Source organism: Pandoraea sp. CB10b_02 (assembly GCF_002216225.1).
GTDB classification, from domain to species: domain Bacteria; phylum Pseudomonadota; class Gammaproteobacteria; order Burkholderiales; family Burkholderiaceae; genus Pandoraea; species Pandoraea nosoerga.
In genome coordinates, this window is the sequence record NZ_NJGW02000004.1 from 114,637 (window position 1) to 169,636 (window position 55,000).

59 protein-coding genes, 1 tRNA gene and 1 pseudogene (1 of these 61 cut by a window edge) are annotated in these 55,000 nt (G+C 66.0%); 25 read left to right on the plus strand and 36 right to left on the minus strand.

Annotated elements, in window-relative coordinates; translation table 11 throughout:
* The first annotated feature begins 81 nt into the window (after positions 1–81).
* The 4 genes from ptsN (at position 82) to rapZ (ending at position 3,256) form a co-directional block, all read left to right on the plus strand.
* On the plus strand, positions 82–537 hold the full coding sequence (gene ptsN / locus CDN36_RS05615; RefSeq protein WP_287496207.1) for a PTS IIA-like nitrogen regulatory protein PtsN: 456 nt from the start codon (positions 82–84) through the stop codon (positions 535–537).
* A gap of 56 nt (positions 538–593) precedes the next feature.
* Positions 594–1,559 carry an HPr(Ser) kinase/phosphatase gene (gene hprK, locus CDN36_RS05620; protein WP_039407855.1) on the plus strand — a complete coding sequence of 322 codons (966 nt, stop codon included), beginning with the start codon at positions 594–596 and terminating at the stop codon, positions 1,557–1,559.
* Between the two features lie 132 nt (positions 1,560–1,691).
* Positions 1,692–2,018: a PsiF family protein gene (locus CDN36_RS05625; protein ID WP_150553851.1), complete on the plus strand. Its 327-nt coding sequence runs from the start codon at positions 1,692–1,694 to the stop codon at positions 2,016–2,018.
* 368 nt (positions 2,019–2,386) lie between these two features.
* The gene (gene rapZ / locus CDN36_RS05630; protein WP_287496208.1) at positions 2,387–3,256 is read left to right on the plus strand and encodes an RNase adapter RapZ; all 870 of its coding nucleotides are present in this window, start codon (positions 2,387–2,389) and stop codon (positions 3,254–3,256) included.
* 46 nt (positions 3,257–3,302) lie between these two features.
* Here rapZ and mutY read toward each other — a convergent pair whose 3' ends face one another.
* The gene (mutY, locus tag CDN36_RS05635; RefSeq protein ID WP_287496209.1) at positions 3,303–4,460 is read right to left on the minus strand and encodes an A/G-specific adenine glycosylase; all 1,158 of its coding nucleotides are present in this window, start codon (positions 4,458–4,460) and stop codon (positions 3,303–3,305) included.
* A gap of 91 nt (positions 4,461–4,551) precedes the next feature.
* Entirely contained in the window at positions 4,552–5,382 is an 831-nt protein-coding gene (gene mutM / locus CDN36_RS05640) for a bifunctional DNA-formamidopyrimidine glycosylase/DNA-(apurinic or apyrimidinic site) lyase (RefSeq protein ID WP_150553854.1), read from the minus strand.
* A gap of 226 nt (positions 5,383–5,608) precedes the next feature.
* Between mutM and CDN36_RS05645 the strand changes: the two genes are divergently transcribed.
* The 7 genes from CDN36_RS05645 to pth all read left to right on the plus strand — a co-directional run bounded on the left by CDN36_RS05645 (position 5,609) and on the right by pth (position 11,854).
* Positions 5,609–7,423, plus strand: coding sequence for a tetratricopeptide repeat protein (locus CDN36_RS05645; RefSeq protein WP_502920344.1), 1,815 nt, complete (start codon positions 5,609–5,611; stop codon positions 7,421–7,423).
* Between the two features lie 14 nt (positions 7,424–7,437).
* Complete coding sequence (locus CDN36_RS05650; RefSeq protein ID WP_150553856.1) at positions 7,438–8,055, plus strand: outer membrane lipoprotein LolB; 618 nt, start codon at positions 7,438–7,440, stop codon at positions 8,053–8,055.
* Positions 8,056–8,370: 315 nt separating this feature from the next.
* A complete protein-coding gene (gene ispE, locus CDN36_RS05655) occupies positions 8,371–9,240 on the plus strand; it encodes a 4-(cytidine 5'-diphospho)-2-C-methyl-D-erythritol kinase (protein ID WP_150553857.1) in 870 nt (289 codons plus the stop codon).
* A gap of 53 nt (positions 9,241–9,293) precedes the next feature.
* Positions 9,294–9,370 (plus strand) — tRNA-Gln (locus CDN36_RS05660).
* A 48-nt stretch (positions 9,371–9,418) separates the two neighbouring features.
* On the plus strand, positions 9,419–10,366 hold the full coding sequence (locus CDN36_RS05665; RefSeq protein ID WP_150553858.1) for a ribose-phosphate pyrophosphokinase: 948 nt from the start codon (positions 9,419–9,421) through the stop codon (positions 10,364–10,366).
* A 157-nt stretch (positions 10,367–10,523) separates the two neighbouring features.
* On the plus strand, positions 10,524–11,144 hold the full coding sequence (locus CDN36_RS05670; protein ID WP_150553859.1) for a 50S ribosomal protein L25/general stress protein Ctc: 621 nt from the start codon (positions 10,524–10,526) through the stop codon (positions 11,142–11,144).
* Between the two features lie 113 nt (positions 11,145–11,257).
* Positions 11,258–11,854 (plus strand): aminoacyl-tRNA hydrolase, encoded by a 597-nt coding sequence (gene pth, locus CDN36_RS05675; RefSeq protein ID WP_150554155.1) that lies wholly within the window; start codon positions 11,258–11,260, stop codon positions 11,852–11,854.
* A gap of 260 nt (positions 11,855–12,114) precedes the next feature.
* Here pth and CDN36_RS05680 read toward each other — a convergent pair whose 3' ends face one another.
* The 3 genes from CDN36_RS05680 to rsmD all read right to left on the minus strand — a co-directional run bounded on the left by CDN36_RS05680 (position 12,115) and on the right by rsmD (position 13,580).
* On the minus strand, positions 12,115–12,372 hold the full coding sequence (locus CDN36_RS05680) for a YfhL family 4Fe-4S dicluster ferredoxin (protein WP_150553860.1): 258 nt from the start codon (positions 12,370–12,372) through the stop codon (positions 12,115–12,117).
* Positions 12,373–12,436: 64 nt separating this feature from the next.
* Positions 12,437–12,931 (minus strand): pantetheine-phosphate adenylyltransferase, encoded by a 495-nt coding sequence (coaD, locus tag CDN36_RS05685; RefSeq protein WP_287496210.1) that lies wholly within the window; start codon positions 12,929–12,931, stop codon positions 12,437–12,439.
* 55 nt (positions 12,932–12,986) lie between these two features.
* Positions 12,987–13,580 carry a 16S rRNA (guanine(966)-N(2))-methyltransferase RsmD gene (gene rsmD, locus CDN36_RS05690; protein WP_150553862.1) on the minus strand — a complete coding sequence of 198 codons (594 nt, stop codon included), beginning with the start codon at positions 13,578–13,580 and terminating at the stop codon, positions 12,987–12,989.
* Between the two features lie 308 nt (positions 13,581–13,888).
* On the opposite strand from rsmD, the gene nodI reads away from it, so the two are divergent.
* The gene (gene nodI / locus CDN36_RS05695; protein ID WP_241013717.1) at positions 13,889–14,806 is read left to right on the plus strand and encodes a nodulation factor ABC transporter ATP-binding protein NodI; all 918 of its coding nucleotides are present in this window, start codon (positions 13,889–13,891) and stop codon (positions 14,804–14,806) included.
* Positions 14,799–15,659, plus strand: a complete 861-nt coding sequence (locus tag CDN36_RS05700) for an ABC transporter permease (RefSeq protein WP_502920339.1) — start codon at positions 14,799–14,801, stop codon at positions 15,657–15,659. Before nodI ends, CDN36_RS05700 begins: the two co-directional genes overlap by 8 nt.
* 41 nt (positions 15,660–15,700) lie before the next feature.
* Here the strand turns inward: CDN36_RS05700 and CDN36_RS05705 are convergent, their stop codons facing one another.
* Together CDN36_RS05705 and CDN36_RS05710 are read right to left on the minus strand one after the other, a co-directional pair.
* On the minus strand, positions 15,701–17,137 hold the full coding sequence (locus CDN36_RS05705) for a M16 family metallopeptidase (protein WP_502920340.1): 1,437 nt from the start codon (positions 17,135–17,137) through the stop codon (positions 15,701–15,703).
* A gap of 12 nt (positions 17,138–17,149) precedes the next feature.
* The gene (locus CDN36_RS05710) at positions 17,150–18,568 is read right to left on the minus strand and encodes a M16 family metallopeptidase (protein ID WP_150553865.1); all 1,419 of its coding nucleotides are present in this window, start codon (positions 18,566–18,568) and stop codon (positions 17,150–17,152) included.
* A gap of 170 nt (positions 18,569–18,738) precedes the next feature.
* Between CDN36_RS05710 and ftsY the strand changes: the two genes are divergently transcribed.
* Positions 18,739–20,091, plus strand: coding sequence for a signal recognition particle-docking protein FtsY (ftsY, locus tag CDN36_RS05715; RefSeq protein ID WP_287496211.1), 1,353 nt, complete (start codon positions 18,739–18,741; stop codon positions 20,089–20,091).
* Positions 20,092–20,228: 137 nt separating this feature from the next.
* Here ftsY and CDN36_RS05720 read toward each other — a convergent pair whose 3' ends face one another.
* Together CDN36_RS05720 and maiA are read right to left on the minus strand one after the other, a co-directional pair.
* Entirely contained in the window at positions 20,229–20,855 is a 627-nt protein-coding gene (locus CDN36_RS05720) for a LysE/ArgO family amino acid transporter (protein ID WP_287496212.1), read from the minus strand.
* 7 nt (positions 20,856–20,862) lie between these two features.
* A complete protein-coding gene (maiA, locus tag CDN36_RS05725) occupies positions 20,863–21,510 on the minus strand; it encodes a maleylacetoacetate isomerase (RefSeq protein ID WP_287496213.1) in 648 nt (215 codons plus the stop codon).
* Positions 21,511–21,768: 258 nt separating this feature from the next.
* Between maiA and ybiB the strand changes: the two genes are divergently transcribed.
* Complete coding sequence (gene ybiB / locus CDN36_RS05730) at positions 21,769–22,722, plus strand: DNA-binding protein YbiB (RefSeq protein ID WP_150553869.1); 954 nt, start codon at positions 21,769–21,771, stop codon at positions 22,720–22,722.
* Between the two features lie 478 nt (positions 22,723–23,200).
* Here the strand turns inward: ybiB and CDN36_RS05735 are convergent, their stop codons facing one another.
* Positions 23,201–23,584 (minus strand): nuclear transport factor 2 family protein, encoded by a 384-nt coding sequence (locus CDN36_RS05735; protein ID WP_150553870.1) that lies wholly within the window; start codon positions 23,582–23,584, stop codon positions 23,201–23,203.
* A gap of 222 nt (positions 23,585–23,806) precedes the next feature.
* Between CDN36_RS05735 and rpoH the strand changes: the two genes are divergently transcribed.
* From rpoH to cydX, 5 genes are all read left to right on the plus strand, one after another.
* The gene (rpoH, locus tag CDN36_RS05740; RefSeq protein WP_150553871.1) at positions 23,807–24,745 is read left to right on the plus strand and encodes an RNA polymerase sigma factor RpoH; all 939 of its coding nucleotides are present in this window, start codon (positions 23,807–23,809) and stop codon (positions 24,743–24,745) included.
* Between the two features lie 422 nt (positions 24,746–25,167).
* Positions 25,168–25,488: a cytochrome oxidase putative small subunit CydP gene (gene cydP / locus CDN36_RS05745; RefSeq protein ID WP_150553872.1), complete on the plus strand. Its 321-nt coding sequence runs from the start codon at positions 25,168–25,170 to the stop codon at positions 25,486–25,488.
* Positions 25,478–27,082, plus strand: coding sequence for a cytochrome ubiquinol oxidase subunit I (locus tag CDN36_RS05750; RefSeq protein ID WP_150553873.1), 1,605 nt, complete (start codon positions 25,478–25,480; stop codon positions 27,080–27,082). The genes cydP and CDN36_RS05750 overlap by 11 nt, the downstream gene beginning before the upstream one ends.
* Positions 27,083–27,108: 26 nt before the next feature.
* On the plus strand, positions 27,109–28,245 hold the full coding sequence (gene cydB, locus CDN36_RS05755) for a cytochrome d ubiquinol oxidase subunit II (RefSeq protein ID WP_287496307.1): 1,137 nt from the start codon (positions 27,109–27,111) through the stop codon (positions 28,243–28,245).
* Positions 28,246–28,260: 15 nt separating this feature from the next.
* Positions 28,261–28,377 (plus strand): cytochrome bd-I oxidase subunit CydX, encoded by a 117-nt coding sequence (cydX, locus tag CDN36_RS05760; protein WP_039395438.1) that lies wholly within the window; start codon positions 28,261–28,263, stop codon positions 28,375–28,377.
* A 188-nt stretch (positions 28,378–28,565) separates the two neighbouring features.
* Here cydX and CDN36_RS05765 read toward each other — a convergent pair whose 3' ends face one another.
* From CDN36_RS05765 to CDN36_RS05785, 5 genes are all read right to left on the minus strand, one after another.
* Positions 28,566–29,168: an SCO family protein gene (locus tag CDN36_RS05765; protein ID WP_287496214.1), complete on the minus strand. Its 603-nt coding sequence runs from the start codon at positions 29,166–29,168 to the stop codon at positions 28,566–28,568.
* A 184-nt stretch (positions 29,169–29,352) separates the two neighbouring features.
* Complete coding sequence (cyoE, locus tag CDN36_RS05770; RefSeq protein ID WP_150553875.1) at positions 29,353–30,258, minus strand: heme o synthase; 906 nt, start codon at positions 30,256–30,258, stop codon at positions 29,353–29,355.
* Positions 30,259–30,276: 18 nt separating this feature from the next.
* Positions 30,277–31,461, minus strand: a complete 1,185-nt coding sequence (locus CDN36_RS05775) for a COX15/CtaA family protein (protein WP_150553876.1) — start codon at positions 31,459–31,461, stop codon at positions 30,277–30,279.
* Positions 31,462–31,543: 82 nt separating this feature from the next.
* On the minus strand, positions 31,544–32,170 hold the full coding sequence (locus tag CDN36_RS05780; protein WP_370749618.1) for an SCO family protein: 627 nt from the start codon (positions 32,168–32,170) through the stop codon (positions 31,544–31,546).
* Between the two features lie 19 nt (positions 32,171–32,189).
* On the minus strand, positions 32,190–32,915 hold the full coding sequence (locus CDN36_RS05785) for an SURF1 family protein (protein WP_150554158.1): 726 nt from the start codon (positions 32,913–32,915) through the stop codon (positions 32,190–32,192).
* Between the two features lie 135 nt (positions 32,916–33,050).
* Between CDN36_RS05785 and CDN36_RS05790 the strand changes: the two genes are divergently transcribed.
* Positions 33,051–33,254 carry a twin transmembrane helix small protein gene (locus CDN36_RS05790; RefSeq protein ID WP_150553878.1) on the plus strand — a complete coding sequence of 68 codons (204 nt, stop codon included), beginning with the start codon at positions 33,051–33,053 and terminating at the stop codon, positions 33,252–33,254.
* A 297-nt stretch (positions 33,255–33,551) separates the two neighbouring features.
* Here CDN36_RS05790 and CDN36_RS05795 read toward each other — a convergent pair whose 3' ends face one another.
* The 7 genes and pseudogenes from CDN36_RS05795 to CDN36_RS05825 form a co-directional block, all read right to left on the minus strand.
* The gene (locus CDN36_RS05795; RefSeq protein WP_150553879.1) at positions 33,552–34,412 is read right to left on the minus strand and encodes a cytochrome c oxidase subunit 3; all 861 of its coding nucleotides are present in this window, start codon (positions 34,410–34,412) and stop codon (positions 33,552–33,554) included.
* Between the two features lie 92 nt (positions 34,413–34,504).
* A complete protein-coding gene (locus tag CDN36_RS05800) occupies positions 34,505–34,726 on the minus strand; it encodes a DUF2970 domain-containing protein (RefSeq protein WP_287496215.1) in 222 nt (73 codons plus the stop codon).
* Positions 34,719–35,336, minus strand: coding sequence for a cytochrome c oxidase assembly protein (locus tag CDN36_RS05805; protein ID WP_287496216.1), 618 nt, complete (start codon positions 35,334–35,336; stop codon positions 34,719–34,721). Before CDN36_RS05805 ends, CDN36_RS05800 begins: the two co-directional genes overlap by 8 nt.
* Before the next feature lie 46 nt (positions 35,337–35,382).
* Positions 35,383–35,502 (minus strand): cytochrome oxidase small assembly protein, encoded by a 120-nt coding sequence (locus CDN36_RS05810; RefSeq protein WP_217433178.1) that lies wholly within the window; start codon positions 35,500–35,502, stop codon positions 35,383–35,385.
* Positions 35,503–35,504: 2 nt separating this feature from the next.
* Positions 35,505–37,097, minus strand: a complete 1,593-nt coding sequence (gene ctaD / locus CDN36_RS05815) for a cytochrome c oxidase subunit I (RefSeq protein WP_150553882.1) — start codon at positions 37,095–37,097, stop codon at positions 35,505–35,507.
* Positions 37,098–37,143: 46 nt separating this feature from the next.
* Positions 37,144–38,361 (minus strand): annotated as a pseudogene (gene coxB, locus CDN36_RS05820) (cytochrome c oxidase subunit II); the annotation flags it as partial.
* A gap of 43 nt (positions 38,362–38,404) precedes the next feature.
* A complete protein-coding gene (locus CDN36_RS05825; RefSeq protein WP_150553884.1) occupies positions 38,405–38,878 on the minus strand; it encodes a DUF2244 domain-containing protein in 474 nt (157 codons plus the stop codon).
* Positions 38,879–39,442: 564 nt separating this feature from the next.
* On the opposite strand from CDN36_RS05825, the gene CDN36_RS05830 reads away from it, so the two are divergent.
* Entirely contained in the window at positions 39,443–40,258 is an 816-nt protein-coding gene (locus CDN36_RS05830; RefSeq protein WP_287496217.1) for a helix-turn-helix transcriptional regulator, read from the plus strand.
* Here CDN36_RS05830 and CDN36_RS05835 read toward each other — a convergent pair.
* The 9 genes from CDN36_RS05835 to CDN36_RS05875 all read right to left on the minus strand — a co-directional run bounded on the left by CDN36_RS05835 (position 40,209) and on the right by CDN36_RS05875 (position 50,141).
* Positions 40,209–40,853 (minus strand): flavin reductase family protein, encoded by a 645-nt coding sequence (locus CDN36_RS05835; protein WP_150553886.1) that lies wholly within the window; start codon positions 40,851–40,853, stop codon positions 40,209–40,211. The two genes, CDN36_RS05830 and CDN36_RS05835, sit on opposite strands and share 50 nt — an antisense overlap.
* Before the next feature lie 33 nt (positions 40,854–40,886).
* Positions 40,887–41,885, minus strand: coding sequence for an FAD-dependent oxidoreductase (locus CDN36_RS05840; RefSeq protein WP_287496218.1), 999 nt, complete (start codon positions 41,883–41,885; stop codon positions 40,887–40,889).
* Positions 41,886–41,887: 2 nt separating this feature from the next.
* Positions 41,888–43,156 (minus strand): threonine synthase, encoded by a 1,269-nt coding sequence (locus tag CDN36_RS05845; RefSeq protein ID WP_287496219.1) that lies wholly within the window; start codon positions 43,154–43,156, stop codon positions 41,888–41,890.
* Positions 43,153–44,199 carry an ornithine carbamoyltransferase gene (locus tag CDN36_RS05850; RefSeq protein WP_287496220.1) on the minus strand — a complete coding sequence of 349 codons (1,047 nt, stop codon included), beginning with the start codon at positions 44,197–44,199 and terminating at the stop codon, positions 43,153–43,155. The genes CDN36_RS05845 and CDN36_RS05850 overlap by 4 nt, the downstream gene beginning before the upstream one ends.
* A 183-nt stretch (positions 44,200–44,382) precedes the next feature.
* Positions 44,383–45,348, minus strand: a complete 966-nt coding sequence (locus CDN36_RS05855; RefSeq protein WP_287496221.1) for a diiron oxygenase — start codon at positions 45,346–45,348, stop codon at positions 44,383–44,385.
* Positions 45,341–46,816: an adenylosuccinate synthetase gene (locus CDN36_RS05860; protein WP_287496222.1), complete on the minus strand. Its 1,476-nt coding sequence runs from the start codon at positions 46,814–46,816 to the stop codon at positions 45,341–45,343. Before CDN36_RS05860 ends, CDN36_RS05855 begins: the two co-directional genes overlap by 8 nt.
* A complete protein-coding gene (gene sbnB, locus CDN36_RS05865; RefSeq protein WP_287496223.1) occupies positions 46,813–47,856 on the minus strand; it encodes a 2,3-diaminopropionate biosynthesis protein SbnB in 1,044 nt (347 codons plus the stop codon). Before sbnB ends, CDN36_RS05860 begins: the two co-directional genes overlap by 4 nt.
* Positions 47,853–48,941, minus strand: coding sequence for a 2,3-diaminopropionate biosynthesis protein SbnA (sbnA, locus tag CDN36_RS05870; RefSeq protein WP_287496224.1), 1,089 nt, complete (start codon positions 48,939–48,941; stop codon positions 47,853–47,855). Before sbnA ends, sbnB begins: the two co-directional genes overlap by 4 nt.
* A gap of 279 nt (positions 48,942–49,220) precedes the next feature.
* Entirely contained in the window at positions 49,221–50,141 is a 921-nt protein-coding gene (locus CDN36_RS05875; RefSeq protein ID WP_287496225.1) for a methyltransferase domain-containing protein, read from the minus strand.
* 126 nt (positions 50,142–50,267) lie between these two features.
* Between CDN36_RS05875 and CDN36_RS05880 the strand changes: the two genes are divergently transcribed.
* Together CDN36_RS05880 and trmL are read left to right on the plus strand one after the other, a co-directional pair.
* A complete protein-coding gene (locus tag CDN36_RS05880; RefSeq protein WP_287496226.1) occupies positions 50,268–51,095 on the plus strand; it encodes a ComF family protein in 828 nt (275 codons plus the stop codon).
* Between the two features lie 77 nt (positions 51,096–51,172).
* On the plus strand, positions 51,173–51,643 hold the full coding sequence (gene trmL, locus CDN36_RS05885; RefSeq protein ID WP_287496227.1) for a tRNA (uridine(34)/cytosine(34)/5-carboxymethylaminomethyluridine(34)-2'-O)-methyltransferase TrmL: 471 nt from the start codon (positions 51,173–51,175) through the stop codon (positions 51,641–51,643).
* Here trmL and CDN36_RS05890 read toward each other — a convergent pair.
* The 5 genes from CDN36_RS05890 to CDN36_RS05910 form a co-directional block, all read right to left on the minus strand.
* Positions 51,625–52,155 carry an O-acetyl-ADP-ribose deacetylase gene (locus CDN36_RS05890; RefSeq protein WP_150553895.1) on the minus strand — a complete coding sequence of 177 codons (531 nt, stop codon included), beginning with the start codon at positions 52,153–52,155 and terminating at the stop codon, positions 51,625–51,627. The genes trmL and CDN36_RS05890 overlap by 19 nt on opposite strands.
* Positions 52,156–52,369: 214 nt before the next feature.
* Positions 52,370–53,389 carry an NAD(P)H-dependent glycerol-3-phosphate dehydrogenase gene (locus CDN36_RS05895; protein ID WP_287496228.1) on the minus strand — a complete coding sequence of 340 codons (1,020 nt, stop codon included), beginning with the start codon at positions 53,387–53,389 and terminating at the stop codon, positions 52,370–52,372.
* A gap of 58 nt (positions 53,390–53,447) precedes the next feature.
* On the minus strand, positions 53,448–53,957 hold the full coding sequence (secB, locus tag CDN36_RS05900) for a protein-export chaperone SecB (protein ID WP_150553897.1): 510 nt from the start codon (positions 53,955–53,957) through the stop codon (positions 53,448–53,450).
* A gap of 65 nt (positions 53,958–54,022) precedes the next feature.
* Entirely contained in the window at positions 54,023–54,283 is a 261-nt protein-coding gene (grxC, locus tag CDN36_RS05905) for a glutaredoxin 3 (RefSeq protein WP_044453710.1), read from the minus strand.
* Positions 54,284–54,300: 17 nt separating this feature from the next.
* Positions 54,301–54,708, minus strand: a complete 408-nt coding sequence (locus CDN36_RS05910) for a rhodanese-like domain-containing protein (protein WP_287496229.1) — start codon at positions 54,706–54,708, stop codon at positions 54,301–54,303.
* Positions 54,709–54,942: 234 nt separating this feature from the next.
* Between CDN36_RS05910 and gpmA the strand changes: the two genes are divergently transcribed.
* Positions 54,943–55,000: the beginning of a 2,3-diphosphoglycerate-dependent phosphoglycerate mutase gene (gpmA, locus tag CDN36_RS05915; RefSeq protein ID WP_150553898.1), read on the plus strand. The gene runs 689 nt beyond the window's last position; only the first 58 of its 747 coding nucleotides appear in the window; it begins with the start codon at positions 54,943–54,945; its stop codon lies off the right edge, out of view.

A 55,000-nucleotide genomic window follows, 5' to 3' on the forward strand; every position in this document is an offset into this window, starting at 1 on the left:
GGCTGACGCGCCTACGGGTGGTCTATAATGCGAGGTCAATCGGGGGTTGGAGGGCGACTACGCGTTCGCCCGCATTACAAGATGAACCGTTTAGTCAAACTCTTACCTGCGTCCAATATCCTGCTTGGACTGTCCGTCACCAGCAAGAAGCGTGTCTTCGAGCAAGCCGGGCTCCTGTTCGAGAACAACGCCGGACTGTCGCGCGCGCTCGTCACCGACGACCTGTTCGCGCGCGAGCGCCTGGGTTCGACCGGGCTCGGCGAAGGCGTGGCGATCCCGCATGGCCGCATTAAGGGACTCAAGCATCCGATGGCGGCTTTCGTGCGTCTGGACGACCCGATTCCGTTCGAGGCGCCCGACGGCCAGCCCGTCTCCCTGCTGTTTTTCCTGCTCGTGCCGGAACAGGCCACGCAGCAGCATCTCGAGATTCTGTCCGAAATCGCGCAGTTGCTCTCCGATCGCTTGATGCGCGAGACATTGAGCAACGCGCCCAGCGCCGACGACGTTCACACGGCCCTGGCGAACTGGCAGCCCTGAGCCGCCGCCAACTTCGAGTCCCGTAGCTCCCATACTCAACCGAACGAGGCGACGCGGTGGAACTGACCGGCATCAACGCGCAAAGCATTTTCGATGACAACGCCGCGACGCTGCGTCTGTCGTGGCTCACCGGCCACGAGGGCTGGGAGCGCGGGTTCACGCCCGAGAGCGTGGCCACCGCCACCTCCAGCGCCGACCTCGTGGGTCACCTGAACCTCATCCACCCGAACCGCATTCAGGTGCTCGGCGAGGCGGAACTGCGCTATTACCAGCGCCTGAGCGATGAGAACCGCAAGCGCCACATGGGCGAGGTCATCGCCCTGGAGCCGCCGTTCCTGGTCGTCGCCGACGGACTGGAGGCGCCGCCCGATCTGGTGCTGCGCTGCACCCGGTCGTCCACACCGCTGTTCACCACCCCGCTCTCCACCGCATCGGTTATCGACAGCCTGCGGCTGTACATTTCGCGCGTGTTCGCCCCGCGATGCACGATGCACGGCGTTTTTATCGACATTTTGGGCATGGGCGTGCTCCTCACCGGCGACTCCGGGCTGGGCAAGAGCGAACTCGGTCTGGAATTGATCAGCCGCGGCCACGGCCTGGTCGCCGACGATGCGGTCGATTTCGTGCGGCTGGGCCCCGATTTCGTGGAAGGGCGCTGCCCCCCACTGCTGCAAAACCTGCTGGAAGTGCGCGGGCTGGGCCTGCTCGACATCAAGACCATCTTCGGCGAGACGGCCGTGCGCCGGAAAATGAAGCTCAAGCTGATCGTGCAACTGGTGCGCCGCCCTGACGGCGAATTCCAGCGCCTGCCGCTCGAAGCGCAGACGGTGGATGTCCTCGGCTTGCCCATCAACAAGGTGATCCTGCAAGTGGCCGCCGGGCGAAACCTCGCCGTGCTGGTGGAGGCCGCCGTGCGCAACACGATCCTGCAACTGCGCGGCATCGACACGCTCAAGGACTTCATGGAGCGCCAGCGCCAGGCCATGCAGGATCCCGACGGGATGCAGGGCAAACTGCTCTGAGCCGCGTCTCCGGGTTTACCGCATTGCATGCGGTTTTCTGTCAACGCAGCGCGATTGCGGCGCGTTTTCTTTCATGTTGTAATCGCCACGCGGTTCTTCCCCGTGCGTGTCGACCTTAATGGAGAGACGATCATGAAGAAAGCATTCGCTGCACTGCTCCTGGTATCCCCGCTGCTCGCGTCGCCCGTGTTCGCCCAAAGCGCCGCCGCGCCCGAGGCAGCCCCGAAGGCCAACGCACAGCAAAACAAGATGACCGCGTGCAACGCGCAGGCCGGCGACAAGAAGGGCGACGATCGCAAGGCGTTCATGAAGCAATGCCTGTCGAACAAGCCGGCCGCGTCCGCCAAGCAAACGCAGCAGGAGAAGATGAAGACCTGCAACGCGCAAGCGGGCGACAAGAAGGGCGACGACCGCAAGGCGTTCATGAAGTCCTGTCTGTCGAACAAGCCGGCCGCCTGAGGCATCGACGCCAATCTACGCCGAACGGCGCCCCTTCCGGGCGCCGTTTTCGTTTGCGAAGCGCAGTCGGAATCACCCCGTGGTCGCGGGGAAGTGGCCGGAAGGGCCGGAAGGTTCGAAAACGGACGAAAACGGCTGAAAACGGCTGAAAAGGGCTGAAAAGGGCTGGAAATGGCTGGAATGGCGGCGAGGCTGGAAAGGGCCTAAACGGGCCTAAACGGGCCGGAGCGGCCGGAAACTCCTGGAATTGCGTACCTTTGCCGTGAATTGCCGAGCATTGCCGAGGAGAGCGCAACGCCCGGACAGCCCGCCGCTCGACACCCGTGAGACACAATCGCTTACCATGATGGTTGTATTCGGGAAATGTCATGAAGATCGTACTCATTACCGGTGTATCGGGCTCCGGCAAGTCGCTCGCCCTGAATGTCCTCGAGGACGCCGGGTATTACTGCGTCGACAACCTGCCGTCGCGATTTCTGCCTGAGCTTGCCGAATATCTCGAAACGCAGAATTACACGCGGCTTGCCGTCGCCATCGACGCGCGCAGCGGCGGCTCGCTTGCCGATCTGCCGCCGATCATCGGCGGTCTGCGCCGCTTCGGCCACGATGTGCGCGTGCTGTTCCTCAACGCCAACACGCAAACCCTGGTGCAGCGCTTCTCCGAGACACGCCGCCGCCATCCGCTCTCGGTGGGCGACAACACGCTCTCGGCCAACGGCTCGCTCGTCGAAGCGATCGAGAAAGAGCGCGAAATGCTCAACAGCGTGACCGAACTCGGTCACCAGATCGACACCAGCAATCTGCGCGCGAGTGCGCTGCGCCGTTGGATCCGCGAGTTCGTGCAGCACGATCACACCGGGCTTACGCTGATGTTTGAATCGTTCGGCTTCAAGCACGGGGTGCCGCTCGACGCCGATCTCGTCTTCGACGTGCGCTCGCTGCCCAATCCCTACTACGACACGCAGTTGCGGCCGCTCACCGGCCGCGATCAGCCGGTCATCGACTTCCTGTCGGCCATTCCCGAGGTCGCCGAAATGATCGACGACATCGGCGCGTATCTGCAAAAGTGGCTACCGAGCTTCATGCGCGACAACCGCAGCTATCTGACGGTGGCCATCGGCTGCACGGGCGGGCAGCACCGCTCCGTTTTCATCGCCGAGACGCTCGGCGCGCGCTTTCGCCAGGAAGCGAGCGTGCTCGTGCGCCATCGCGAGCTCGCACCGCTCGAGGCCGCCTGAGCGGCGCGACCGCGCTCGCTGCCAGCGGACGTCGGGCGCGCGAGCTTCAGGCCGGCAGCAGCAACTGACCGTCGCTCGGCGACAAGGCGTCGGCGATCTTTCGGATGGGTGACGGCAGACCGGCGGCGGCGATACCGGCCGCATCCAGCCAGGCCAGGCGTGCGCCGCTCGCCGGCGGCTGCCGCCCGGGGGCAGACGGCGAGAGCGTTACCAGCCACGGACGCAAGTGCAGCCGGAAATGCGTGAAGACGTGCGTGAGCCCATGCAGCGGCGCGAGCGACTGCACCGCCCCCTGCTGCGCCCCGAGCGCCGCGGCGTGCGCGCACAGGCGCTCGCGCAGTGAGGCGTCGTCGGGCGCTGGCGCGTCGGTCGGCGGCGTGAGCTCCGGCAGACTCCACAGGCCGCCCCAGATGCCGCTGTCCGGGCGCCGCTCGAACAGCACTCGCCCGCCCGCGCGAATCACCAGCACATCGACATGGCGCTCCGGCTGCGCCTTCTTCGGCTTGGTCGTGGGCAACGAGCGCTCGCGCCCCGTCGCATGCGCCACGCAATCGCTGTCAAACGGGCATTCGCCGCAGCGCGGCTTGCCGCGCCCGCACAGCGTGGCGCCGAGGTCCATCATCCCTTGGGTGTAGGCCGGCAGATCGTGATCGGGCAGCAGCGATTCGGCCAGCGCCCACATCTCCCGCTCGATCTTCGGCGTGCCAGGAAACCCCTCGATGCCGAACACGCGCGCGAGTACCCGTTTGACGTTGCCGTCGAGAATCGCGGCGTGCGCGTCGTAAGCGAATGCCGCGATCGCGGCGGCCGTCGAACGGCCGATGCCGGGCAACGTGGCGAGCGTGTCCGGATCCGACGGGAAGCGCCCGCCGTGCTCGGCCACGACCACCTGGGCGCAGCGATGCAGGTTGCGGGCACGCGAGTAGTACCCCAGGCCGCTCCAGAGCGCCATGACATCGTCCTGCGGCGCGCTGGCGAGCGCGGCGACGTCGGGAAAGCGCTCGAGAAAGCGGCCGTAATACGGGATCACCGTGGCGACCTGCGTCTGCTGCAACATGATTTCGGACAGCCAGATGCGGTACGCGTCGCGTGTGTTCTGCCAGGGCAGATCGTGACGGCCGTGCTCGGCCTGCCATGCGATCAGCCGCTCGGCAAAGGTGTCGGCCAGCGAACCGGCAGCGAAATCGGGGGTAGAGGCGTTCATGGGGATGTCCGGGGAGGCGTCGAGTACGACTGTACAGCGCGGCTGCGGGCGTCTTCGCGGGCTGGCGTCTTCGCGGGCCGCCGCGCGTGCGTCATTTCTGGCAATGCGGGCAAAAGAACGTGGAACGCTGCTGCTGCACGATCTGGCGAATCGGCGTGCCGCACACGCGGCATGGCTGTCCGGTGCGGTCGTAGACGAAATACTCCTGCTGGAAATAGCCGCTGCGACCGTCGCTGCCGACAAAATCGCGCAGCGTGCTGCCCCCTTTCTCGATTGCCGCGGCAAGCACTACCTTGATTGCCTGCGCGAGCTTCTCGGCACGCGGGCGGGACAGCTTGCCCGCAGCGAGCCGCGGATGGATGCCGGCGCGAAACAGGCTCTCGGAGGCGTAGATATTGCCCACGCCGACCACGATCGTGCCAGCGAGCAGCGCCTGCTTGATGGCGACGGTGCGCCCGCGCGTGCCGGCATGGAGCCAATTGCCGTCGAACGCGTCCGACAGCGGCTCGACGCCGAGGCTCGCGAGCAGCGGGTGCGAGAGAACGTCGCCGGCCGAGCGGGGGTGGAACAGCATGGCGCCGAAGCGGCGCGGGTCGCGATAGCGAAGTGCGCATCGCTCGAACACGAGATCGATGTGATCGTGCACCCCGGCCGCGGGCAAGGCCTGCGGCTCGGGCATCACGCGCAGCGTGCCGGTCATGCCCAGGTGCACCAGCAACCAGCCCGGCGCATATTCGAGCAGCAGGTATTTGCCGCGACGCTCGACGCCAATGAGCGTCTCGCCGCGCAGCAGCGTGTCGAGACCGTCGGGCACGGGCCAGCGCAATGCGGCGTTGCGCACGTCGATACGCGCGACGCGCGTGCCCGCCACGTGCGGCGCAATACCGCGGCGGGTGACTTCGACTTCGGGGAGTTCAGGCATGCCTGCGAACGTTTGCTGAGGATTTAGACTCTATTGTATCGGGCGCGCTACAATCGCTCGAAACCTGCCGTGGATCCCTATGCCGAAGACCCGAATCCCGTCCATCCCCGCCGCTTCCGAGACTGCGGTAACCGTGGCACCCATGGCCTTGCGCCTGCGCGGCGCACTGGCACGCGGGGCGTGGGCCGGCGCCACGGCGCTCGGCGTGACCTGCGCCAGCGCAGTCATGGCGCTCCTGCCATCGTCCAATGCCTTCGCGCAAGCGGCCCAGGACGGCGCGCGCGCGCTGCTCGCGCAGAACGCACCGGCCTCGCCCGCGGCCCCCGGCAAGGCATCCGCGCCGGGCGCCGCGAGCCGTGCGGCGGCGGCAAATACCGATACCGACGCCGAGGACGTCCCGCCCGGGGCCGCCGTCCCGAAGGAAAAGCTGCCGAACGTGGCGCTTTCGAGCGAGATCGTCTTCGAAGTGATGGCCGCCGAACTCAGCCTGCAACGCGGCAACCTCGCTCCGGCTTACAACACCTACATCGCGCTGGCCAATCGCACCAAGGATCCGCGCATGGCGCGCCGGGCGGTCGAGATCGCGCTCGGTGCGCGCCAGCTCGGCGACGCGCTGATCGCCGCGCGCCTGTGGCACCAGCTCGATCCGACTTGGCGCCCGGCGTCCCAGCTGCTCGCGAGCCTGCAGGTCGGCACGGGCCATCTCGGCGAAGCCGAGCCGCTGCTCGTCGACGAACTGAACAAGGTGCCCGAAGCGCGTCGCGGTCAGGCCATTCTGGAATTGCAGCAGATGATCGCGCGCAGTCCCGAGCGAGCCACCGGCGTCGATTCGCTCAAGCGCATGCTGGCCAACGACATGCAGCGCCCGGAAGCACAACTGGCCATTGCGCGTTCGCAGCTCGATGCCGGCGATACGGCCGGCGCACGCGCGTCGCTGGAGAACGCGCTCAGGATCAAGCCCGATTATGAAGCCGCGGCGTTGGTGTACGGCCAGATGGGGCCGTCCGAGCGCGCCCACGCCATCGCGGGACTCAAGACGTTCCTCGATCGCAACCCCGGCGCCAAGGAAGCCCGCTTCGCCTACGCGAAGCTGCTGCTGGCCGACAACCAGCTCGATGTCGCGCAAAAGCAGTTCGAAACGCTCGAGAAGCGCTATCCGCACGAGTTGTCGACGCTCATGGCGCTTGCGCTGCTGAGCCTGCACGCGAAGCATCCGGAGAAGGCCGAACAGTATCTGCAGAAGTACGCCTCGGAGGCCGAGCAGCAGAACACGGACGGCGCACAGGCTTACGTCTATCTCGCGCAGATCGCGCAGGACCGCAAGGACTATCCGGCGGCGGACAAGTGGCTCTCGAAGATCCGCGAGGACAGCAACGCCTATCTGCCCGCGCAGATCGGCCGCGCGCAACTGCTCGCCGACCAGGGCAAGGTCGAGGAAGGCCGTGCGCTGCTGCACGGCATCAAGTCGAGCGATCCGCGCGAGCAACTGGCGCTCAAGCGCGCCGAATCCGATCTGCTCGTCAAAGCCAAGCGCTACGGCGACGCCGAGAAGCTGCTCGAGGCCGAGGTCAAGAATCATCCGGACGATCCGGATTTGCTCTATCAGTACGGCATGGTTGCCGAGCTGAACAAGCACTACGACGTCATGGAAAAGGCCATGCGCCGCGTGATGGCAACGCAACCCGACAACGCGCAGGCGTACAACGCGCTTGGCTACTCGCTGACCGAGCGCAACACGCGTCTGCCCGAGGCGCTCAAGCTGCTGCAAAAGGCGTCGGCGCTCTCGCCCGAGGATCCGTACATCATGGACAGCCTGGGCTGGGTGAAATACCGCCTGGGCGACAAGCAGCAGGCGCTCGAACTGCTGCGTCGCGCCTACGGCATTCAGGCGCAGGCGGAAATCGGCGCCCACCTCGGCGAAGTGCTGTGGGAATCGGGCCAGCAGGACGAAGCGCGCAAGACCTGGCGCGAGGCGCTCAAGCTCGACGGCGACGACGATACGCTGCGCTCCACGATGAAGCGCTACAACGTGGCGCCGTGATGCCCGGATTGACGATGTTGTGCGCATTTCGGAACCCGGCGGCGCACGCGCGGGTGGCCCGCGCCCTCTCGCTGGCCTGCGCCGCTGCGCTTTTCGCAAGCGGTTGCGCGAGCCTCGCACCGCCGGCGCCCATCGTCCAATCGGCCGATGCGGGCGCGGAACACTATCGCGGCCGCTTCTCGGTGCGGTACGAGCAGAGCGGCGAGCCCCGCAATACCTACGGCAACTTCGATTGGCAGCAGAACGGCGAGAATGCCGTCGTCCAGTTGCTCGACCCGCTCGGGCAGACGCAGGCGATCGTTCGCGAGAATCCGCGCAGCGCCTCGCTCGAACTGCCGGGCAAGGCGCCGCTCACGGGGCCGCGCCTGGAAGACGTCATGCGCGATGCGCTCGGCTTCGCGCTGCCCGTCGGCGGCCTTCGCTACTGGCTGCGCATGCAGAGCGCCCCGGGATCGCGGGCGAGCATCGAGCGCGATCCGCAAACGCGGCGCCCCACGCGTCTGACGCAGGACGGCTGGACCATCGACTATCAGGCGTTTTTCGACGGCTCACCGCTGCGCGTCAGGCGCATCGACCTCTCGCGCGATCTCGACGGCTCGCCGCTGGCCGTGCGCCTGGTCATCGACGAATAAGCGGCGAGCCGGGCCGGTTCGGCACGTTCGCGCAGGCGGTGCTATGCTTGGCGCCGCGTGCTGCAGCGGCGGCGGCTGCTGTCGATGCATATCGCCGCCGACGGCGCCGCGTGCTGCAGCGGCGGCGGCTGCTGTCGATGCATATCGCCGCCGACGGCGCTGCGGGTGCTGTGGGCGCTGCGCCGAGACGCGTGCGCTGCGCGACGTTCGCGATATCCGCTTGGCGCACGCGTCGATCAACCGCCCCTACGATTCCCCGGCGCACGGACACCCTCGCGGGCGCTGTGTGCTCCGATAGCTCCGCTTCGCATCGCCATGTACGAAATCCTGCGTGACTGCCCTGCCCCGGCCAAGCTCAACCTGTTCCTGCATATCGTGGGACGCCGACCCAATGGCTATCACGAACTACAAACCGTCTTCCAGCTAATCGACTGGGCCGACACGTTGCACTTCGAGCGACGCGACGACGCGCGCATCGTCCATACGAATCCGCTGCCGGGCGTGCCGCCCGAGACCGATCTGACCGTGCGCGCGGCACGCCTTTTGCAGGCGCATTGCGGCGTGCGTTTCGGCGTGGACATCGCGATCGAGAAGCGTCTGCCGGCCGGCGGCGGCATCGGCGGCGGCAGCTCCGACGCGGCCACGACGCTGCTCGCGCTGAACCGCATGTGGCAGCTCGACCTGCCGCGCGCCGAGCTCCAGACGCTGGCCCTCAAGCTTGGGGCGGACGTGCCGTTTTTCGTGTTCGGCCGTAATGCGTTTGCGCAGGGACTGGGCGAAGAACTGGAAGCGATCGACCTGCCGCAATGGCACTTTCTCGTCGTGAACCCGCGCGTGCACGTCGCGACCGACAAAATATTTCGCGATCCCCTGTTGACAAGGGATACGAAGATCGTCACAATGGCGTTCTTTCTTGAGCACGCCAACAAAAACGTGTTCGAAACGGATGAAATCTTCCGTAACGACATGCAGGCGGTAGTCACTCGAGAATACGCGGAAGTCGCTGCTGTGATTGACTGGTTCAGAACCTTCACCACGGCTCGCATGACAGGATCCGGCGCAAGCGTGTTTGCGGTATTCGACACGAAGGCGGAAGCGGAAGCCGTATGCAGGCGATTGCCGGAGCGCTGGCTCGGTCAGGTGACCACCAGCCTGGCCGAACATCCGCTGTTCGCCTTCGCGTGAAGAGTTTTGCTTTGTTGCGTTTCCTACGGCGCAATGAAGGCACCGGTTAGTGTAGGGGAGTCGCCAAGTTGGTTAAGGCACCGGATTTTGATTCCGGCATACGAGGGTTCGAGTCCTTCCTCCCCTGCCAATTTCTCTGTTGTAGAGTCTCAGCATCCAACGTCCCGCAGGTAGCCAGATGAGTAGTGATAACCTAATGGTATTCACCGGGAACGCCAATCCCGCCCTGGCCCAAGCGGTCGTCGACACTCTGGGTATCCCCCTCGGCAAGGCCATGGCCAGCCGCTTCTCGGATGGTGAGATCCAGGTCGAAATTCAGGAAAACGTGCGTGGCAAGGACGTCTTCGTCCTCCAGTCGACGTGCGCTCCGACCAACGACAACCTGATGGAACTGATGATCATGGTCGACGCGCTCAAGCGCGCTTCCGCCGGCCGGATCACCGCTGCCATCCCGTATTTCGGCTATGCCCGTCAGGATCGCCGCCCGCGCTCGGCACGCGTGGCGATCTCGGCGAAGGTCGTGGCCAACATGCTGCAAATCGCAGGCGTCGAACGCATCATCACGATGGACCTGCACGCCGACCAGATTCAGGGTTTCTTCGATATTCCGGTCGACAACATCTACGCGTCGCCGCTGCTGCTGGCCGACGTGCGTGCCCAGAACCACGAAAACCTGCTCGTGGTGTCGCCGGACGTCGGTGGCGTGGTGCGCGCCCGTGCGCTGGCCAAGCAACTGCATTGCGATCTGGCCATCATCGACAAGCGCCGTCCGAAGGCCAACGTGGCCGAAGTGATGAACATCATCGGTGAAGTCGAAGGCCGTACCTGCGTCATCATGGATGACATGGTCGATACCGCCGGTACGCTGTGCAAGGCCGCGCAGGTATTGAAAGAACGCGGCGCACAGAAGGTGTACGCCTACTGTACGCACCCGGTGCTCTCGGGCGGCGCCGCAGCGCGAATCAACGCCTCGGAGCTCGACGAAGTGGTCGTGACGGATACCATTCCGCTGCGTGATGACTCGAAGGGCGGCAAGATTCGCCAGCTGAGCTGCGCTAACCTGCTCGCCGAGACGTTCTCGCGCATCCGTCGTGGCGACTCGGTGATGTCGCTGTTCGCGGAGTAAGCGTTCGGTAAAGTTTTTGCAACGGCGCCTGTGTGGCGCCGTTGTTGTGTCGGCGAGGAGCGTTTTCCTCGCCTTTGTCGTTCCTGAATCCCGCGTTTTTCGGCGGGCCGTTCGGGAAGAAAACACTGCCTGGTCGCGGGCAGTACAAGGAGTTGTCATGAAAGTCGTCGCTTTTGAGCGCAATCAGCAAGGTACTGGTGCGAGCCGCCGCCTGCGCAATGCCGGTAAGACTACGGGCATCGTGTACGGTGGTAACGTTGAACCTAAGATGATCGAACTCGATCACAACGCACTGTGGCACGCCCTCCGCAAGGAAGCTTTCCACTCGTCGATCCTCGACCTGGAAGTTGCCGGCAAGACCGAACAAGTGCTGCTGCGCGACGTGCAGTATCACCCGTTCAAGCAACTCGTTCTGCACGTGGATTTCCAGCGTGTCGATCCGAACAAGTCCATTCACGTGAAGGTGCCCCTGCACTTCCTGAACGCCGAGACGTCGCCGGCCGTGAAGCTGGGCGCGAACGTGATCAGCCACACGCTCAACGAACTCGACATCAGCTGCCTGCCGGGCAAGCTGCCGGAATTCCTGGAAGTCGACCTGTCGAAGCTGGAAGCCGGTCAGACCGTGCATGCCAAGGACGTCAAGCTGCCCGCCGGCGTGACGCTGACGCTGCACGTCGAGCAGGAAAACCCGGTGGTGGCGCAAGCCGTCCAACCGGCCGGCGCTGCGGCTGACGAAGCTGCCGCCTCGGCTGCCGAAGGCGAAACGCCGGCTGCCTAAGCCACGCGTGTCAGCCTTCAGCGGCGACGCTGGACGCAAGACCCGCCGCGACGTCATGTCCGGCGGGTTTTTTCATGGCGGTGCGTGACGCACCCAACACCTCCGACACCGAAATGATCAAGCTGATCGTGGGGCTCGGCAATCCGGGCGCCGAATACACAGCGACGCGTCACAACGCGGGCTTCTGGTTTGTCGACGCCCTGGCGCAGCAATGCGGCGCGTCGCTCTCCCATCAGAAGAACTTCCACGGGTTCGCCGCGCGGGCACGCGTGGCCGGCCAGGAAGTCTGGCTGCTCGAGCCACAGACGTTCATGAACCGCTCGGGTCAATCCGTCGTCGCCCTGGCCCGCTTCTACAAGATCCTGCCCGACGAGATTCTCGTGGTGCACGACGAGCTCGATCTGCTGCCGGGCACCGTGAAGCTCAAGCGCGGCGGCGGCAGCGGCGGCCATAACGGCCTGAAGGACATTGCCGCGCATCTGACCACGCAGGAATTCTGGCGTCTGCGACTGGGCATCGGCCATCCGCGCACGCTGCAGCCAGCCGGCAGCCAGCAGCAGGTGGTGGACTTCGTGCTCAAGCCGCCGCGCAAGGAGGAGCAGGCGCAAATCGACGACGCGATGTCGCGCTCGCTCGACGTCGTCGACCTGATCGTCAAGGGCGAGATGGAAAAGGCGATGATGCGGCTGCACGCCGCGCCCGCGAAGTAACGCGGCGGCGCAAGACCACGCCCGCGCAGCGACACGGGCCGCTCATGTGATGCGAGCACACGACGCTCGCAACACACGACAGAGGCGCCGCAGGGCGCCTTTGTCGTCCCTTTTGTCGCCCCTTTCGCCGTCTCTTTGTCGCTCGCGAGAGCCTCCGGTAATTCGTAGGCGGGACTGTGCGGGAATGCTGCGAGAATGTGTCGTCAGGGTGTGAAGCGGAACCCCGCCCCCGGGCGCGGAATCAGGCCAATTGGGCCCAATCAGGCCGATTTGGCCGCTTGCAGATGGGTGTACTTGTCCAGCAATTGCTCGCGCGTCTCGACGTGCTCGGGATTGACGGGGATGCACTCCACCGGGCACACCTGCACGCACTGCGGTTCATCGAAGTGACCGACACACTCGGTGCACTTGTTCGGATCGATTTCGTAGATTTCGATCCCCATCGAAATTGCGTCGTTCGGGCACTCCGGCTCGCACACGTCGCAATTGATGCATTCATCGGTAATCATCAAGGCCATACGGCACCTCCAGCCGTATCGCGAAGCCAGCGGGCCGCGAAGGCCCGGCCGGCGCACACGATACTTATCCCTTCGCCGCCTGGTCGCCGACTTTCGTCACCAGCCATTTCTCGACGGAAGGGAACACGAACTTGCTCACGTCGCCGCCCAGTTGGGCAATCTCGCGCACGATCGTACCCGAGATGAACTGGTACTGGTCGGACGGCGTCATGAACATCGTTTCCACGTCGGGCAGCAGATAACGGTTCATGCCCGCCATCTGAAACTCGTACTCGAAGTCGGACACCGCGCGCAGGCCGCGCACGATCACACGCGCCTGATGCTTGCGCACGAAGTCCTTGAGCAGCCCGGAAAACCCTTCGACGGACACGTTCGGATAGTGGCCCAGCACTTCGCGCGCGATGTCGATGCGCTCCTGGAGCGTGAAGAACGGTTTCTTGTTCTTGCTATCGGCCACCCCGACGACGAGCTTGTCGAAAATGCCCGCAGCACGGCGGACCAGGTCCTCGTGCCCTCGGGTAAGCGGGTCGAACGTCCCTGGATAGATCGCCACTACCATGCCAACGTCTCCTCGCGGCTGGGGACCGATGCTGCGTACTTGTTCATTGTGGTCTCTAGGTTTTCGGAATCGATTCAAGCAAATGATAATGCACCGCCCCGGCTTTCGCCCGGCGCAGGCACGCGAGCCCGAGCGCGGCGAGCGCTTCGTCCGCGAGCGGCGCGTCGGACTCGGCATAGATCACGCCGTGCGGCGCAAGCAGACGGGCCGCCGGCGCCAACAGCTCGGCGAGCCAGCCGCTCGCAAACGGCGGGTCGAGAAATACCACGTCGAATGCCCCGGGCGAGAGTGTGGTTATCAAGCGCCGTGCATCGGCCTGAACGATCTCGATCTGACTGGCCCCCAGCTTGGCCTGATTGGCGCGCAATTGCCGCACCGCGGGCGCGGCCTGCTCGATCATCACGACACGCGTCGCACCGCGCGAGGCCGCCTCGAAACCGAGCGCACCGCTGCCGGCGAAGGCGTCGAGGCACTGCATGCCGGTGAGGTCCTGTCCGAGCCAATTGAAAAGCGTTTCGCGCACGCGGTCAGGCGTGGGCCGCAGTCCGTCGCCGGGCGGCACGGGCAGCGGCGTGCGCTTCCATTGGCCGCCGATGATGCGCACCTGCTGCGGCGCGTGGCGGGCCACATTGCCGGCACCGGTCTTCATGGCGCGCTCCGCGAGACGGGCGCCGCACCTGGACCGGGCGCACCCAATGCATCGGGGCACGGAACGCTATGGCCCGCATCGATGCAAAAAAGAGGTCGCGCGCGGCAATTCACGCGCAGGGAATCCAAAATCATGGCAAATCACGCTACATTGTTGAGGCGAAACATACCACATCGCCCGCCCCCCTTGCCCCGTCGCCGGAGCGCGCAGCGCCGTAACGGCCCGCGTCGGCGATGGGGCGAGCGCCGGTCGCGGCCCATGGCTCGCCGCCGCTCGCCGCGGCTCAACAGGAGTCTGCCCGATTCGTCATGACCGCTGCCGCCATCGAGGTAACAGAACTGTGCAAGGCCTACGAGGGCCGATCTGTCGTCGATCGTCTGTCCCTGCGCGTCGCGCCCGGCGAGTGTTTCGGCCTGTTGGGGCCGAACGGCGCGGGCAAAACGACCACGTTGCGCATGCTGCTCGGCCTGGTGACGCCCGACGCGGGCTGCATCCGCCTGGGCGGCATGCCGGTGCCGCGGCTGGCGCCCGAGGCACGGCGGCGCATCGGCGTGGTGCCGCAATTCGACAATCTCGATCCCGACTTCACCGTGCGCGAGAACCTCGCCGTCTTCGGCCGGTATTTCGGACTTTCCCGCGCGGACGTGCGTGAGCGCGTGCCGGCGCTGCTCGCCTTCGCCCGCCTCGAGGCCAAGGCCGACGCACGCGTCGGTCAGCTCTCCGGCGGCATGAAGCGCCGCCTCACGCTCGCGCGCGCGCTCATCAACAATCCCGATCTGCTCGTGCTCGACGAGCCGACCACCGGTCTCGATCCGCAGGCGCGGCATCTGATCTGGGAGCGGCTGAAATCGCTGATGAACGAGGGCAAGACGATTCTGCTGACGACCCACTTCATGGAGGAAGCGGAGCGCCTGTGTCATCGGCTGTGCGTCATCGACGCGGGGCGCAAGATCGCCGAGGGCACGCCGCCCGAACTCGTCGCGCGCGAGATCGGGTGCGACGTGGTGGAGCTCTTTGGCGACGTCCCTCGCGGGTTGATCGCCCGGCTCGCGCCATTGGCCGAGCGCATCGAGTCGAGCGGCGAGACGCACTTCTGCTACGTGCGCGACGCCGCGCCGCTCGTCGCCGCGCTGCACGACCAGCCCGGCGTGCGCTATTTGCATCGTCGGGCGAATCTGGAGGACGTCTTTCTCAAGCTCACGGGACGGGAGATGCGCGATGAGTGAGTCGACGAATGAGCCGACGAATGAGCCAACGAATGAGCCGTTGAAAACATCGGTGAGCGAGTCGACGGCCCGGCCCGACCTCCCTCGCTACCTTCCCGGCGCCGGCGCGTGGGTGAGCGTCTGGCGGCGCAACTTCCTCGTCTGGCGCAAGCTCGCGATCGCGTCGATGTTCGGCAATCTCGCCGATCCCATGATTTACCTGTTCGGGCTGGGCTTCGGACTGGGGATGATGGTCGGCGACGTGGACGGCACGTCGTACATCGCGTTTCTCGCGGCCGGCACCGTCGGCTCGAGCGTGATGTTCTCCGCGAGCTTCGAGTCGATGTATTCGGGCTTCTCGCGCATGCACGTGCAACGCACGTGGGAGGCGCTCATGCACACGCCGCTCACGCTCGGCGACGTGGTGCTGGGCGAGGTGGTCTGGGCGGCAAGCAAAGCGGTGCTGTCAGGACTCGCCATTCTCGTCGTGGCCAGCGTGCTCGGCTATGCGCGCCTCGACAGTCTCGCCATCGTTCTGCCGGCGATCCTGCTCGCGGGTCTTGCATTCGCCAGCCTGGCGATGGTCATGACGGCGCTCGCGCCGAGCTACGACTTCTTCATGTTCTACCAGACGCTCGTGATGACGCCGATGCTGCTGCTCTCGGGTGTGTTCTTTCCGTTGTCGCAGTTGCCGGCAGCCGCGCGGCACGTCACGGAGTGGCTGCCGCTCGCGCATGCCGTGGCCCTGATCCGCCCGGCCATGCTCGGTCGCGCCATCGATGCGCCGTGGCTGCATGCCGGCGCGCTCGCCGTGTACGCCGTCGCGGGCTTTGCCGTCGCGCTCGTGCTGCTGCGCCGCCGGATTCTTCGGTAACACCGAGGGCGAACGGCATCGCCCCCGGCGCGGCCTGGCGCTTACTTCGCCTTCGCGCCCGCGGCCGGCTTGCCGCCGGGGGCGGCGGCACCTGCGCCGGCCGTACCGAATACGTCGCCCGGCCCCACGACGACCGTCGCGAGACGGTCCGGCCGCACGTGGCGCGCGAAAGCATCCCTGACCTGCGCGGCCGTGACGGACTTGACCTTTTCGGTCCACGTGTCGAGGTAATCGAGCGGCAGGTTGTAGAAGCCGATGGCCGCCACGTTGGCCAGCAGCTTGCGGTTGCTGTCCAGGCGCAGCGGGAAGCCGTTCACCAGGTTGTCCTTCGCGGCCTGCATCTCCGCGTCGGTCGGGCCTTCCTGCACGAACTTGTCGAGCGTCTCGCGCACGACGTTGAGCGCCTCGCGCGCCTGTTCGCGACGCGTCTGCAGGCTGATCTCGAACGGCCCTTCCTGCAATTGCGGCACGAATGCGCTCGACACGCCATACGTCAGCCCGCGCTTCTCGCGCACTTCGGCCGTGAGCCGCGACACGAACCCGCCGCCGCCCAGCACGTAGTTGCCCACGAGCAGCGGAAAGTAGTCGGGATCGCTGCGCGCCATCGACGCCTGCCCGGTCACGATGTGCGCCTGCTCCGCCGGGTGCGGCAGATCGATCTGCACGGCGCTGCGCAGCGGCGCCACGGCGGGCATTGCGGGCGGCGTGACGCCCGCCGGCATGGCCTCGGTCAGCGTGGCGACCACCTTCTCGGCCTGCGCGCGGTCGATGTCGCCGACGATCGTGACGACCGCCCGCTTCGCGCTGTACATGTCGCGGTAAAAGCGCACGAGGTCGTCGCGCCTGATGGCGTTCACGCTCGCCACCGTGGCGCTGACGCCATACGGATGGCCGCCATAGATGGCATGGCGGAACGCCTTCTCGGCAATCGGCTCGGGCTTCGTGTCCGACTCGGCAATCGCCGACGACAGTCGCGCCGATTCGCGCTTGAGCACGGCATCGGGGAACGTCGGGTGCTGCAGGAACTGCGCCATCGTGTCGACGGCCGCGTCGCGTTCGGCGCGCGACGACAGCGTGCGCATGGTGACGGTCGCGGCGTCCCGACCGGCATGCGTGCCCGCCATCGCGCCGACGTCGGCGAAGCGGTCGGCAATCTGCGCCTCGGTGAGTGCGGGGCGCCCGCCCGCGGCCGCGGCGCCTGCGTCGAGCAGGCCCGCCGTGAGCAGCGCGAGTCCGGCCTTGCCGGGCGGATCGTAACGGCTGCCGGCATCGAAGTCGATGTTCAGGTCGATCATCGGGATCGAGCGGCTCTCGACGAGCAGCACCTTGGCGCCGGACGGCGCGGTCCAGGTCTGGATCGGCAGCGCGGCCCGGGCGCCGGTAGCGGCAAGCGCGGCGACCGCGCCTGCCGTCACGCACGCCAGCAGGCCCGCGCGCGCAGGGAAAAACGCACGCATCAGTGCGGAAATCTTCATCATCGTGTGGCCCTCTCAGCGCATGTTCTTCAGGTCTTCCGCCCCTTGGGCGCGGCGCTTGCGTGTCGCTTCGTCGATCGGCTGCGGCACCAGCGTGGCCACCGTGAGCGAATCGTCGCCGAAGTACTTGCCGGCCACCGCCTGCACCTGCGCGGGGGTCACCGCCTTCACCTTTTCGAGCATGCGGTCGATCTGCCGCCACGAGATGCCCGACATTTCGTTCAGTCCGATCTCCATCGCCTGACCGAACACCGAGTCGCGCTTGTAGATCTGCGATGCGACCACCTGCGCCTTCACGCGCTTGAGTTCCGCCTCGGTCACGCCATGCGCGGCGATGTCGGCGATCTGCGCGCGCAGCGCCTTTTCGATCTGCTCCGGCGTCTTGCCTTGCGCCGGCGTGCCGTCCATCAGGAAGAACTGCGGACCGCGGCCGACGCCGTCATAGCTCGCGCCCACGTCGTTGGCGATGCGCTGCTCGCGCACCAGGCGGCTCGTGAGCCGCGCGTTGCCATAACCGTCCAGCACGGCGGCGAGCACCTGCAGCGCGTAGACGTCGTCGTCCTTCTCGACGTCGCTCAGACGCGGCGCGCGCCACGCGAGCATCACGTTCGGGTTCTCGGCGGGTGCCTTCACGAAAACACGCCGCACCCCCATTTGCGCCGGCTCGTTCTGCGCACGGCGTTCAGGCAGCGCCCGCGGCTTGAGCGGCCCGTAGTACTGCTCGGCAAGTTGCCTGACCTGCGCCGGATCGACGTCGCCGCTCACGACCACGACGGCGTTGTTCGGCGCGTACCAGCGTTCGTACCAGTCGCGCGTGTCCTGCACGGTCATGTGCCGAAGATCATCCATCCAGCCGACGATCGGACGGCGGTACGGGTTGGCCACGAGCGCCGTGGCCATCAGTTGTTCGTAGAGCAATGCGCGCGGCTGATCGTCGGTGCGCAGACGGCGCTCTTCCATGACGACCTGGATCTCCTTCGCGAATTCGTCGGCGGACAGCGTGAGGTTGGTCATGCGATCGGCCTCCAGCCGCATCATCTCCGGCAGGCGCGACTTCTCCGTCTGCTCGAAGTAGCCGGTGTAATCCTTGCTGGTGAAAGCGTTCTCGCGGCCGCCCAGCGCGGCGACCTGGCGAGAGAACTGGCCGGCGCCCACGGATCTGGTGCCCTTGAACATCATGTGCTCGAGCGCGTGCGCGACGCCCGTGGTGCCATTGAACTCGTCGAGCGAGCCGGCGCGATACCAGACCACGTGGGCCACCGTGGGCGCCCGATGGTCTTCGCGAACGATCAGCCGCAGGCCGTTCGATAGCGTGAATTCCGAAGTGTTGTCCGTGGTCTTGCTGCCGCCGGTGTCGGCCGCATGGCTCAGGCTCATCACGCCGGCCAGGGCCAGTCCGGCCAAGGCGTGTCGCCAGCGCATGGTTCGCGTCATGGATCCCCTTTCGCCCGTCATGGACGTCGATACGCGTCTGATAAAATACGTCGCATTTCCCGCGTCGGAAACAACGACTCGCCCATTGTAGGGGTTTTGTGCGACGCGAATGGCAAGACAAATCAGAGACGCACGCCGACCGCGCGCCCCCACGTCGAGTTCTTCAACGCATGTTCAGTTTCTTCAAGCGCTTCAAGTCGGGCGGCAACAAGGCCGCCGAGACGAGCCCCGCACCGGCCGAATCGCCCGGATCGCCCGGATCCGCCACCCCGCCCGCGCCGACAGCATCGCAGGCGAGCGCCGCCCAGGCGCCTGAGCCCTCACACTCGGCACACTCGGCACACTCGGCCCCTGTCGCGTCCGCCACGCCCAGCGCTGCGGCGAACCCCGTGCCGCCGGTCCCCGCCGCGGCGCCGACGGCTGAGGAATCAGCCGGCCAGCCCGCCGAAAATACGGAAGTCTCCGAGCCCATTTCGGCCGAAATCCCAGCGCCGGACGAACGGGTCGCCGCCGAACACGTGGAAGTGGCGGAAGTCGCGCCGCCGCCGGCGCCGGTCGTCGTGACGGACGCGCACGGCGAAGCCATCGGCGAGATCGTCGCCGCGCCGGCGCCGGCGCCGGCGGCCAGGCGCTCGTGGCTCACACGCCTGAAGGCGGGCCTGTCGAAGACCAGTGCGGGCCTCACCGGCATCTTCGTCGGTGTGAAGGTCGACGAAAACCTCTTCGAAGAACTGGAAAGCGCGTTGCTGATGAGCGACGCGGGCGTCGAAGCCACCACGTTCCTCCTCGACGCCCTGCGCAAGAAGGTCAAGGCCGAGCGGCTGACCGAAGGCGACCAGGTCAAGCGCGCGCTGCACGACCTGCTGGTCGAACTGCTGCAACCGCTCGAGCAGAGCCTCGTGCTCGGCCGTGAGGCGCCGCTCGTGGTAATGATCGCGGGCGTGAACGGCGCCGGCAAGACCACGAGCATCGGCAAGCTCGCCAAGCATTTCCAGCACTATGGCCAGTCGGTGCTGCTCGCCGCGGGTGACACGTTCCGCGCAGCGGCCCGCGAGCAACTGACGATCTGGGGCGAGCGCAACAATGTGGCGGTGGTCTCGCAGGAAAGCGGCGATCCGGCGGCTGTGGTGTTCGACGCCGTCAACGCCGCGCGCGCGCGCAAGATCGACATCGTGATGGCCGACACGGCGGGCCGGCTGCCCACGCAGTTGCATCTGATGGAGGAGCTCAAGAAGATCAAGCGCGTGCTGGGCAAAGCCGCGGAGGGCGCGCCGCACGAAGTGCTGCTCGTGATCGACGCGAACACCGGTCAGAACGCGCTCACACAGGTCAAGGCGTTCGACGACGCCCTGCAACTCACCGGCCTCATCGTGACCAAGCTCGATGGCACGGCCAAGGGCGGGATTCTCGCGGCGATCGCGCGTCAGCGCCCGGTGCCCGTCTACTTCATCGGCGTGGGCGAGAAGGTCGAGGATCTGCAACCGTTCTCCGCGCGCGAATTCGCCGACGCGCTCCTGGGGTAAGGCGCGCGAGCCCGGCGTACCGGATCGGACAAAGCGGCCCGCCACTGTCGTGCGCGGGCCCTTTTGTTTTCGTTTGCGTTTGGGTTTCGTTTTCGTTTCGTTTTCGTTTCGTTTTGGGCGGGCGGGCACGATGCGAATCACATCTGCTGCGCGACGAGCCCGGCGCCGAGCGCCCACATCATCGTGCCGACGAGGCCGTCGAGGATCTGCCACGCGCGCGGGCGCGAGAACAGCGGCGCGAGCAGGCGCGCCCCGTAGCCGAGCGTGATGAACCAGAGTGCCGACGCCGTCATCGCTCCCCCGGCGAACCAGACGTTGCCCGGGTATGCCTCGCGCGCGCCGATGCCCCCCAACAGAATCACCGTGTCCAGATAGACATGCGGGTTGAGCAGCGAGAGCATCGAGACGAGCACGAGCGCGCGCTGCCAGGTCATGCCCTGTGTGGCGGCGCGGCTGCCGTCCGCCTGCAGCGCGCCCGTGCCGCGAAACGCGGCGCGCCAGGCACGCAGCCCGTACCAGAACAGAAACGCGGCGCCGCCCCACGTCACGGCCGTCAGAAAGCGCGGGTAGGCCTGGATCAGCCCGCCCATGCCCGCCACGCCCGCCGCGATGAGCACCATGTCGCAGATCGTGCAGACGGCGACGACCACGCCGACGTGGCGCCGCAGAATGCCCTGACGCAACACGAACGCGTTCTGCGCGCCGATCGCCATGATGAGGCTTGCGCCCAGCGCCATGCCTCGCCAGAAAGCCGGGTCGAACATCGCCGGCTTACTCGGCGTCGGGTTGCGCTTCGGGCGTGGCGCGCCGGAACGCGTCGAGCGTCAGGCAATGTGCGTTGACGGCGGCGATGCGCGGGAACGGCGTCATGTCGACCTTGAAGCGATTGGCGTTGTAGACCTGCGGCACGAGGCAGCAGTCCGCCAGCGTCGGCGTGTCACCGAACATGAAGCCGCCCTGGGACGACCGGGCGGCGAGCCGGGCTTCGAGCGCCTTGAAGCCCTCGACGATCCAGTGCACGTACCACGCGTTCTTCTGCTCCTCGCTGACGCCCAGGTCGTGCTTGAGGTAGCGCAGCACGCGCAGGTTGTCGATCGGGTGGATGTCGGCCGCAATGTCGAGCGCAAGAGCGCGCACGTGCGCGCGCGCCGCCGGGTCGGCGGGCAGCAGCGCCGGCGTGGGATGCGTCTCTTCCAGATACTCGATGATGGCCAGCGATTGATGGATATTCACGTCGCCGTCGACATACGTCGGCACCAGGCCATTGACGTTCAGCGCCCGATACGCCGGCTTGAGCTGCTCGCCGCCGTCGCGCACGAGGTGCACCGGCACCGTGTCGTAGTCGATTCCCTTCAGATTGAGGGCGATCCGCACGCGATACGCGGCGGAACTGCGGAAATAGCTGTACAGCGTGGGCATGGCAGACCTCGGTTAACGCAAATGGAGAGAGGACGCAGGCGAACGCCCGGCAGCGCACTGAGGCGCCGGGTGCTGCGTCGGAACACGAGATGGTACTTCAAGCGCTGGCCGCAAGGACACTTGATTGCGTATGATGAACGCTAGGCGGCGCGCCGCCTGTCGCCACGCTCGCAAACGTTCGCCGCGACTTCCACCGCTTGCCGCCACTTGCCACGACTGACGCCGCTCGCTGCTCTTCGAACCGATTTCCGACCTGCCATGACCTCTGCCGCTCCCTTCGCCTGTGCGCCGCTGCTCAAGATCATCGCTCGCGGCGCCAAGGGCGCGCGCCCACTCAGCGCGGACGAAACGCGAACGCTGTTCGACGCGATCCTGGCCGAGCGCGTGGCGCCGGCCGAGCTCGGCGGCGTACTGATCGCCTACCGGATCAAGGGCGAGACGCCCGTCGAACTGCGCGCCATGCTCGACGCCGCCCACGCCACCTTTGCACCGCTCGCGGCGCCCGCCGGCGCGCCTGCGCCCGTGTTGCTGCCCAGCTACAACGGCGCGCGCAAGCAGCCGAATCTGACGCCGCTGCTGGCTCTGCTGCTGGCGCGCGAGGGCATTCCGGTGCTCGTCCACGGGCAGCATCACAGCGGCGCGAACCGGGTCGGCACGCAGGCCATCTTTGCCGAACTGGGGCACGCGGCATGCGAGTCCGGCGCGCAGGCCGAAGCGGCCTTGCGCACGCGTCGCGTGGCTTACCTGCCCATCGCGGCCCTCTCGCCGGCACTCGAGCGTCTACTCGAGATGCGCGCCGCGCTGGGCGTGCGCAATTCGGGACACACGGTGGTCAAGCTGTTGCAGCCGTTTGCCGGCCCCGCGCTGCGGCTGGTCAACTACACGCATCCGGAATACCGGGAGACGCTCAGCGAGCTGTTCCGCGATGCGGCCAACAGCCCCGCCCCCGGCGTGCTGCTCTCGCGGGGCACGGAAGGCGAACCCGTCGCGGACGCCCGCCGTCAGGCCGCCATCGAGGGCTTCTGCGCCGGCGTGCACCGGCGCTGGCTGGAAGCGGAAGACGGCGCGACGGGCACGCCGCCGTTGCTGCCAGCGGCCGACGCCGCGGCGACCGCCCGCTGGATCGAGGCGGTGCTCGCCGGCGACGTGGAGCTGCCCGCGCCGATCGCACGTCAGGTTGGCGTCATCCGGCGAGCACTGGGGCTCGGCTGAGGGGCGCACCGCTAACGGCGGCATGGTCGCGCCGGCCATGCCCCAGGCCCCCCCGTTCGACATCCATTCGACATCCGTTCACATTCGGACGACATTCGGACGACATTCGGACGACATTCGGACGACATTCGGACGACACCCGAGCTACAAGACCGAAATTTGCGCGAAGTTCAGCCGACTTCCCCTCAAACCGGAAAAATCCCATGTTTTTTCGGAACATTTCGTCCCGAAACGCATCCAATTGCAAGCTGAGAGATCACGCGTGATGAGTAGCGAACGAGCGACAGACGCGGCGCCGGCACCACGATGAGCGGCGAGGAGAAGCCAGGAGCAGCCAAAAGCAGCCAGGGGCGGCCGGAGGCCGTCCGGACTGGCCAGGACCGGCCCAGATCGGCCAAGATCGGCCCAGATCGGCAATGGGCAGCAACAGGAAACGTCCGTGGAACGGGGAGCGGGGCGATACCGGGGAAGCGGCGGATCAGTCGGCCGACGCCATGCGGGTCGCCTGCCAGGAAATGAGGCGCCACGCTTCGGCTTCGCGCACATGCACGGCCGTGTAGGCCATTTGTGACTCGAGCGAGCCCGTCGCCGTTTCCAGCTCGACCCAGACCTTGCCGGTCACGACCACGGTGTCGCCGAACTGGCGCAGTTCCTGCGCCCGGATATCGATGTCGAGGTAACGGCGGCGCCCCGACGTCAGCGCGTCGAGGAATTCGCGTTTGGTTTCGCGTTTGCCGTTGGAATGCACGTAATGCATGCCGTCTGCCAGGAGTAAGTCCAGTTGTTCGACGTCGCCCTCGACCATCGCGTCAAACCGCGCGGTTTCGAGCGCACGTACCGCGTCGATATGCTTCCCAGCCATGCTGATCTCCCATCTTCGCCGGCGCCGAACGCCCCCGGCTTGGGTTGCAATTTACACCATCCGCGTAACGTTTGCGCCGATGAGATCCCCCGTTTGACGGGGGCTGCTGGAAAACCCCGAGAGGCCGGAAACTTCCCGTCCCGTAAGGGTTCTAACGTCTTTAGCACTCATCTGGATAGAGTGCTAAAATGCTTTCCCAGAGGCTAACCAGGAGTCCACCACTTGAGTACTGCCGCCACTTTGCATCCGACGACGCCGGCCACCGGCACGGCGCCGACTTCGCGTGCCCTTGCTCTCGCCCCGTCGGCCTTGATGCTGCCGGGCAGTCTGGGCAATATCGACAGCTACATTCAGGCTGTCCACCGCATTCCCATGCTTTCCGCAGAGGAAGAGCAAACGCTCGCCAAACGCCTGCGCGAGCACGACGATCTCGAAGCCGCCCGCAAGCTCGTGCTCTCGCACCTGCGGCTGGTGGTGTCGATCGCACGTAACTACCTTGGCTACGGGCTGCCGCACGCCGACCTGATCCAGGAAGGCAACATCGGCCTGATGAAGGCCGTCAAGCGCTTCGACCCGTCGCAAGGCGTGCGACTGGTGTCCTACGCCATGCACTGGATCAAGGCCGAGATTCACGAGTACGTGCTGCGCAACTGGCGCACGGTCAAGGTCGCCACCACCAAGGCACAGCGCAAGCTGTTCTTCAACCTGCGCAGCCAGAAGCAGGGTCTGCAGGCGTTCACGCCGGAAGAGATCGATCAGGTCGCGCGCGATCTGAACGTCAAGCGCGAAGATGTCATCGAGATGGAAACGCGCATGTCCGGCGGCGATATCGCCCTCGAAGGCCATAGCGACGACAGCGACAGCGCGAATTTCGCACCGATCGCGTATCTGGCCGACACGCATCAGGAGCCGACCGCCGTGATTGCCGCGCGCGAGCGCGACCATTTGCAAAGCGACGGTCTGCAAACGGCCCTCGCACGGCTCGACCCGCGCAGCCGCCGCATCATCGAAGCGCGCTGGCTGTCGGTCGACGACGATGGCAGCGGCGGCGCCACGCTGCACGAACTGGCGGAAGAATTCGGCGTGTCCGCCGAGCGCATTCGTCAGATCGAAGTCGCCGCCATGAAGAAGATGAAGGGCGCGCTGCAAGCCTACGCCTGAGCCGCGCGGCCAATCGCCGCATGGCGCCAAGGCCGCCTGGCGGCGCCGGCGCCGACAACACGCTCCCAAAGCCCCGCGGCGATCGCGGGGCTTTTTTATGGACTTCGAAAGTTCATCGACCGTTTGCGTGCAACTTGATGCATCGCAAGGCGGCGCGCCACCCGCGTCGATAGAATCGGCTAGTACGTAGCCATGCTGCGTGCGAAGGGCGGCCCGGGGGCCGTTCGCCGCGCCCAATCCGTGTCTCGAATCCGCTCGTCGCCGACCGCCGTCAGGGCGCCGGTGGCGCGTCGAACTGGCGTTGCGCGCGTGCCTGCGCCCCCGCGTGCCACAGTTTGACAATTTCAAGCGATAAGGCAAAATGCGCCGGAAGTCGACGCTGTTAAGGACAACACGACTTTCGACGCCAGGAGCCGTCACGGATGGACACCCACTCTCCTAGCAGTCTGAAGCCTCCCGCCACGGCCGCATCGGCCGCGGCGCCACGCTCGCCCGCCGCCGGCCCGCTCGCCTGGCTGCTCGAACGCTGGCGCACCCGCCCTTCCCGCTTCATGGCCGAAATCCTGATCGTGCTCGCGATCAAGGTAGTACTCCTGTTCATTTTGAAGCATGCGTTTTTCGACGCGCCGATGGCCAGGCACATGCAATTGCCGCCGGACGTCGTAGCCCGCGCCCTGATCGGGCCGCAAGCCGTCGAACCGCCACCCCCCACCCCAAGTCAAGGTGTCCGCCATGATCAGTAGCGAAGTCGTCGACCTCTCGCGCCTGCAGTTCGCCATAACGGCGCTGTATCACTTCCTGTTCGTCCCGCTCACGCTGGGCCTGTCGTGGCTGCTTGTCATCATGGAATCGGTCTACGTGATGACCGGCAAGCAGGTCTACAAGGACATGACCCAGTTCTGGGGCAAGCTCTTCCTGATCAACTTCGCGATGGGCGTGACCACCGGTCTCACGCTCGAATTCCAGTTCGGCACCAACTGGGCCTACTACTCGCATTACGTCGGCGACATCTTTGGTGTGCCGCTCGCGATCGAGGGCCTGATGGCGTTCTTCCTGGAAGCCACGTTCGTCGGTCTGTTCTTCTTCGGCTGGAACAAGCTCTCGCGCGTCGGTCACCTCGCGACCACGTTCGCCGTGGCGCTCGGCTCCAACCTCTCGGCGTTGTGGATTCTCGTGGCCAACGGCTGGATGAACAATCCGGTGGGCGCCCACTTCAACTACGAGACCATGCGCATGGAGCTCAACAGCATCTGGGAAGTGGTCTTCAACCCGGTAGCGCAGGTGAAGTTCGTGCATACGCTCTCCGCCGGCTACGTGACCGCGGCCATGTTCGTGCTCGGCATCTCGGCGTGGTACCTGCTCAAGCGTCGCGACGTGCCGTTCGCGCTGCGCTCGTTTGCCGTCGCCGCTGGCTTCGGCCTCGCCTCGACGCTCTCGGTCATCGTGCTCGGCGACGAGTCGGGCTACACCACCGGCGAGGTCCAGAAGGTCAAGCTCGCGGCCATCGAGGCGGAGTGGGAGACGGCCAAGCCGCCCGCATCGTTCACGCTGTTCGGCTTCCCGAATCAGAAGGAAGAGCGCACCGACTTCGCCGTGAAGATTCCCTGGGCCATGGGGCTGATCGCCACGCGCTCGGTCGACACGCCCGTGATCGGTCTCACGCAACTGCGCGACGAGCACAAGGAGAACATCAAGCGCGGCATGCTCGCCTTCGCCGCGCTCGAGAAGCTGCGCGGCGGCGACAAGTCGCCTGCCGTGCGCGCCGAGTTCGACAAGTACAAGGACGATCTCGGCTACGGTCTGCTGCTCAAGAAGTACACGGCGAACGTCGTCGACGCCACGCCGGAACAGATCCACATGGCCGCGAACGACACCATCCCGCCGGTCGCCCCCGTGTTCTGGTCGTTCCGCATCATGGTCGGCCTGGGCTTCCTGTTCCTGTTCACGTTCCTGTGGGCCTTCTGGCTGTGTGCGCGCCGCCGCCTGCTCAAGCCTCGCTCGGCGTGGTTCCTGCGCTGGACGGTGTGGGCCATTCCGCTGCCGTGGCTGGCGGCGGAGTTCGGCTGGATCGTGGCCGAAGTGGGACGCCAGCCGTGGACCATCGCGGGCATTCTGCCCACGCACCTGTCGACTTCGTCGCTGTCCGCCGGCGACCTGTACCTGAGCCTCGCGGGATTCATCGTTTTCTACACCGCGCTGCTCATCATTGAAATGTTCCTGATGGTGAAGTACGTCAAGCTCGGCCCGTCCTCGCTGCACACCGGCCGCTATCACTTCGAGACAGAAGTCACCGACGGCGCCGCGCTCGCGGCCGAACCTACGGCGACCTCGGTCTGATCGTCAGGGAGACACACATCATGATGATCGATTACACCGTCCTCAAACTGATCTGGTGGGTGCTCATCGGCGTGCTGCTGATCGGCTTCGCCTTCTTCGACGGCTTCGACATGGGCACCGGCACGCTGCTGCCCTTCCTCGGCAAGACCGACGCGGAGCGTCGCGTGATCATCAACACCGTCGCGCCCACGTGGGAAGGCAACCAGGTCTGGTTCGTGACCGCCGGCGGCGCCATGTTCGCCGCATGGCCGCTCGTCTACGCCGCCGCTTTCTCGGGCCTGTACTGGGCGCTGCTGCTCGTGCTCTTCGCGCTGTTCCTGCGCCCGGTCGGCTTCGACTACCGCAACAAGCTGCCGAGCGCACGCTGGCGCAATTCGTGGGATTGGGCGCTGTTCGTCGGCAGCGTGGTGCCGTCGCTGGTGTTCGGCGTGGCGTTCGGCAACCTGCTGCTCGGTCTGCCGTTCTCGTTCGACAACACCATGCGTTCGACTTACACGGGCTCGTTCTGGGCGCTGCTCAATCCGTTCGCGCTGCTGTGCGGGCTGGTGAGTCTGTTCATGCTGCTCACCCATGGCGCCGCGCATCTGCGCATGAAGGCCGATCCGGTGGTCGCCGAGCGTGCAGGCCGCATCATGCGCATGACCGCGCTCGGCACATTGCTGCTGTTTCTCGTCGCCGGCGTGCTCGTCGCCACGCATGTGGACGGCTTCGCCATCGCGCAGGCCTCGCCCACCGACGCGCCGGCCAATCCGCTGCTCAAGCAGGTCGTCACCGGCCCGGGCCTGTGGCTCGCCAACTATCAGACGTATCCGTGGATGATCGCCGCGCCGGTCGTCGCCTGCCTGTGCGCGCTGCTCGCTGCCCTGCTCGCCACCAGCCGCGCCTATGCGTGGACGTTCGTCGTGACGGGGCTGATGATGGCGGGCATTATCCTCACCGCCGGCTTCTCGATGTTCCCGTTCGTGATGCCGTCGGCGACCGCGCCGGGCAGCAGCCTCACGCTGTGGGACGCCAGCTCGAGCCAGCTCACGCTGCAGATCATGCTGATCGCCGTGATCGTCTTCCTGCCCGTCGTTCTGCTCTACACCGGCTGGGTGTACCGCGTGATTCGCGGCCGCGTGACGATCGAAACGGTCAACGACAACCCGCATACGATGTACTGATCAAGGAGTCGCGACATGTGGTACTTCTCTTGGATTCTCGGCCTTGGCCTCGCGCTCGCGTTCGGCATCATCAACGTGATGTGGTTTGAAGCGCATGACGATCTCGAACGCCGCAGCCAGGAAGGCGGCTGACAAGGCGGCTGACGGACGGTCGACGGGAGGCTTCGTTCGGGCTTCGTTCGGGCTTTTTCCGTTCGACCCGGCCGAGCCGCGGCCCATGAAAAAACGCGCCTCACGGGCGCGTTTTTTTGTTTGCCGGGAAGACAGAGAAGGCGCAGACGGCGAAGCACGTCGGGAATGCCCGCCATGCGGGGGCGCGATCAGCCCAGCAGCGTCTTCAGATCCTTGGCCATGGCGTCGACGGACTCGTCCGGGCGCATGAAAAGGCGCAACTGGCCATTCGGGTCGAATACGTAGATTCCCGCCGTATGGTCGATGGTGTAGTTGTTCGGTGTGGAGCCTTCGACCTTGTTGACGACCACGCGAAACGACTTCGTCACCTCCCGAAGCGCGGCGTCGTCGGCCGGGCGCAGGCCCACGAACGCCGGATTGAACGCCGGCACGTACTGCCCCATCAGCTCGGCGGTATCACGCTGCGGATCGACCGTCACGAAGATGACCTGCACGCGCTGCGCGTCGTCGCCAAGCTTTTGCATGACCTGATTGAGCTCGGCCATCGTGGTCGGGCAGACGTCCGGACAATGTGTGTAGCCGAAGAACATCACCACGGCCTTGCCCTTGTAGTCGGCGAGCGTGCGCGTCTTGCCCTGCGGATCCTGCAGCGAGAAGTCCTGCGCGAACTCCTTGTTGCCGGTGATATCGAGGCTCTGGAACGACGGGCCCTCCTTGCTGCACGCGGCGAGCACGAGAGAGAGTCCCACCAGCAACATTACGCGACGCAACCAGATGACAACCAGCTTCATGGACGAATGACCCCGCACGGTAAGAGAAAACGGGTTGATGAAAGGACAACAGGCGCGCCGGCCAGGGATACCGTAACGCGCCTGTCGACGTGGTTCACGCGAGCGCCGTGCGATGGACCCACGCGAGCGTCATGAATTCGGCTCGGTCCGGGCTCGGCTCGGGTTTGCCCCGCGCGGTCGGGCTTCAGCCGAGCAGGAAGATCTGAACGTAGTGATCGACCAGCAGCGCCGCGAACAGCAACGACAGATAAACGATCGAGTAACGGAACATGGAGCGCGAGAGCGCATCCGAATAGCTGCGCCAGAGCTTGACCGCATAACCCAGGAAGATGCCCGAGAGCACCACGGCCGAGGCCAGATACAGGTAGCCGCTCATGCGATGCGCGAACGGCAGCAGCGACACGGCGAACAGCACCACGCTGTAGAGCAGGATCTGCAGGCGCGTGTACTTCTCGCCGTGCGTGATCGGCAGCATCGGCAGGCCCGAGTTCACGTAGTCCTGGCGCCGGTAGAGCGCGAGCGCCCAGAAGTGCGGCGGCGTCCAGACGAAGATGATCAGCACGAGAATCCAGGCGTCGGCGGGCACGGCGCCGGTCGCGGCCGCCCAGCCGAGCGCGGGCGGCATGGCCCCCGAGGCGCCGCCGATCACGATGTTCTGTGGCGTGGAGGGCTTGAGGATGATGGTGTAGATGAGCGCATAGCCAACGAAGGTGGCCAGCGTGAGCCACATCGTGAGCGCATTGGTAAACGTGTAGAGCACTGCCATGCCGGCCGCGCCCAGGATCGTCGAGAAGACGATGATCTGCCACGGCGCGATCTCGCCGCGCGCCGATGGGCGCCACGCGGTGCGGCGCATCAGGGCGTCGACGCGCTGCTCGATCAGGCAGTTCACGGCGAACGCCGAGCCCGCCAGCAGCCAGATGCCGACGGTGCCGCCGATCAGCACTTGCCACGGCACCATGCCGCGCGTGGACAGGAACATGCCGATGACGGCGCAGAATACGGCGAGCTGCGTCACGCGGGGCTTGGTCAGGGCCCAATACTGCGCGATGCGGCCAGCCGGCGGATGGGTAAGGGTCGTGCTTTTCATACACTCAGAGGCAATGCGCTACGCCGAGCCAGTCGGGGCGCCAGCGAGTGATGCGGCAGCCGGCTCCGCTGCGGGGAGGGGCTTCTGGCGGGCGGAAAGATCTGCCTGATCGTTCAGGCCGGCCGCAATGGACGCCGTCCTTGCGGCGCGAATGCGGTAGTTTAACATAACGAGCAACAGCAGCAGGACGGCCGCCCCGCCGTTGTGGGCGACGGCGTTGAGCAGCGGCCACTGGAAAACGATGTTCGACAATCCGGTCGCGAACTGCACGAACACCAGCGCCAGGAGCAGGGTCGACGCGCGGCGCAGCGCGGCGTGACGCCGCAGCCGGCTCGCCAGCCACGCCAGATAGAGCACCACGACGACGGCAAAGGTGCGGTGTACCCAGTGAATCGCGACCAGCGCCGCCATCGGAATCACCTCGCCGCCGGCCGTCTTGCCGAGCTCGCGCCACAGCTTGAAGCCATTGTGGAAGTCCATCGGCGGCACCCATTGCCCCTGACATGTCGGGAAATCGGTGCACGCGAGCACCGCGTAGTTGGTGCTCACCCAGCCACCGAGCGCGATCTGGAAGACCAGCAGCGCCAGCCCGATCAGCGCCGCCCAGCGCCAGCGCAGCGCGCCGGGGTCGGCCGCTACGCTCGCGAGCGGCATCTGGCGCGACGCCAGCCACACGAGCGACCCCAGCAGAGTGAGCGCCAACATCAAGTGCGTCGTGACGATGACCGGCTGCAGCTTCATGGTCACGGTCCACGCGCCAAAGGCGCCCTGCACGCACACGAGGATGAACAGCCACGTCGCGAGCCACGGCGACTGTTTCAACTCGCGACGCCTGGCCCACGCCACCACCATCAGCGCAATGATCAGCACGCCCACGGACATGGCGAAGTAGCGATGGATCATCTCGATCCACGCCTTGACGAAGGTGACCGGTCCCGTGGGCAGCAGCGCCTGCGCCGCGTGAATGTCGGCGTGCGCGGCAAATGGTGACGACGTGCCGTAACAGCCCGGCCAGTCGGGACAGCCCAGCCCCGAATCCGTCAGGCGCGTGAAGCCGCCGAACATGATCAGGTCGAGCGTCAGAAAGGTCGTCACCCAGGCCAGCTTGCGGTACTTGTTCGCATCCCGGCGCAACAGCACCCAGCCCAGCGGCAGCACCGCGATACACAGGCCGATGAAGCCCAGTTCCAGAAGGTAAAGCATTCGTTTCGCGTCAGTTCTTCGTCGTGTCGCGCGCCGTGCGGCGCACCGTATTACTCGTCATGCCGGGCGGCGCCGGCGCCGCTCAACCCGTGCCCGACCACTTGAGCAGTCGCGACAGGTCGCGCTTGATCCTGGCCGGATCGCCCTGCTTCGGGAACGCCATCATCAGGTTGCCCAGCGGGTCGACCAGATAGATGTGATCACGCAAGCCCGTACCGTCCTGCGTGGGCAGCCAGTTCGCCAGCGCCACCGGATCGGCACGCAGGCGGCGCGTTTCCTCGTAGGCGCTGTCGATCCGGTCGGACACCACGCCATCGTCGGTCACGAGCCAGAGCGTCTCCACGCGCGTGCGCTCGTTGCCCTGGAGCACACGGATCTGCCGCATGTAAAACAGCTTGCTCACGCAGTTTTCGTCGCATGCGGCGGTGTCCGCGCTGATCATCAGCCACTTGCCCCTGAGCGACGAGAGCGGCAGCGTCTCGCCCGTCTCGTCGTCGCGCACCACGAGCGCGGGCAGCGGCCGCTGCGGCTCGATCAGCTTGCCGTAAGCGGATGTGCCGCCCGGCGGCTTGAAGACGTAATACATCAGGTACGCCGCAACAGCCGGCGCGGCACACACCGCGAACAGCAGCATCAGCATGCGTCGCGCGCGGCGGCGTTGTGCCGGGTCTGTCGGATCGGCGGCACGCGCCGTGCGTCCGGTACTCACATCTGCCCTCATGCTCGCCTCATGCTCGCGTCAAATTGTCACCGGTCTGCGCCAGCCGCCGGCCACGCCGGTATGCCAGGCGCAGCCCCAGCAGCGCCAGGATCAGCGACATGCCGAACCATTGCGCCATATAACCATAATTGCGATCCGCACCGCTCGCCGGCGCAGGCCAGTCGCGCAGCAGGTGATCGCCCGTGTCGTTCGTCTGCATGATGACGAACGGCTGCAGCGGCAGCGACGTCTCGCGCGCATAAGCCGCCACATCCAGATTCTGCCGGATCGACATGCCGGCCGCCGAGCCGCCGTGCCCGAGTTCGAACGCGCGCGACGCATCGGCTTGCGCAATGCCTTCGATGGTCACGTCGCCCGCCGGCGTCGGGTACGGCATGATGGCCGTGCGATCACGCAGATCGCGCGGCAGCCAGCCGCGATTGACCAGCACCACGCGCTCGGGCGAGACCTGCAGCGCCATCACCACGTAGAAACCGGGCAGTTCGTTGCGCGGACGGTTGTCCAGATACACCACGCGGTTGCGCAGAAAGCGGCCCGTCACGCGCACGCGGCGGTTCGCCACGTCGCTCAGCGCGCGGGCACGCGCGTCGAGCGCGATCACGGGCGCCCGCGTGGCATGCTCGATCTGCGCCTGCCGCCCGAGCCGCAACTGCGCACGCTGGTACTGCCACACGCCGAGCGCCGCGGTAAGCAGCACACCCAGCACGATCAGCAGCGCCGGCGCGGGACGCATGCCGCGCAAGAGGGTTTTCAACACGTCCGTTCCTCGTCTGACAGCGCACCGTGGCGCGGCGCCGCACACTGCAATGCAGCATGCGGGCGGGTGCCCGTTGCCCGATAATGATGAATTCCCGTCGTCGGACACATCATGCGCATCCTCGTTGCCATCGCCTTCGTCCTGATTCTCGGCAGTCTGGCATCCGCATTGTTTTTCATGATGCGGGACAAGGGCCGTTCGAATCGCACCGTGCATTCGCTCATGGTGCGCGTCGGCCTGTCGGTGACGCTGTTCCTGCTCATCCTGTTCGCGAACTGGATGGGCTGGATCCACAGCACGGGCATAAGATACTGAGTCCCGCGCCGCGCGCCTGCGGCAAAACGCCGCACCGCATCGCTCCCGCGTTTGCCGGGCCGGCGCAGCGTCCGGCGTCGACGCATCGCGCCGCGGCTTGCACCCCGCGCGGCAGGCTGCGACATAAGGCCGCATTCCATCGTCTGCCGGCCCGCGGGCAGGTCCACGGGGCGCACGCCACTTCGGACCGCGCCCATCGATGCTTCCCGAACGTCGCCTCGCGCCGTGCCGGCGGCGCTCCAAACGCAAACGCCGCCGGAGTCCGGCGGCGCCCCTGAAGTCTCGCGGTCTACGGCCTCAGAGCCAGTAGACCACCACGTACAGACCCAGCCACACCACGTCCACGAAGTGCCAGTACCAGGCGGCGCCCTCGAAACCGAAGTGATGCTCCGGCGTGAAGTGCCCCTTCATCAGGCGAATCATCATGACGGTGAGCATGATCGCGCCCATCATCACGTGAAATCCGTGGAAGCCGGTGAGCAGGAAGAACGTCGAGCCGTACACGCCCGAGGTGAGCTTCAGGTTCAGTTCCGTGTAGGCGTGGTGATATTCGTAAGCCTGGAAGCCGAGGAACACGAAGCCCAGCACGACGGTCGCGAACAGCCAGAAGATCGCGCTGCCGCGATGGTTGGCGCGCAGCGCGTGGTGCGAGATGGTGAGCGTGACGCCGGACGTGAGCAGCAGCGCGGTGTTGAGCGTCGGAATCGGCCACGGGCCCATCGTCTCGAACGCGTCGACCACGCCCGCCGGGCCGGTGTTCGGCCACACGGCCGCGAAGTCGGGCCACAGCAGCTTGTTGTCGAGGTCGCCGAGCCATGGCATGGCGAGCGCGCGCGCATAGAAGAGCGCGCCGAAGAATGCCGCGAAGAACATCACCTCGGAGAAGATGAACCAGCTCATGCCCCAGCGGTAGGACACGTCGATGCGCTTGCCGTACAGGCCGCCCTCCGACTCGGCGATCGAATCGCCGAACCAGCCGCGCAGCACCCACAGCACCCACAGCAGGCCGACGAGCGCCGTCCACGGGGCCCACGGTTGCCCGTTGACCCAGGCGGCCGCCGAGCCGAGCACCACCAGCAGGCCGACGCTGCAGCTCACCGGATGGCGCGAGGGCGCCGGCACGAAGTAGTAAGGCGCCGTTTGGTGTTGACCACTCATTCTTATCTCTCCAGGCTTGGTTCTCTTTGTCTCTGCCGACTTCCGGCGCCCGCACTTTCCCGTGCGTGCCGTGCAGCGCCGGACGATGCCACTTACGTCGCGAGCCGGATGGCGAGCTTCGCCAGGAACACCAGCGCCACGACAAACAGGATGCCTCCGACCAGTCCCGCCACGATCAGATGCACAGGGTTGAGCTGCGCCATGTCGCGGTCGTGATCGCGGCCCTTGCGCACGCCGAAGAACGACCAGAACACCGCCTTGATGGTCTGGACGAACGACAACTTGCGCCGGCTCGCCTGCTTGAGGTCATCCATTGCTGCCCTTGCCTCCTCCCGTCGCATTTCCCGTCACCTCGACCGGCCGCGCCGGTGCGGACACGTCGGCGCGTTGGTTCGCGTCGTGCTTGCCGAGATCGAAAAAAGTATAGGACAGCGTAATCGTATTCACATCCTTGGGCAGTTTCGTGTCGAGCACGAACACCACCGGAAACTCCTTGGCCTCACCGGCCCGCAGCGTCTGCTGCGTGAAACAGAAACACTCGATCTTCTTGAAGTAACTCGCGGCCTGCGCCGGCGCGTAGCTCGGAATCGCCTGCGCGCGCACCTCGTGCGGCTGTTGATTCGCCACTTCGTACTCGATCGTGGCGATCTGCCCCGGGTGCACCGTCAGGCTGCTCCTTGCCGGCTTGAACCGCAGCGGGCCCTGCGCGTTCGCGTCGAACTCGACGGTGATGGTGCGGCTCTCGTCGACCTGCGAATTACGGGCAGTGACTTCGTTGGTGCGATCGCCGAGCTGGTTGATGCCCACGAGGTCGCAGAACGCGCGGTAGAACGGCACCATCGCGTACCCAAAACCGAACATCACCGCGACCAGCAGCAACAGTTTGCTGAAGGTGCGCACATTGATCCGTCGCAAACCGCCCATATTCGCCCTGTTAGCGCGCCCCGCGCCAGGGCGCGGGACGTGCGGCTCAGATACCGCCCAACAGCTTGGTCTTGATCATCACGCCGATGAAGAAGACCGCCACCACCGAGGCCAGAATCAGCCCCGTGCGCAAATTCCTCGTGCGCTGCTCCCGACTCAATGCCATGTTCAATGCACCTTCGGCGGCGTCTCGAACGTGTGGAACGGCGCCGGGCTGGGCACGGTCCACTCGAGACCTTCGGCGCCATCCCAGGGCTTGGCTTCCGCCGCCGGGCCGCCGCGCCACGCCGGCAGCGCCACGAAGAACAGGAAGTACACCTGCATCAGACCGAAGCCGAAGGCGCCGATCGTCGCGAGCTGGTTGAAGTCCGTGAACTGCGCCGGGTAGTCGGCATAGCGACGCGGCATGCCGGCCAGCCCCAGGAAGTGCATCGGGAAGAACGTCACGTTGAACGTGATGAGCGAGCCCCAGAAGTGGAACTTGCCGCGCCACTCGTTGTACATGTGGCCCGTCCACTTCGGCACCCAGTAGTAGAACCCGGAGAACAGCGCGAAGAGGGAACCGGCCACGAGCACGTAGTGGAAGTGCGCCACCACGTAGTAAGTACCGTGCATCTGAATGTCGAGCGGGGCCATCGAGAGCATCAGGCCCGTGAAGCCGCCCATCGTAAACACGAAGAGAAAGCCGACGGCGAAGAGCATCGGTGTCTCGAACGTGAGCGAGCCCTTCCACATGGTGGCCACCCAGTTGAAGACCTTCACGCCCGTGGGCACCGAGATCAGCATCGTGGCGTACATGAAGAAGAGCTGGCCCGTGACCGGCATACCCGTCACGAACATGTGGTGCGCCCACACCATGAACGACAGGATGGCGATCGACGCCGTGGCGTACACCATCGAGCTATAACCGAACAGCGGCTTGCGCGAGAACGCCGGAATCACCTGCGAGACGATGCCGAACGCCGGCAGAATCATGATGTACACCTCCGGGTGTCCGAAGAACCAGAAGATGTGCTGGTACATGACCGGGTCGCCGCCGCCTGCCGCGTTGAAGAACGACGTGCCGAAGTGGCGGTCCGTGAGCAGCATCGTGATCGCGCCGGCGAGCACCGGCATCACGGCGATCAGCAGGTAGGCGGTGATGAGCCACGTCCACACGAACATCGGCATCTTCATGAGCGTCATGCCCGGTGCCCGCATGTTGAGGATCGTCACGATGATGTTGATCGCGCCCATGATCGACGACGCGCCCAGAATGTGCGCACCGAAGATCGCCAGGTCCTGACCCGGGCCCATCTGCACCGACAGCGGCGCGTACATCGTCCAGCCCGCGGCGGTGGCGCCGCCCGGCACGAGGAACGACGAGATCAGCAGCAAACCGCCGACCGGCAGCAGCCAGAAGCTGAAGTTGTTCATGCGCGCGAACGCCATGTCCGACGCGCCGATCTGCAGCGGGATCATCCAGTTCGCGAAGCCCACGAACGCCGGCATGATCGCGCCGAAAATCATCACCAGGCCGTGCATGGTGGTGAGCTGGTTGAAGAACTCCGGACGAATGAATTGCAGGCCCGGCTCGAACAGCTCGGCACGGATCATCAGCGCCATCACGCCGCCCGAGAGCAGCATGACGAACGAGAAGATCATGTACATCGTGCCGATGTCCTTGTGATTCGTCGCGAACAGCCAGCGACGCCACCCGTGCGGATGGTCGTGCGCGTGATCGTCGTGACCCGCCACGTGATCGTGAGCGATGGAACTCATACCCAATCTCCTTGCTTCGAACTGGTCGAACGACTTAACTGTTCTTCGCTGCGCCGGCGTCGGCGGCCGCGCCGGCGTTGGCCGACTTGTTGCCGCGCGCGTCGCGCACCTGCGCCGGCTGAACCACGTCGCCGGTCTTGTTGCTCCACGAATTACGCTCGAACGTGATCACCGCGGCCAACTCCACATCGTTCAGATGCGACCAGTTGGGCATGGCGTTCTTGCCGTGAAGGACGATGCTGATGTGATCGGCCGCCGGGCCCGTTGCGATCTTGCTGCCGTCGAGCGCCGGGAACGCGCCACCGCCCTTGCCGTTGGGCTGGTGGCAGACCGCGCAGTTCGCGCTGTAGACCTTCTGGCCGCGCTCCATCAATTCCTGCACGGTGTAGGTCTTGTTCGGGTCGTCGGCCGACGCCGCCATCAGCTTCTTCTGCGAGTCGACCCAGCGGTCGTAGTCCTCCTGCGAGACGACCTTCACCACCACCGGCATGAACGCATGCTCCTTGCCGCACAGTTCGGTACAGAAGCCGCGGTACTCGCCGACCTTCTCGGCCTTGAACCAGGTGTCGCGCACGAAGCCCGGAATGGCGTCCTGCTTGATGCCGAATGCCGGCACGTAGAACGAGTGGATGACGTCGTTGGCCGTGGTAATCAGACGCACCTTCTTGTTGACCGGCACGACCATCGGATTGTCGACTTCCTGCAGGTAGGTGTTGCTCTTCGGTTCCTGCCCGTCGATCTGGCTGCGCGGCGTGGTGAGCGTGGAGAGGAACTTGATGCCCTCGCCGTCGCCCTTCAGGTAGTCGTAGCCCCACTTCCATTGATAGCCGGTCACCTTGATGGTGATGTCGGCGTTGGTCGTGTCCTTCATGGCCACGACAGTCTTGGTTGCGGGCAGCGCCATCAGAATCACGATGATGAACGGCACGACCGTCCAGATCACCTCGACCGTGGTGCTTTCATGGAAGTTGGCAGGTTGATGGCCCTTGGATTTGCGGTGCTTGAAAATCGAATAGAACATCACGCCGAACACGCCGATGAAGATCACCAGGCAGATGATCAGCATCATGGTGTGCAGGCTGTGGAGCTCTTGCGCGAGTTTCGTGACCGGCGGCTGGAAGTTGAGTTCGTTGACGGCCGGCCCCCCCGGCATGTCGGTGACCGCCGCCAGTGCCGGAACGCCGGCGAGCAGTGAGGCGCCCGCAAGGAAAGCCGCCAAGGCGTGTTTCGTTTTTTTCATAGCTTCCTTACCCAAAATTACCATCCAAATCCTCCCTGGCGGTCGCCCGAGATCGTCTCCATCTCTCTCAGGCCTGTTGGGCAAGACAACGGCGCAGCTCGCGCGCAAACGTTTCGCGGCGATGCGGCGCAAGATAGGCTCCGACGGTGACCGAGCGGCTGCCCGAGCGCAAAACGATGCGCGTTCGCGGCGGCTTCTCGATGTCGATGCGTACCCAGCGGGGATTGAACTCGTACTGCGTCAACCTCTGTGCTGAACGTTGCTCGACCACAAGGCTCACGGGCGACAACCGAATGACCTCGTAATCTGTGGCATGCCGGGCATGAATGACGAACGCGACGCCCACCACGAGCAAGTCCAGGCCTGTGAACGGCAAGACCAACCACCCACCGCGCCACGCCGCAATCAAGGCAACACCCAGCGACACGGCGGCCAACGACAGGTAGAACAGGACAAACTGGCGCGGCGATATCGCGCAGTTGCGCTTGTGCGTCCATTCCTTCGTCACCGTCTCGGCGTCGGAAGAAGAGGCTGCGAGCATCGCCGTCACCCGTGGGGCATTTTGGGTCGTTCATGTCCGACGGCCGGGAACTTGTTTCGTCCGGGCCGCGACAAACTGCCGCATTATAGAACGCGCATTCTCGAAGCGACAACATTGATACCGAGTATTTGACGCGCGATAGCATCCTCCTGAACTCATTGATGCAAAAGGAAAATCCGGTAATTCCCCTAGCCCGGAATTTCAGCAGTGGCACAACTACGGGATACTCCCTATGCGTGAGGGAGGCGGTACGTTGCAACACAGCACGACTCGTTGCGGTGTCCTGAATACCGGCCCGCCGCGATCCGGATGCGATCGTCGGCATCAACGCGCCCTGCCTTCCATGCCCCGCTCGTGAGCTTCGCCGTTTTTTCGTTGCGATGCGGGATTCGTCCGATATGCATCCACAGTAGACGGTGTACGGAATTTCGCGTGCGACGTTATGTCGCGGCCCCGTGATCGCGTCCATGCAGGCGGCCGGCGCGGGCTTCACAGCGATCGCGCATGCGCGCTGGCCGATTGCGCGTGCTAAAAGCGGGACATGTTCCAGACATCGCCCCGCCCATGCATGCCATGCGTTGCACCACACCCCGCGCGTTTGCCGACGGCCTTCGCGCCCTGCAGTCCGCCGCTGACTTCGACACCTTGCGTGCCCGCCTGCACTCGCTATGCGGCGCGCTCAGGCAGCGGTACTTCAGCTATCGCGGCCAGTTTCCGCTGCCGGGCGGAACGCTCGCCACGCCATGGCTGGAGAATTTTCCGCCTGCCTGGCGCGCACGGTACGACGCGCAGCGTTACGCCGCCATCGACCCCGTGCCCATGCGCGCCTGCCGGCAACTCACGCCTGTCGAATGGACGCCCGCGCTGTATGCGTCGCCGCAAGCGCGGCAACTCCTTGATGAACAACGAGCGGCCGGTCTGTGCTCGGGCGTGACTTATCCGGTCTTCACGCCGTCAGGTGCGTGGGGAATGCTGAGTCTGGCCTCACCGCGACGCCATCGGCCGTCCGAGACCCTCACCTGGACGCAGCATGCGGGCGCGGCGTTGGCCACGCATCTGCATGAAGCCGTATGGCGTATCGTGCGGCGCGAGCATGCGCCCCTCGGTGCGCCCGTACTGACACCGCGCGAGCGGGAATGCCTGCGATGGGTCGCGCGCGGCAAGACGTCATGGGAGATCGGGCGCATCCTGACCATTTCCGAGCATGGCGTGGTCTTTCATCTGCGCAGCGTAATGCGCAAGTTCGACGTATCGAGCCGCCACCGCGCGGCCAAGCTCGCGAGCGACTACGGATTGCTCGACGACGAAACGGGTGCGGCGAGCCCCGCCGTCAGCGGCGCCGCACGAGGTCGGCGAGCGTCTTGTAACGCGTCAACGTGAACGTATCGCTCGCCGCGTTCACGAAGGCGCCGCCGCCCAGTCGTCCCACCGGGCGCAGCGCCTTGAGGTCGACCTGATACGTGACGGGGTCGAGCAGGGTGTCCTCGACATGGGCAGCCAGCACCGTTCCCAGCACGACCCAGCCACCGCCGGGCGCAGCACTGATTTCGATAATGTCGCGCACACGACACTCGAACGCGACGGCAGCCTCCTTCACGCGCGGCGGTTTGACTCGCGACGACGGCACGGGAGTCACGCCGGTCAGATCGAATTCCGACTCGCCGGGCGGCAAGGGCGCGGCGGAAAGGTTGACCGCCTCGATGCACGCGGCGCTCGCCATATTGACGACGAACTCCGGCACCGCTTCGATGTTGCGCAGCGTGTCCTTCTTGCGCAACGGCGGCGGCGGCACGACCGGACAGAACAGCACGGTCATCGGCACGCAGCATACGCCCATGAAGTACGCATACGGCGCGAGGTTCGTTCGCCCCAGCGCGTCGATGGTACTGATCCACGCGACAGGACGCGGCAGGATCGTACTCATCATGAAGTTGTAGAGGCTCGCCTCGTCCAGCGCGGCCGGATCCAGTTCCATGGTGTCTCCCGAAGTTGTTCACGCACCGCGCGCTCACTCTGCTCGCGCCCCCTCGGCCGTTAAAGACCCGATCGGTGGTTCATCTGCCGACGCCATGCCCGTCAGCCGCAAGACATGCGCCGCGCACCCCCACGACAGTGTGAAGCCGCCGCCGCCATGGCCGTAGTTGTGCAGTAGACGCGCATGCACCTCGTCGCGGGCGACGCGCACCGTGGGCCGCATCGGCCGGAACCCGACTTTCGCCTCGAGGATGCGCAACGCGGCGGCGCCTTCGCACAGCGCCGCGCATCGCCGCACGATGCTCTCGACCTGAGGCTCGCCAATGACGGTCGACGTCAAATCCGGGTCGGCGGTGCCGCCCAGCACAATGTCTTCGTCGCGCTCGATGATGTACGTGGGCATGCGCGAATCGCCGTCGTCGATGAAGCACCCGCGCACGGCGTCGTCACGGGCAGCCCGCAGCACGACGGCACGGGCGAGCGAGACCTCGGCATCGCCGAATCGCCGGCTTCCATAGCCGCAGCAGTTCACGACAAAGTCGGCTTCCCCGAGCAGCGGCACAGGGTCATCGACATGTCGCAATACGCACTCGCCGCCAAGCTCCAGGAAGGTGTTCATGAGATACCCGAGGTAACGCGCGGGGTCGGCTACGGGAACCATCATCCGGTAGGCGCTCGCGAAGCGCGATGGCACGGCGCCTTGCGGGACGCGCACGAGTTCCTCCGCGCAGTCCGCCCACCAAGGCGGACCGGCATCCTGCCGGAAGTACTCGGTGAGGGCGCGCATGCTCACGCCTGACGACACGTCGGCGGACAGTCGACGCATGGTGTCGTAGGTCGAACGGGCACGCGCGAGGTAGACCAGATCAGGCGCCTGGTAGAACGGATGCCAGATCGCGGCCGCCAATGACGATGTGGTCCGCGCGGGTCCTTCTGCCGAATGGAGCGTCACGTCGCTGCCCGCGAGCGACATCGTCACCGCGGTGGTGAGTCCGCTCACGCCGGCGCCGAGCACGATGGTTCTGGGGCGCATCGTCACCGTCCCTCCTCCCGCCCCCGGAGAGGCTCGGCGGGGGTGGGCGCCGGCCGGCGTTGGACGCGGGGCTCGGCTTCGGAAGCCCTCGCGTCATCGATCGCGTTTCGCGACTTCAAGCCGCTCCCGGTGCCAAGCAGGACCACCGTCTCGCCCGCGCGAATGCAACCGCGCGCGATGCCCTCACGCAGCGCGGCGTAGCCGGCAGCCGCCGACGGCTCGAACCACAAGCCGAAGCGCCGCGCAAGCGCACTGGACGCCGCCATGATCGCGCTATCGTCGACTGCCACGCAGACGCCGCACGTCAGGCGCAGCGCCTGCAAGGCCGCCAGATGATCGCGCGGACGGCGCACGCAAAGGCTGTCGGCAACCGTCGCCGGATGCACGACAGTCGGCGAGAGCGGCAAGGGCAGCGACCCCGCACCGCTGCGCCCGTGCGCCCAATCGCGCGTGATGCTGTCGGAGGTGAGCGCTTGCGCGGCAAGAAGACGTGGCATGGCGCGTGTAATACCGAGCGAGAAGAGATCGAGGAATCCGGTGGCAATGCCGGACAAGAGGTTGCCGTCCCCGGTTGGCACCACGACCCAGTCCGGGACGTGCCATTCGAGCGCCTCGGCAATCTCGAACGCGCACGTTTTCTTGCCTTCGCGCGTGAATGGATTGATTCCGGTATTGCGGCAGCACACGCCGGGCTCGGCGCCCATGCGCTCGGCGAACTCGAACGCGTCGTCGTAACTGCCGTCGAGCGCCACGACCTCGGCGCCATACGCGTGTATCTGCGCCAACTTGGCGGGCGGCGCGCCGGCGGGCACGACCACCGTCGCAGCCATTTGATGCGACGCCGCAATGCATGCCAGCGACGCTCCCGCGTTGCCGGTCGAAGCGGTCACTATCCGAGTGCATCCCGCGAACCTCGCGGCGGCCAGCGCCACTTCAGTCGCGCGGTCCTTGAGCGAGCCGCTCGGATTGCGTGCCTCGTCCTTCACCCGAAGATGAACGCCGCCGTCATCGCCACAGTCGATCAATGGCGTGTCGCCAACGCGCAGACGACTGCCCCAGCGGGCGTCCACGGGCAGGAGCGGCGCGTAACGCCACATCCCTCGTCCGTGAAACATGGCAACGATGTCGCCGGCGCCTGGCGCATCGACGTCGGTGTCGCGCTCGATACGGAGGTTGTGTCCGCACACGTCGCACCGATAGCGAATGCCGGCCCAAGGCTGTCGCGCGGCACAGCGCACGCATACGTATCGGTGTGAGAAAGCGCGGCTCATGCGAGGCATCCCGGATTCAGCAACCGCGCCATGACGGCATTCTGAGCATGCAGCCGATTTGCCGCCTGCTGGAAAACCCAGGACGACGCGCCATCGATCACTTCGTCCGTCACCTCTTGTCCACGGTCGGCGGGCAGGCAGTGAAGATATCCCGCGTCCGTGCCGGAAAGACGCATGACGTCGGCGTCGACACGCCAGTCGCGATGGCGCTCGAACGCCCTTTGCATCGCTCGCTCGTCCACCGGATCGCCGTGTCGTGTCGGCAGATGCGCGAGACAACACCACGATTTGGCATAGACGGCCTGTGCGCCATTCACACCGTCAAGAAAATCGTGGGTGACGCGTACACGCGCGCCGGTCTGGCCCGCGACCTGCCGCGCGCGGTCCATCACCTCGGGATCGAGGCCAAACGAGGCCGGGTGGGCCAGCGTGATGTCCATGCCGGCTTTGGCGGCGGCGAGCAGAAGGCTTTGCGGCACGGCCACCGGCTTGTGCCAGCTCCCTGAGTACGCCCAGCTGATGCACAGTCGGCGCCCGGCGAGATCACCCAGCCGTTCGCGCAACGTCATCATGTCGGCAAGTGCCTGACAGGGGTGAAAGCGATCGCACTCCATGTTGATCACAGGCACCCGGCTCGATCGCGCGAACGCTTCGAGATGTCGATGCGCGGCGCCGTAGACCCATCCCGCCGGCTCGCCGTACATGCGTATCGCGATCGCATCGCCATATGACGAGAGGACGCGCGCTACGTCGGCGATCCGCTCGGTCGTGTAGGGAATTTCCGCTTCGGGCAGCGCCGGCGTGTAGATCGCGTGATGCGGGTCCAGCACGATCGCATTGCCGCCCATCCGGGCGAGCCCCGTCTGAAAGCTGCTGCGCGTGCGCAGCGACGCGTTGTAGAAGAGGAAATAGATCGTCTTGCCCTGCAGCGCCGCCCCCGTGTGCGCGGGGTAGCGCTGCTTGAAAGCGAGTGCCGCGTCCAGCAACGCGAGATAGTCCGCCGCGCTCATCGTCATGTCCGGGGCTAACCAATGACTGTTCACGTTCGCTCTCCTGATGGGTCGATGCCGCCGCTCGGTTGCGGGCCTTATTGCCCCCTATTGCCACCCCATTGCCACCCTATTGCCACCTGATTGCGACCTGATTGCCACCCTATTGCCGCTGAAGTCCCGCTGAAGCGCCGCCCCCCTGTGCCTTCCGTCTCCGCCCGACCGTGCCGCGCTGCTTCATGGCGGACGCCACCGGCCGGCGAGCTGGGCGAATCGCGCCGCGCTCGACAATCCCAGTCGTTCGAAGAGGCGACGCGGCACGAGCGCCGCTTCCATCATCTGCACGCCGACTTCCAGCGGGTCGATGCTTTCGCGCAGAACGCGGTCTGCGTTCTCTTCGCACAGCCCGATCGCGCACAGCTGCTCCCGCCACACCGGCAACTCGGGTGCGAGAAACGCCATCATCAATTCCGGCAGCAGCGCGTCCAGGTACGCGCGCTCGTCCGAGGGCAGGGACGGCACCCATTCGCCGGCGAAGCGAACGAACGCCGCCTGATGGCGCATCTCGTCCGCCGCGTGCTCGGCGAGCAGCACGCTCACGGGCGGGTAGATCCGGTCTCCCGCGCCAGTTCGTCGGAGCGTTCCGGTAATCAGCGTCTCGGTCACCGTCGCCGCTGCGATCATCGCGAGTCCGCGCCGCGCGCGCGGCACCGCCTCGCAAAGCGCCAGCACGCGCCCGACACCCAGCGATGGCGGCCGCGGCAGCGAGACACCGGTAGCCGCGAGCAGACACGCACGAAAGCGCGCCATCATCCATGTGTGAAAACCTTCGTCGGTATAGATGGCGAGCAGGTCGTCGCGACCGACCGACACGCCCGGTCCGATGTCGAGCATTTGCTCCACCGCGCGATTGACGATGTGCACCTCCACACGCTCCGTCTTGTTCAGATAGTCCGCAAGCCGCCAGGCGCTCAGTTGCTGTCTGGCCGCCTGTCCGCGCTCGCGCACGAGCGGATGCGCGACATATGGCATCAGCGATGCATTGAAGAAAAGGTGATCCGGCTGCAACGGCGGAAACGGTTCGTCGCTCCCCCAGCGGGCCGCCGCAGCGACTTCCCGCCACGGGCGTGGCACGGTCGTAAATGCACCGGGCCCCTCGCGCGGCCCGTCGCCGTCACGGGGCGGTCGCCGAATATCAGGCATGTGTCGTCTCCGCCTTTGACGCGTTGGTCGCGCGCAACTTCTCGTGTGCCGCCAGCGTCACCAGACTGGCGCGTTCGGGCCCCAGCCCAATACCGGCGAGCGGCGCGCCGATATACCGCTCGACGAAGTCCACGAAGCCGTTCATGGCGGAATCGAGAGTGCCACCCCGGCCAAGCGAAATCGAGCGCTCCGTCAGGCCGGGATAGATCAGCACGTCGGGCATGGCCTCGCCCGAGAGCGCATCGCGCGGCACGCGCATCGGGACACCCTGGTAGGCCGTTTGCAGGTAGTGCGACAGGCAGTCGACCTTGTTCAGGTAGACGCAATCCACCGCGTGCGCGCGAATCACCTCTCTGAGCTGCGCAAGATCGAGCATGCCGATGCGCCTGGGCCGCCCCGTGCCCGTACCATACTCGCCGGTCAGCATGCGCAGCGCCGTGCCGATGTCGAACGGGTCTGTCGAGCGCAACAGGTCTTCGGGAACGTGCTGCTCTCGTTCCTGAGCGGCACCCGCCTGCGTTTGTGCCGCATCGTGGCAATACGCCGCGGAACGGTCCCCACCCAGCTCTGACGGAAACGGCCCACGCCCCACGCGCGATACGATGGCCTTGGCCACGCCGATCGTGCGTCGGTGGTATTTCGCCGCCAGATCGCCCCCCACGTAGGCGTAGGCCGGGACCGTATGACTCGACGTAACGTAGGGCTGGCTGCCGTCGACCACGTCGAGCAATACCGATTGCGCACCTTCGAACAACACGCGCGCCCCCTGCTTCACGCGAACGGTGAGCCAACTTCGGTCCGGTTCGATATACCGGCGCAAGGTTCTCGCCACGGCGGGCAGCGACAGCAGGAGATCCGACATTTCCGCCATCCATGGCAACGTCCCCCCATCGGCGTTGATCATCCGTGTGAACACGTCGCGCATGCTCGACACGGCAGTGACCTCGTTTTCGAGTAGATCGCCGATCATCAGATTCACGCGCGTGTCGTTGCGGACGCGCAAAGCCCTGTCGGCATAGCATGGGCCGATGCCGTTTCCCGTGGTGCCGATCGTTGCGCTGCCGCGGCGGTCCAGTGCGATGTGATGCGGCTGAACCAGGGCCGCGCGTGCGCTGATGCGAAGCCGGCCCTCAAGGCAGACGCCCATGTCGTTGAGCTGCTCGATCTCCTCGGCGAGCTTCCATGGATTGATGGCGCATCCGGAGCCGATGTAGAGCGCGGCGTGCGGATGGAAGACGCCGGAGGGCAACTGCTTCAGAGCGATGCGCCCGTGCGGTGTATCGATGGTGTGGCCGGCGTTGGCGCCGCCGTTAAAGCGCGCGATCACGTCATATTCGGGCGCGAGAGCATCGATGATTTTCGCTTTGCCTTCATCGCCATATTGCAGGCCGACGAGCACGTCGGCGAAACCCTCCGCGCCGTGCGAAGCGACGTGGTGAGACGAAGAGCGGGTAGGAGCTAGGGTCATGCGCGTTGCATATCGTTGAAAAAACGGGGGACGGGCGCCTGCTGCGGGGCGAGGCGCTCGTAGATCCAGCGGCCAACGGCGATGTCGAGAATGCCCATACCGAACGGCGAGAAGACGACAGGCCTGTCTCGGGGCGGAGCATTGCCGCCGCACAGCAAATCCGGCAGCGAGGTGCTCACGAAGTGCCGATGTCCGGTCTGTGCTTCCGTGAGATGGAGCGAGGTCTGCTCGCGCAGACAGTGGTCGATGTCGTCGACCACGTTGCAAGACGCGAGAATGACGGCCGGCGCGAGATCGCGCAGGGAAAGATGCAGAACGATCGGGCAGTGCGAGAACCACTCGGGATTCGCGACGTATGGCGTCGATGCAGTCGTGGCAAACACGATGACATCCGCCTCCCGGACGGCGATCTCGAGCGAGTTCTGGCTCTCGCTCGCGTAGCACGTTTCCATGCCGATGCGCGCGGCCAGTGCGTCCGCGGCCCCGGCATTGAGGTCATGCACCGTCACCCGTGCAACGGGCAACGCCGCGAGCGGCAGCCACTGCGCGACGTGCCGGGCAATCACACCCGCGCCGATGAACGCAACCCGCACCCTCCCCGACGCGTTTGCCGCCTGTGGCCTGCCCGCGGTAAGCCGGCGCAAGGCGCTGATCGCGCTTGCCGCCGTGCGCGCCGCGCTGATGCAGCTCGCCTCCATGCACGCCGTCGGGAACCCCGTTGCCAGATCGTTCAGGATGAGTACCGCCGACGCGCGCGGCATGCCCCGCCCGACGTTCCCGGGAAAGCTCGATATCCATTTGATGCCGGTCGCGCCTTCGCCCGCCCTGTCCCGGATATGGGCCGGCAGCGCGATGATGCGGTTTCGCTCGTCGTCGGGAAATCGCAGAAACTGGCTCTCGGGGTTGACGGTGCGGCCCGCGTGATGGGCACGATACGCCGCCTCGACGATATCGAGTACGGCGTGCCGTCCGCCACGGATTGCGGCATCGACCTGCTCCGCCGTGAAGACACGAAATTGCGGTGATGAAAGCGCGTTCATGGCCGTGCGGGACTCGTGGTCCGGGGCAGGGGTGGAGTAGCATCGGGTGCAGGCGACGCATCGGCGAAGCAGGTCGCGGCCCACGCGGCGTCGTACACGGTATCGAGGTACTTATCGCCCATGTCCGGCGCGATGGCGACGACGGTTTCATCGGGCGCAATGTCGGCGCCCGCTATCTGCACCGCGCGCAACACGCTGCCGGAAGAGCCACCCGCCAGCAATCCGCGCTGTGCGAGTGCGTGGCACATTCGCAGGGTTTCCGGCTCCGCGACGTGGACGACGGCGTCGGGTGGCTCGGCGTGAGGCGGCTCGCACAGCGGCGGGCGGCAGCTCGTCCCGAGTCCGGGAATCCGGCGCGCGCCGGGCGGGCCGCCAAACGTCACGGACCCGACGGCGTCCACCGCGACGACGCGCGTCGGCAATCGATGCGCGCGCACATATCGCAGGCATCCGAGCAGCGTCCCCGTCGTCCCCGCGCCCACGAAGAGATGGTCGACGCCGGGAAATGCCGCGAAGACCTCTGGCGCCGTCCAGCGGAAGTGCGCCCGCCAATTGGACGGATTGGCATATTGATTGAGCCAGAGCCAGCGTGTGTCCTTCCGCACCTGCGCGCGTATCCACGCAATGCGCGTACCCAGAAAACCGCCCTGCGCGTCGCGGCGTTCGACGCGAACCACGTGAGCGCCCAACGCCTGCATGGTGCGAACGGCATGCCGCGAGGTGTTCGGATCCGTGACGCAGGTGAAACGGTATCCGCGATTGGCGCACACCATGGCCAACGCGACCCCGAGGTTGCCCGACGATGATTCGACGATGTGCGTGTCGCGCCGAATGCTTCCGCTCGCCTCCAGGTCCTCGATCAGCTGCAACGCCGTCTTGAGCTTGATCGAGCCTGCAGGATTCAACCCCTCGAGTTTCAGATGGACGGGCGCGGCACACAGTCCGTCGATCCTCGTGAAGACCGGCGACGTGACAGGTCGCAGGAAGCTGCCGTCCACGCGCAGCGATAGGCTCTCCTGCGCGCCCGTATGGGCCGCGGGAGAGGTTCGCGGCAGCGCTGCCGGCGTTTCGCGTTGATGCCCCACGGTCAGCCTCCCGAAGTCACCCCCGATTGCGGTGGAATGGCGTGACGCAACGAAGGAATGCCGTTCGCAATGCCTGCGTTGCTGCACGCCGTGAAGCTTCATTTAAGCGAATGGAGCGCGCGCGGAATACCTGCAAAGTCGTGTAGGACGCAGGATGCGGAAGCGCACCGTCGGGCACGGCGGCCGGTGCGATGTGCGAGTGGAAGGCGTCGGCATGGCGCCGACAGTGCGACAGGGAAGCGGAAGCGCCCGGTGGACGGCGAACAGCGCCGTGGGATGTCAGCGCGGGCGGCCGCCGCGCCCGATGTCCTGGATGCGGACGATGGCATTGCCCGCGGCGTCGACCTTTTCCGGAATTTTCCACGCATGACCGTAGACGAGCTCGAAGGTCAGCGCAATCGTGCCGTCCTCGCCGCGCTGGCGCTCGAGCGCCGCGCGCAGGCCCGCAAGCCGCGCCCGCCCGGTGAGCCCCATCCGACGCTCCGGCAATGGATTCACGCCAAGCAGACGCACGTCGCGCAGCAGCGTGTCCGGTGACTCGAAGGTCAGCGTGAGCCGCTCCATGTCCGTCACGGGCGTGTCGAAGCCGCTTGCGACCATCATATCGCCGAGATCGTGCATGTCGGTCGGCTCGAGAGCGTGGGGAAGGTCGTCGACTTGCGCCCACGCGGCGCGCAGCTCGCGCAGCGTGTCGGGGCCATACGCGGAGAACATCAGCAGACCATCGGTACTCAGCACGCGGTGCCACTCGGGAATGACGCGATGCGGTTCACGATACCAATGGAGCGCGAGATTCGACCACACCAGATCGAAGGCGCGCGAAGCGAATGGCAGCGCGGAAAAGTCGGCTTGCGCCACGCCATACGGCGGCGCGCTGCGAAGCAGGCGCCGCCACCCGGTCGTCGCACCGGCCGCGGCCGCCGCGCGGGCCATTGCGAAAGAGGCGTCGATTCCCACGCGATAGGCGTCGGGATAGCGGTCGCCGAAATGCCGCAGGTCGCTGCCCGTGCCGCAGCCTGCGTCCAACACCCGCTTCGGCTGCAGCTTGATGTAGTCCAGCCGGCTCGCGAGCCGTGACGCCACTTCGCGCATCAGAAAGTCGGCTTGCGCCCAGTGCGACGCGCGACGGTCGAATGCCGCACGCAAAAAACGGGACGAGAACGCGCGGGACGGAGCGGAGGGAGCGGCAGAAGGCTTCATGGGACGGGCGAAAAGGCGAGTCGGCAGTATACTCGCAGCTGTCCGAACGCATCGGGCACCGCCATTGCGCGGCCGCCGCGCGGCATTCGCGCCGCGTTCGCCGTCACCTCACTGCCGAATACCGCCTTGTCCATTCCGCGCAATCCGTTCCCGACGCTCGCCCGGCTCGCCGGCGCCCTGCTGCGCGCGGCGTTGCCGGACCACTGTGCCGTGTGCCACCGCCGCGCGGCGCGGCAAGTCTGCGCCGACTGCGCGCGCATGTTCGACGCCGGGCGACCCGACGCACCCCTGCGCTGCGCGCGTTGCGCCATCGCGCTGCCGTCGCTCGCCGGGCCTGCGGCGGTACGTCACGCAGCCGCCGCGCAAGATGCGGCAATTTGTCGCACACCCCCTTCGGCAGCCGGGCCGATTTGCGGGGAATGCGTGGGCCAGCCGCCCGCTTTCGACGCGACGCTGGCGCTGGCAGATTACGTTGCGCCGCTCGATTCGCTGATGATCCGTCTGAAATACCACAGCGCCCTGCCGCTGGCCCGCGAATTCGGCGAACGCCTTGGCGACGCGCTGCTGGCGCAGCCGGACGACCCGGCGTCGCCTCGGCTGCCGCTGGTCGTGCCGGTGCCGTTGGCGCCATCGAGACTGGCGGCACGCGGCTTCAATCAGGCATGGGAGCTTGCTCGCGTTGCCGCGAGACGCGCGAACCTGCCGGCCAGCGCGCATGTTCTGCGCCGCGCGCGGACCACGGCCTCGCAGCGGCGCCTCTCGCGCGAGGCGCGTATGCGCAACCTGCGTGATGCCTTCGTCGCCAGCGACGGCGTTCGCGGGCGCCGCATCATCCTGGTCGATGACGTGATGACCACGCGCGCCACCTGCGACGCCGCAGCCCGCGCGCTCAAGACCGCCGGCGCGTCACATGTGCTCGCCGCCGTCGCACTGCGAACGCCGCCCTCCCGATAACTCCATATAACTCCATATAACTCACGACAACTCCGGACAATTCCGAACAACTCCGGAAATCCCGCCCGCCGATCGCCATGTTCAACGTCGTTCTCGTCTGCCCCGAAATTCCGCCCAACACCGGCAACGTCATCCGCTTGTGCGCCAATACCGGCGCCCGCCTGCATCTCGTCGAGCCGCTTGGCTTTCCGCTGGACGACGCGCGCATGCGTCGCGCGGGGCTCGACTATCACGAGTACGCGCAAATGAAGGTGCATCGCGACTGGGCCGCGTTTCTCGCGTCGGAGTCGCCGGACCCCGCACGCATGTTCGCGCTGACGACGCGAGGCTCCCGCCCCTTCGGCGAGCTCGCGTTCGCGCCCGGCGACTGGTTCGTCTTCGGCTCGGAGACACGCGGCCTTGCGCCCGAGCTGCTCGACACCTTCACGACAACGCAACGCGTGCGCCTGCCGATGCGCCCCGGCAACCGCAGCCTGAACCTGTCGAACACCGTGGCGGTGGTCGTCTTCGAGGCGTGGCGGCAGCACGGTTACGCCGGCGGCGCCTGATTGGCGAGCTCGGTCTGGTAGCGCCGCAGCATGGCGGCGTCGAAGCAAATGAACTGGACCCGCTCGATGCCCGGGAAGTGCGGTAACGCGTCGCGCACCGTGAAGACGGCGAGCGGCACTGCCAGTTCGGGCGGATAGCCATACACGCCGCAACTGATCGCCGGGAACGCCACGCTGCGACAACCGTTCTCCGCGGCAAGACGCAGACTCTCGCGATAACAGCTCGCCAGTCGTGCCGGCTCGTCGTCACCGCCGCCATGCCAGACCGGCCCCACCGTATGGATCACGTACTTCGCTTTCAGGCGAAAGCCCGGCGTGATCTTCGCGTGTCCTGTCGGACATCCGTGCAGCTTGCGGCACGCCGCGAGGAGCTCAGGCCCCGCCGCGCGGTGTATGGCGCCGTCGACGCCGCCACCGCCCAGCAGCGATTCGTTCGCGGCATTCACGATGGCGTCGACCGCAGATTGTGTGATGTCGCCCTGCAGGGCTTCGAGATGAACGGCTTGCGACATGGGTTCGGCTCCCTTGTTGCGAGTGTCGACGGGACATGCGTGAATGCCATGACGTCCCCATCGGGAAATCGGGGAACGATGCCCGATGCGCCCGAGCGGCACATCGGCGCACATCGGTGCATCCGGGCACGTTGCTGCAACGACGCCTCATGCGGCGCGGGCCTGCCGGCGGATCGCGGCGCGTTCAGCGTCACCGCGTCGGCAGACCAGCCGGTCAGCCGGCGGCGGCGTCGCCCTCGCGCTCCGCGCGTGCATCGCGTCGCAACAAGGCTTCCACGGCCGCACGGGCAGGCAGGCCATCGAACAGCGTGGCGCACACGGCGTCGGTAATCGGCATGTCGACGCCATGGGCTCGCGCCAGATCGCGTACCGCACGGGCACATCGCACGCCTTCGGCCACATGGCCGAGCGACGCGAGCACCTCGTCGAGCGTCTTGCCGGACGCCAGTTGCAGCCCCACGGTGCGGTTTCGCGACAGGTCGCCGGTCGCCGTCAGGATCAGGTCGCCCATGCCCGTCAGCCCCATGAATGTCTCGGGTTTGCCGCCGAGCGCCACGCCAAGACGCGTCATTTCCGCCAACCCGCGCGTAACAAGCGCGGCACGGGCGTTCAAACCGAGCCCTAAACCGTCGCTGACGCCGGTCGCGATCGCAAGTACGTTCTTCACGGCGCCGCCGACTTCCACGCCGATGACATCGTCACTCGAATAAATACGCAACGCGCCGAAGTGGCACGCGGCGATGGTCAGATCGCACAGTGCACGAACGGAACTCGCGATGGTCAGTGCAGCGGGCAGCCCCTGAGCGACCTCGCGCGCAAAGCTCGGCCCGGACAGGGAGCCCCCCGCGGCCTGGGGAAAGACGTCGGCAACGATCTGATGCGGCAGCAGACCGGTGTCGGCCTCGAAGCCCTTGCACAGCCAGATAAGGTTGCGCGGCGGCGCGGCGGCCTGCGCCATGTGCCCGGCCAGCGCGCGCAGCCCCGCCACCGGTACGGCCGCTACGCACAACGCGTGCTCGCCCGCGCCATGGGCCAGCGCTGTCGCGAAATCGGCGTCGAATCGCAGGCGCGAGGACAGCGAGGAACCGGGAAGGTAGGTGGAATTCTCGTGAGTGGCGGTCAGTGCGTCCACGAGCGCGCCGTCGCGCGCCCAAAGGACGACATCATGGCGTGCGGCCATGTGACTCGCCATGGCGGTGCCCCAGGCACCCGCACCGAATACGGCAATCTTCATGAAGGGCACCTCGACGCGCGGACCGGCCACGGCCTGCGCGTCGGTCAAGCGCGAGCGCTTAGTGGGTCTGGGCGGACGAGCCGTCAGGCATCACGATGCCCGAAGCCGGCGCCTCGCCGTTGGCCGCCTGCTGCTGCTCGGCCAGTTGCGCCAGACGTTGCTCGTACAGCGCCTGGAAGTTCACTTCGGCCAGGTGGATCGGCTGGAAGCCGGCGCGGCTGATTGCGTCGGCCACGTTCGCACGCAGATACGGGTAGACGATCGTCGGGCAGGCAATGCCGATGAGCGGATCGAGCTGCTCGACAGGCACGTTGCGGATCTCGAAGATCCCGGCCTGCTTGCCCTCCACCAGGAACGCGACCTTGTCCTTGATCTTGGCCGTCACGGTAGCAATCACGGCGACTTCGAAGATCTCTTCGGCCAAACGCTCGGCGGCGACGTCGAGCTGCACTTCGACGGTCGGCATTTCCTGTTCGAGGAAGATCGCCGGCGAGTTCGGCTGCTCGAGAGACAGATCTTTCAGGTAAGCGCGCTGGATGCTGAAAAACGGCTGATTCTGGTCGGACATTTCGTTTCCTTGGGGATAAAACAGCCGCGGGACACGCGGCCGGGCGCACTATTGTGAGCGGGGTATCAGGCAGCTTGCAAGAGCGGCACGAGGCCGCCCGCGCGGTCGAGGGCCGACAGATCGTCGTAACCACCGATATGACGTTCGTCGATGTAGATCTGCGGCACCGTGCGGCGCCCCGTGCGCGTCATCATTTCCTCGCGGCGAGCCGGATCCTTGTCGATGAGGATCTTCTCGATTTCCTGAACGCCGCGCTGACGCAGCAGACGTTCGGCCATCTGGCAATACGGGCACACTTGCGTGCTGTACATCACGATCTTGGGCATGACTGGCAACTCCTGGATTACTTGACGACCGGCAGGCCGGCTTCCTGCCATGCGGCGACACCGCCTTGCAGGCTGAACGCCTCAGCGTAGCCCAGATTGCGCAGCAGCGCCTGGGCCCGCGCGGAGCGCTGGCCGCTCTTGCACACGACCAGCACCGGCGCCGCCTTGTTCTTGATGACCTGGCCGACCTTTTGTTCGACCTCGTCGAGCGGCACGTTGCGCGCGGACGGCAGATGGCCGCCGGCGAACTCCTCTGCCGAGCGCACGTCGAGAATCACCGCGCCCTTGCGGTTGATCAATTGGGTCGCTTCGACGGTCGACAGACCGCGACCGCCGCGCTTGAATACCGGCCAGGCCAGCATGCCGCCCGAGACGAGGGCGATGGCGATGAGCGCGAGGTTGGTGTAATCGGCAAAGAACTTCACAAACCACCTGAAAAATATCAAAAGAATCCGATCATTATAAAATATTCCGAGATTGCGCCGACGGGTCGCGTTGGCAATCGCCGCGCCGCACGTCGGCGGCCACCGTGCCGCGCCCCCCGGCGTCCATGGGTCGCTGCCGCCAAGTCCTTGCCGGGCATGGCCTGGCGACGTGCGACGAGCCATGCCCGACCCGCCGGCTGCCCCCGCTTTCCCAACTCTGTTTGAAGTTTGCTCATGTACAAGCTCGTTCTCATCCGCCACGGCGAATCGACGTGGAACAAGGAAAACCGGT

Bases quoted from the DNA above. Each gene is read 5' to 3' on its own strand.
- CDN36_RS05705 (WP_502920340.1), bottom strand. From the start codon at position 17,137: ATGATGAAGATTTCCGCACTGATGCGTGCGTTTTTCCCTGCGCGCGCG.
- CDN36_RS05845 (WP_287496219.1), bottom strand. From the start codon at position 43,156: ATGAGCCGCGCTTTCTCACACCGATACGTATGCGTGCGCTGTGCCGCG.
- ftsY (WP_287496211.1), top strand. From the start codon at position 18,739: ATGTTCAGTTTCTTCAAGCGCTTCAAGTCGGGCGGCAACAAGGCCGCC.
- CDN36_RS05720 (WP_287496212.1), bottom strand. From the start codon at position 20,855: ATGTTCGACCCGGCTTTCTGGCGAGGCATGGCGCTGGGCGCAAGCCTC.
- secB (WP_150553897.1), bottom strand. From the start codon at position 53,957: ATGTCCGACCAGAATCAGCCGTTTTTCAGCATCCAGCGCGCTTACCTG.
- ctaD (WP_150553882.1), bottom strand. From the start codon at position 37,097: ATGAGTTCCATCGCTCACGATCACGTGGCGGGTCACGACGATCACGCG.
- CDN36_RS05775 (WP_150553876.1), bottom strand. From the start codon at position 31,461: ATGCTTTACCTTCTGGAACTGGGCTTCATCGGCCTGTGTATCGCGGTG.
- CDN36_RS05665 (WP_150553858.1), top strand. From the start codon at position 9,419: ATGAGTAGTGATAACCTAATGGTATTCACCGGGAACGCCAATCCCGCC.
- CDN36_RS05835 (WP_150553886.1), bottom strand. From the start codon at position 40,853: ATGGAACTGGATCCGGCCGCGCTGGACGAGGCGAGCCTCTACAACTTC.
- rapZ (WP_287496208.1), top strand. From the start codon at position 2,387: ATGAAGATCGTACTCATTACCGGTGTATCGGGCTCCGGCAAGTCGCTC.
- CDN36_RS05895 (WP_287496228.1), bottom strand. From the start codon at position 53,389: ATGAAGATTGCCGTATTCGGTGCGGGTGCCTGGGGCACCGCCATGGCG.
- trmL (WP_287496227.1), top strand. From the start codon at position 51,173: ATGTTCAACGTCGTTCTCGTCTGCCCCGAAATTCCGCCCAACACCGGC.
- CDN36_RS05860 (WP_287496222.1), bottom strand. From the start codon at position 46,816: ATGACCCTAGCTCCTACCCGCTCTTCGTCTCACCACGTCGCTTCGCAC.
- ispE (WP_150553857.1), top strand. From the start codon at position 8,371: ATGTACGAAATCCTGCGTGACTGCCCTGCCCCGGCCAAGCTCAACCTG.
- CDN36_RS05670 (WP_150553859.1), top strand. From the start codon at position 10,524: ATGAAAGTCGTCGCTTTTGAGCGCAATCAGCAAGGTACTGGTGCGAGC.
- CDN36_RS05680 (WP_150553860.1), bottom strand. From the start codon at position 12,372: ATGGCCTTGATGATTACCGATGAATGCATCAATTGCGACGTGTGCGAG.
- CDN36_RS05785 (WP_150554158.1), bottom strand. From the start codon at position 32,915: ATGCGTCCCGCGCCGGCGCTGCTGATCGTGCTGGGTGTGCTGCTTACC.
- sbnB (WP_287496223.1), bottom strand. From the start codon at position 47,856: ATGAACGCGCTTTCATCACCGCAATTTCGTGTCTTCACGGCGGAGCAG.
- CDN36_RS05805 (WP_287496216.1), bottom strand. From the start codon at position 35,336: ATGGGCGGTTTGCGACGGATCAATGTGCGCACCTTCAGCAAACTGTTG.
- CDN36_RS05830 (WP_287496217.1), top strand. From the start codon at position 39,443: ATGCATGCCATGCGTTGCACCACACCCCGCGCGTTTGCCGACGGCCTT.
- mutM (WP_150553854.1), bottom strand. From the start codon at position 5,382: ATGCCTGAACTCCCCGAAGTCGAAGTCACCCGCCGCGGTATTGCGCCG.
- ptsN (WP_287496207.1), top strand. From the start codon at position 82: ATGAACCGTTTAGTCAAACTCTTACCTGCGTCCAATATCCTGCTTGGA.
- grxC (WP_044453710.1), bottom strand. From the start codon at position 54,283: ATGCCCAAGATCGTGATGTACAGCACGCAAGTGTGCCCGTATTGCCAG.
- CDN36_RS05765 (WP_287496214.1), bottom strand. From the start codon at position 29,168: ATGAAGCTGGTTGTCATCTGGTTGCGTCGCGTAATGTTGCTGGTGGGA.
- CDN36_RS05840 (WP_287496218.1), bottom strand. From the start codon at position 41,885: ATGCGCCCCAGAACCATCGTGCTCGGCGCCGGCGTGAGCGGACTCACC.
- CDN36_RS05795 (WP_150553879.1), bottom strand. From the start codon at position 34,412: ATGAGTGGTCAACACCAAACGGCGCCTTACTACTTCGTGCCGGCGCCC.
- nodI (WP_241013717.1), top strand. From the start codon at position 13,889: ATGACCGCTGCCGCCATCGAGGTAACAGAACTGTGCAAGGCCTACGAG.
- coaD (WP_287496210.1), bottom strand. From the start codon at position 12,931: ATGGTAGTGGCGATCTATCCAGGGACGTTCGACCCGCTTACCCGAGGG.
- CDN36_RS05625 (WP_150553851.1), top strand. From the start codon at position 1,692: ATGAAGAAAGCATTCGCTGCACTGCTCCTGGTATCCCCGCTGCTCGCG.
- mutY (WP_287496209.1), bottom strand. From the start codon at position 4,460: ATGAACGCCTCTACCCCCGATTTCGCTGCCGGTTCGCTGGCCGACACC.
- maiA (WP_287496213.1), bottom strand. From the start codon at position 21,510: ATGCCCACGCTGTACAGCTATTTCCGCAGTTCCGCCGCGTATCGCGTG.
- CDN36_RS05810 (WP_217433178.1), bottom strand. From the start codon at position 35,502: ATGGCATTGAGTCGGGAGCAGCGCACGAGGAATTTGCGCACGGGGCTG.
- CDN36_RS05855 (WP_287496221.1), bottom strand. From the start codon at position 45,348: ATGCCTGATATTCGGCGACCGCCCCGTGACGGCGACGGGCCGCGCGAG.
- CDN36_RS05700 (WP_502920339.1), top strand. From the start codon at position 14,799: ATGAGTGAGTCGACGAATGAGCCGACGAATGAGCCAACGAATGAGCCG.
- CDN36_RS05710 (WP_150553865.1), bottom strand. From the start codon at position 18,568: ATGACGCGAACCATGCGCTGGCGACACGCCTTGGCCGGACTGGCCCTG.
- CDN36_RS05750 (WP_150553873.1), top strand. From the start codon at position 25,478: ATGATCAGTAGCGAAGTCGTCGACCTCTCGCGCCTGCAGTTCGCCATA.
- CDN36_RS05890 (WP_150553895.1), bottom strand. From the start codon at position 52,155: ATGTCGCAAGCCGTTCATCTCGAAGCCCTGCAGGGCGACATCACACAA.
- CDN36_RS05800 (WP_287496215.1), bottom strand. From the start codon at position 34,726: ATGGATGACCTCAAGCAGGCGAGCCGGCGCAAGTTGTCGTTCGTCCAG.
- CDN36_RS05645 (WP_502920344.1), top strand. From the start codon at position 5,609: ATGGCGCTCCTGCCATCGTCCAATGCCTTCGCGCAAGCGGCCCAGGAC.
- CDN36_RS05735 (WP_150553870.1), bottom strand. From the start codon at position 23,584: ATGGCTGGGAAGCATATCGACGCGGTACGTGCGCTCGAAACCGCGCGG.
- CDN36_RS05790 (WP_150553878.1), top strand. From the start codon at position 33,051: ATGCGCATCCTCGTTGCCATCGCCTTCGTCCTGATTCTCGGCAGTCTG.
- CDN36_RS05650 (WP_150553856.1), top strand. From the start codon at position 7,438: ATGTTGTGCGCATTTCGGAACCCGGCGGCGCACGCGCGGGTGGCCCGC.
- rsmD (WP_150553862.1), bottom strand. From the start codon at position 13,580: ATGAAGACCGGTGCCGGCAATGTGGCCCGCCACGCGCCGCAGCAGGTG.
- cydX (WP_039395438.1), top strand. From the start codon at position 28,261: ATGTGGTACTTCTCTTGGATTCTCGGCCTTGGCCTCGCGCTCGCGTTC.
- CDN36_RS05825 (WP_150553884.1), bottom strand. From the start codon at position 38,878: ATGCTCGCAGCCTCTTCTTCCGACGCCGAGACGGTGACGAAGGAATGG.
- CDN36_RS05875 (WP_287496225.1), bottom strand. From the start codon at position 50,141: ATGAAGCCTTCTGCCGCTCCCTCCGCTCCGTCCCGCGCGTTCTCGTCC.
- cyoE (WP_150553875.1), bottom strand. From the start codon at position 30,258: ATGAAAAGCACGACCCTTACCCATCCGCCGGCTGGCCGCATCGCGCAG.
- cydP (WP_150553872.1), top strand. From the start codon at position 25,168: ATGGACACCCACTCTCCTAGCAGTCTGAAGCCTCCCGCCACGGCCGCA.
- ybiB (WP_150553869.1), top strand. From the start codon at position 21,769: ATGACCTCTGCCGCTCCCTTCGCCTGTGCGCCGCTGCTCAAGATCATC.
- pth (WP_150554155.1), top strand. From the start codon at position 11,258: ATGATCAAGCTGATCGTGGGGCTCGGCAATCCGGGCGCCGAATACACA.